This is a genomic window from Sinobacterium caligoides (assembly GCF_003752585.1).
In the GTDB taxonomy this organism is placed as follows: domain Bacteria; phylum Pseudomonadota; class Gammaproteobacteria; order Pseudomonadales; family Sinobacteriaceae; genus Sinobacterium; species Sinobacterium caligoides.
This window is the reverse complement of record NZ_RKHR01000009.1, coordinates 1-57,111: the sequence shown is the minus strand read 5'-3', so window position 1 is coordinate 57,111 and position 57,111 is coordinate 1. Positions and strand designations below refer to the sequence as shown.

Genomic DNA, 57,111 nt, shown 5'->3' with positions numbered 1-57,111 from the left:
TGTCGAAGCTGGTGACGCCTGCCAGTATGTTCCATTCATTTTCGGGGAGGGCTTTCGGTGCTTCGGCAGCACGGTCCTGTTGGCCCAGGGCAGAGAGAGAAAATAGCGATGCAAAAGTGATCGCGGCAATCTTTGTGGTACTAAACGGCATGAACATTACTCTTTATTGTTAGCTTATATTTTTAATGTTTATTGTTAGCTGCCAATCCGGCATAGCTTAATCGTTATTGTATCGCGAGGGATTATTTGCTCGCTAGTGGTTTGATGCCGAACCTCGTCTAGTGAAGGGGGTCTAGTTCACATTTGTCGTATCTACCCGCTATCGGCGACTCTAAGCGAATCAACTGTCGAAAATCCCTATCGTTAGTTTTATTGATTGCTGAGGGAAGGGCGTGCTTCTTCGTTATAATAGTATCGTTAGTAAGTTTCAGGTGGCATTGTGCTTTATTAACGGTAGTTTATCCTTTATAGTTCGACTGCTTATGCCGCGCCCCGTTTGGGGCGCGGTATTTTTATGACAATAAAAAATAGAGGACAGGCCTTGTGAATACGACCCTCTAAGCACGTTAACGTTTTAGTGTGACAATGTAATTAGGGTAAAACCCATAAACGTTAGAGTGACACCCATCGCTATAAGGTCACATTACGCTTAAGTCAGCTGAGTTGCGGCAAAACCCAAGACCTCACCCTGCGGTGTGCAGGCGAGTGTTATGACAGACACAAAAAAAGGAGCCCAAAAGGCTCCTCTTTTTTTAGGGGGAAACACCCGGTTAGTGCTGGTTGTTGAGCGTCTCACATTCTACCGAGTCGACGTTGATGCCGCAGGTGCTAGCTTTCAGCGCACGATCACCGGGAGCGCTCATTTCACTGGTTATCGTCTTACCTAGCGCTTCATTCAGCGTGTTGACTGTCTGGCCTTTGTAGTCGTATTCGACGGTCCAGACAAACGCTCCGGCAAGGCCGTTTTCGTTGGCATAGTGAGCTTTTAAGGCGGCTGTTCTTGGGGTGTCGATGGAGTAATAAACGCCAGAGCCACTGTTGTAATAGTAATCCGCATTGGCCGTTTTATCGGTATATAAGCTGAAGCCCTTATCGCCCAGAAGGTTCGCGCCAGCAATATGCTCAAACAGGTCGTAGCCTTCTAGAATAGAGTCCTCGTAAGTACCGTAAACAAACTGTTCTGGATCGTTACCAATGGTGCTGGTATCAGCGCTACCAGGCTCGCCGGCGGTGACGATGACGCCATTCTTTCCCCGTGAGTAGTTGGCCACACCGATCACTATCTTCGATGCGGGTACGTCGTAACTTTCGAGCAGCTTAATGGCTTTATCGGCACTGTTTTGTGTCGCGCTTAGGTTGCCAGGTAAAGAGTTGCCAAACAGGTTGCTTTGGTGGCCTAAGGTTGTTGAGAATGCCGCGCCCCAATAGTCATAGTTCATTAGGTACAAGCGGTCTAGCCCGGTTGTCTCTGAAACTAAAGCCTTATAGTTATCCTTGCCAATCTGATTAATGTGCTCCGTGGACGCGCCGACAGCGCTCGACAGCTTAATATGGTCTAAGCCATTGGCATCCAGCTTGGCTCTGACGGCCTTCACTAGCGTAACGAAGTTATCGCCGTCGTCTGCTGAATAGGCATTGCTTGCGCCACCGCTACCAGGGAATTCCCAGTCGATATCAAAGCCGCCAACAAACGACCATTTCTTGGCAAAATCGACAATCGATTGTGCGAAGACATCCGTCAGTTCTGGGCTAGCGGCAATGCGATGGTAAGGCTCAGACAGCGACCAGCCACCGATGCTAACAGAGACGTTTAGATTGGGGTTTTGACTCTTTAGCTCAATCAGTTGCCCCATTAGACCCATTGCGTTGGTCTTATCGAACAAATTATATTGTTCCGCGTTCAGGTAGTTTTTAGTGATCTTGGTGCCATCAGCCTCGTAGAAGTCGAGGGGGGTGCCGCCGTGGTAGAGTGCTGTATTGTCAGCGCTGTCCTTTTGGCGCGCGCTAATTTTATTTTGCAAGCCGCCCCAGCCATCAATCATGACGATTGAGCCATCGGCTAAGCCTCGTGCCTTACAGGCGTTAGCGACATCTTCCGCCTTTAGTGTTCTGTTGGCATACACATCGTCGACACTTGTGTTAGTGCTAACGCCCAAGTCGCCACAGATGCCAAAAAAGGAATAAATTAAATCGGTGTAGGCGGTTGGCTCGAGTTTTTCTAAATCATAGCCGCGGTCGTATTGCGCCCATTCAGAGACGTATCCTGCGACCACTTTGTCGTTGCCAGCAGTTACTGCCTCAGCGCCGACATTGCTATCGGTTGCGTAGGGAATTTTATCTTTTGTGAGGTTGGCCAGCTCGCCGGTGCCGTTTGATGTGGTGTTTTCGTAGTCAAAATTACTGGCCAAGGTAAACGTTTCTTCGAAGGTGGCACCACAATTTTGCCAGCCTTGAGAGCTTTCGCATTGCGTCACATAAATTGTGTTTTCGCCGGCTTGTAAGAGTTCGGGCGGAATGGTTTTATTAATATCGTATGAGCCAATACCTGAGGGGACTGGGCCATCAAAGTCAATGTCAGAGCTGCAGCCAACATTGTAGGTGCCCGGTTGCGTCGACCAGCAAACGAAATCAGGTACGGTACTCCAGCCAGAAGAAGCTTTTACTTTAAAGTTGTTAATTGACAAGGGGGTGTACGCATACATTGCACTGGCGGCAGGCGGGGTTACTGCATAGGCTGCTTGCGCTAAGCTTGATGCCACAATCAGCGCTATTCCCGTCATTTGCTTCTTATTACCAATATTTATCATAAAGCTAAGTTCCATTTTGATTATGTAAAATTTAAAGATAAAATATTAAGTTTTTGCCTTTCTCTACAAGATTGTTTTTGTGCTTTGTTAAAGTTTTGGTAATTGTTTTTTGTCTTGCCACGTATTCCTGTGGGTAAATAAAAACTAAGTTTTAAAAATCATTAAATCAATATACGGATTGTTAAGGTTGCTCTGTTGTTGTCCTGTGGTGGTGCTTGTTGTGAGTGGTGGCGGTGGTTGTAGCTTGTTTTGTCTTTTTTTATGTTTTGTGTGCTTCGTACTTTTAGCTGGTCTCTTATCTTCAATCTATATATTTTTTGCGGATTAAAAAAATGTTTTTCTTGTTGCCGGTATTTTGTAGTGAGGGGTTGATGGTGGTTGTGAGTTTTTGTTTTTTTGATTTTCTTGTATTTTCTTGGTCGCTGTTTTGTATGAGGGAGGTATGGCTGCGGTGTGGATGAAGTGTGGCAGGATGGTAACGGGCAGGATGGCAGCGGGCAGGATGATAGGCGACGTATCGCTAAAATCGCAGCGCAGGCTGATGGATCAAAGTTTGTTTATTTGAGCTAAATAGCACTGGCAGCAGGCTACTAGTAGGGCCTGCAAGCGCCTCGATGCTGAAGGGTGTATAATGCGGCCAGTATTTTTAACCAGATAGACAAACGATATGCGCAACTACTACCTTCATACCAGCAACGCCCAGCAGGCCCTGGAAGCCATTAAGAAAGGCCTGCCGAGTGTGCGGCTCTCCACTGACCTTAACCTTTCTGAGGCGGAGTTTGCCTTAAGCGACCAGCAGCTCGTGCTCGATGAAGACAACTGCCTCTCTGTTGCCGAACTCAAAAAAATCGTCAAGAAGACACAGAGGATTTACCGCTGTTGTGATGGCGATATGACGCCATTAGAGGATCGCAGTGCAGGCTACTACAAGCTTGTGCCGACGGCCGGCGCGCCTCTACTAGAAATTAGCGGCGTTAAGATGCACATCTCTAAGGGGACAGACCCGTTCGTTAGCGCCTCCGAGATGGCGCAGCAGGCCGTGCGCCCCGGTGACAAGGTGTTGGATTGCTGCAGCGGCCTTGGCTATGCGGCGATCTCTGCCCATCGAATCGGTGCCAGCGAGGTACTGACGATCGAGTTGAGCCCAGAGGTGATGGGCTTGCGGGCGCAGAACCCCTGGTCACAGGATTTAGGCAAAGAGGGGATTGTGCAGCGTCAGGGCAGTAGTTTTGAGTTAATAGGCAGTATGCCTTCGATCTCTTTCGATGCGGTCATCCATGATCCACCGCGTTTTTCCCTCGCTGGCGAGCTATATAGCGAAGCGTTTTATCGGGAGATCTATCGGGTGTTGCGTGGTGGCGGCCGATTATTTCACTACACCGGTAACCCTCATATCGTCAATAAGGGCAGTAGCTTTGTCGATGGGGTGATCCGCCGCTTGAAGGCGGCTGGTTTTAAACGCGTGGTGAAGGTCGAGCACCTGATGGGTGTCAGCGCACAGAAATAAAATGATCGAGGCCCACCCTAGCGATGGGCCTCATCAATTACAGATCGCTAGTCTGCTCCGGTCATAAACAGGCGCTTGCCGCGCTTATTGAGTACCACCAAATGATTGGGTAGCTCATTCTTTGCCTCCGTCGCTGGCACATATTGCGCTAACAACTCGCCACAGCTTTCGATAGCCGTGACTAAGCCTGGCAGCGTGCGGTCGTCCTTAATCGACTCGGTCAAGGTATCAACGATCGACTTCCAGTGCGTCTGTTCGACGTACTGATCGATCCCTGGGCCGGCGATAATTTCAACATAGCGCTCAGTCTTAGAGATGAAGATCAAGACCCCAGTCTGACCCTTGGTGTGCTGCAAGTTATTGTGTAAATACTCACAGCGAGCTAGGCTCGCAGCACGCTGTAGGCGGACGGATTTTGGTACTATGTGACCCAGCAGCCACGACCAGCGAAACAGCAATAACAGGCTGACCATAGTGATGAACTGCACGAGGAAGATGTCGCTCACCTGTAACCAAAAGCCCAGCACCCAGAGCAGGGAAGGCAACATTAGGGCGGCCAAGGCTGCCCATAGTGTGGTGATAAATTGGTAGCTATCGGCTTGATGGGCCAGTACCGCCACTAGCTCGGCATCGGTGTTTTCCTCCACCTGGCTGATGGCCGCACGTACCGCTTCCGCTTGCGTGTTTTTTAATTGTTTCATTACCATCCTCCCGAGGCGCCGCCGCCACCAAAACCGCCGCCACCGCCGCCGAAACCACCGCCGCCACCGCCACCAAAGCCACCGCCGCGCCCAAACACGCTACCGGATAAGCCGCCGGCGTAATCAGACGTTCGTCGTGAGCCGCCAGAGCCGCCGCCGGGGCGATTGCTGCGCGAGGAAAACAGCACCATGACAATAACGATCATGATGAAGAAAGGCAGTAGGTTCCTATCTTCTTCATCAGGCGTGTCCAGGGCGGCGTACTCGCCACCCGCTGCTGCGATCATCGCTTCGGTGCCGCTTACGATCCCTTGCTCGAAGGCGGCGCGCTTGAATGCGGGGGTGATGATGCGATGGATGATCTTGAAACTCGCGGCATCAGTGAGTGTGCCTTCTAGGCCGTAGCCGACCTCGATACGAATTTTGCGCTCACTCTTGGCGATCAGTAGCAGGGCGCCATTGTCGTGCTCTTTTTGACCGATACCCCATTCGCGGCCTAGCTGGTAGGCATATTCTTCAATGCTGTTACCTTGCAGATCGTTGACGGTGACGACGACGAGCTGATTCGTCGTCTTCGCCTCGTTATCGGCAAGCTCGGCACTGAGCTGTTGCTCGGTAGAGGTGGAGAGCATATTGGCCTGATCGACGACTCTGCCGGTTAAGGCGGGAAAGTTGGGGGCTGCCAGCGTCAGCGCGGACAGACAGAGCAGGCCGACCACCAGGGTCAGCCGCGCGACATACGCCGATAGCGTATTGTTCAACACTAAAAGGTAACCTCAGGTGCTTTGTCGGCGCCCTCGGTGGTGGCCTTGTAGGTGTCACGCATCTCTAGGTCGCTGTACATGGTCATGTGCCACAGCTTACCGGGGAAGGTGCGAATCTCGGTGTTAAAGTCTTTCACTGATTGAATGTAGTCGCGACGTGCGACGGCGATTCTATTCTCGGTGCCTTCAAGCTGAGACTGCAGCGCTAAGAAGTTCTCGTTTGCCTTTAGGTCGGGGTATTTCTCGACTACCACCATCAGGCGGCTTAAGGCAGAGCCCAGCTGCTGCTGTGACTGTTGATACTGCTGCATTGCCTCAGGGTTGTTGGTTAGGTCGGGCTGGCCCTGCTGTGAAGTGACTTTTGCACGCGCCTCGGTGACGGCCTGAAGGGTATCCTTCTCGTGGGCGGCATAGCCTTTGACGGTAGCGACTAAGTTGGGTATCAAGTCACTACGACGCTGGTATTGGTTCTCAACCTGCGCCCAGTCCGTCTTAACTTGCTCATCCAGTGTCGGGATGGTGTTGATTCCGCAGCCTGCCAATAGGCTAACAAAGAGAAAAGTGGTCAGTAATCGCAACATGGGCAACGTATTCCTTGGTCATTAATAAATAGGAGTGCTTTGTATCGGTTAGAATGCAAAACGAAAATAATGGCTAATGATCAGAACAGCGTTCCAATCAAGAAGCGTTGTCGGTTATGGGTGTTAACAGACTGCAATACTTAAAGACGTTAGCAGATTCAAACAGATAAAAAAGCGCATTTATTACTGATCGGCAATCTAGCAGAGGGTGTTGTGCTCTATATCAAACCAATCGTCTCGTGGCTGAGTAAAAGGGCAGGGAGAAGTTAATCGTGGGAAGGGACTGTGTTGTGTCATGCTAGGTGATGCGGTCTTGCCTGGCGTCGACAAGAGATAAAAAAGGGAAGCAATGACGATCATTGCTTCCCTTGCTGAGGTGCTATCAACGACTAGCTGGTCGTGTATTTTAGAATCTCTACCACTTGTTGCGGTGTCGTGCTCCAGGCCATGGCTTCGGCGTCGACTTCTTTGAGTGGATGGATAATGCTCTCGTCGTGCAGCGTGATATACGGTGTGCCAAGTGCCGCGCAGACGCCGGCGTCGAAGGCGGCATTCCACTGCTTGTACTTTTCGCCGAAGCGAATAACCGCGATGTCACAATCCTTTAACAGTCTGCGGGTACGAATACCGTTGACCTTCGAGGACTTATGGTCGCGCCAAAAACCTTCACTCTGTGGTGCCAGAAAATCGCCGGCGGCATCGCTCGAATCGTGGTCGGTGTTGGCAGAATAAAAACTAACAGGAAGGTTTAGTTCTGCGGCGCCATCGATAATTTGCTGTCGCCAGTCACTGTGAATCTCCCCTGATAAGTAAACTTTCCAATGCATGAGCATACTCCTAATCCAATGATGGGGGGCTACCTAGCGGCTATTAATAGGCTAGGCAGTTGGTAAATGTGGGTCGTGGGTTATATCTGTTTTTGCTTAATCTCAGCAGACGGATGATACAGTAGGCCCGCTGTGCGGGCGATAAAAGTATTTGTTATCCGTGTGCGTTGCAGCTGTTTTTGAAGCTGTTTTTTTGCTACGTTTTTGAAATTATTGGTCGAAGTCGTAACTGGCACCAATCGCCGTCACACCCGCGCGTGAGATTTGCGCATCTTGTCCCGCCAGTACGCCGGAGACACCGACGCCACCGATGCATTCGCCCTCAATGATCACCATCTCGCCACCTTCAAGGGTGGTGACGGGCATGGTGAGCGCGGCCATTCTGCCCTGGTTGATCATGTCCTCGAAGACCTTGCTGGGGCGTCGTGTTAGCACGCTGGTGCGCGCCTTCTCTGGCGCTACCATGGCGCTCATCGGTGTGGCACCTTTCATGCGGTACAGCAGAATAGGGTGGCCACCCACATCACAGATGCAGATCGTGACGACCCAACCATTTCTTACCGCCTCTTCCTCGGCAGCGGCCGCGATAATTTTTGCTTCATCTAAGGTTAATATTTTGCGTGATTTCATATTATAGCTCTTTTATTGGTGTGATCGGTTGGCTCGATGTCTTTGTCGTCGCGGCCATCGACAGCGACGACTGTCGCTATTGGGCGCGTACGACGGCAGTGGTCGCTCATCGAAGACGACAGGAATGACCGTTAATCTGCTACGACAGCGCGAGCCGTTAATCGGGGGCGACGCCACCTAGGCTGTCAGTAATTTCTTGTGCCGCCTTTTTGACCAGCGGTGCAATCTCGTTGATGGCGTCATCGGGGAAGCGCACGGCCGGCCCAGAGACAGAGACGCCGGCGATGGCTTCAGAGAATGAGTTGTAGATGGGGGCCGCGACGCAGCGCATACCAGAGTACCGCTCCTGATCATCGAGCGCCCAACCACGCTGCTTGATGACCTCTAAGTCAGCGAATAGCGCGCTGGGCGAGGTGATGGTCTTCTCGGTGTACTCCGGGCAGCCTTTTTTATGCAGAATCTTCTCGACATCGGCGCGGTCGAAATTGGCCAGTAGCGCTTTGCCGATGCCTGAGGCGTGCATCAGTCCTCGGGTACCGGGGCGGAAGAAGGCTCTGATCGGGTTGTGGGACTCGACTTGGCTGACGAAGACCACGTCGCCCTGGTCGGCAATCGCCAAGTTGGCGGTCTCGCCAGTTTGCTCCATTAACTGGCGCATAGCGCCGCGGGCGGAGTCGACCAGGTTGGTGCGGCGCAGATAGGCGCTGCCGACGCGAAAAGCCTCGACGCCGACGGACCAGTGTTGGCTGGCGGCGTCCAGCTCGACGAAACCGTGTTTCTCGAGGGTGCCGAGCATGCGGTGCGCGGTAGAGGGGGGCATACCGACGCTTAGGGCGAGGTCGGTAAGGCTAACCTCATCCTCTTTCGCCAAGGTGATTAATAAGTTAATGCCACGGTCGAGTGCCTGGATAGTGGCGCCTGGCACCTCGCTGGCTGCTGACTTGGGGCGGCCGCGGGGTCTTTTTTTGGGCGTGTTCTCTGGCATGTGAGCCTCCTGCTATGGTTGGCATCAATGACTTAGGCCATTAAGTTTTAGTTTGAAATAGAATTCCATTAACGATGAGAAATGTCAATAAGCACGGTGAATAACCCCATCAATGGCTGATTTAGGGTTATTTTATTTAAAATGGAATTGTTTTCCAAAGTGGTTGTAAAAATAATCTTCTGGGATATACTCGATCCATCATAAAAAAATTGGAGTCAGTCATGCGCAATCAAAACCCAGTATTTATCCCTGGACCGACTAACATTCCCGATCGTCTACGTGCAGCGATGAACGTGCAGACCTCGGACCATAGAGCCCCTGACTTTGCCGAGTCGCTACAGCCTTTGTTGGAAGACTTAAAGAAGGTGTTCAAGACAGAAACCGGCCAGGTTTTCATCTTCCCAGGTAGTGGTACCGGTGGTTGGGAAGCTTCGATCACTAACACCTTGTCACCCGGTGATAAGGTATTGGTTGCTCGTTACGGTATGTTCTCTCACCGTTGGATCGACCTGTGTCAGCGTCATGGTCTCGATGTGGAAGTGATCGAATGTCCTTGGGGTACCGGCGCACCGGCAGACCTTTTCGCTGAACGCTTAGCGGCGGATACGGATCATACGATCAAGGCCGTGCTAGCGACGCACAATGAAACAGCCACGGGTGTGTTGAGTGATATTGCCGGTGTTCGCGGCGCGATGGATAAAAGCTCGCACCCCGCCATGCTTTATGTGGATTGCGTGAGCTCGCTGGCTAGCATGGACTTTCAGATGGAAGCATGGGGTGTTGACCTCGCCGTTTCCGGTTCACAGAAAGGCTTCATGTTAGCGACCGGTATGGCCATTGTTGCGACTAGCCAGAAGGCGCTCGCCGCGGTTGAGACAGCAAGCTGCAGCCGTTGTTACTTCGACTTCCGCGATATGGGCACGGCCAACAAGAACGGTGGCTACCCTTACACGCCGCCAATTCAGTTGATTAGCGGTCTGCGCGCTAGCCTCGACATGTTGTTTGAAGAGGGGCTGGAGAACGTCTATTCGCGTCACTTCAGAATCGCTGAAGGGGTACGTGTTGCCGTCGCGGCATGGGGCTTACGCTTATGCGCCGAGTCACCTGATTTGTACTCCGACTCGGTGAGTGCGATCTATGTGCCAGAAGGGTTTAACAGCGATGAGCTGACCAACCATGCCTTCAACAAGTATGGCGTTTCTTTCGGTGTGGGTCTGGGTGAGATGGCCGGTAAGGCATTCCGCATTGGTCACCTTGGTGAGCTGACGGATGTGCAGGCACTGTCAGGCCTCGCGACCATCGAGATGGCGATGAAAGACCTCGATTACCCAATCGAGCTAGGTGTAGGTGTTGCTGCGGCGCAGGAATACTACCGCTCGACAACTACCGCGAAATAATAATCTCTCAAGCAAGGAGACCGTCATGAGTGACAACGAGACTTTCTACATACCGACGTTTGAGGATGCGCTGGCTGCCAAGGAGCGTATCGCACCTTATGTCCATCGCACGCCAGTAATGACCTCAAGCTTTTTAAACGAGCTTACCGGTGCTGAGTTGTTCTTTAAGTGCGAGAACTTCCAGAAAGCGGGCGCCTTTAAAGTGCGCGGCGCGTCTAACGCGGTATTTGGTTTGAGTGATGAGATGGCTGCGAAGGGTGTGGCAACACACTCGTCCGGTAATCACGCACTGTCACTCTCTTATGCGGCGGGTCGACGTGGTATTCCGGTGACGGTGGTCATGCCACGAACAGCGCCACAGGCGAAGAAAGACGCGGTAAAGGGTTACGGCGGTGTGATTGTCGAGTGTGAGCCGTCAACCAGCTCACGCGAAGAAACCTTTGCCAAGGTGGTCGCTGAATCGGGTGCGGAGTTTGTTCACCCTTACAACGATCCCCGCGTCATTGCCGGTCAGGCAACGTGTTCGATGGAGTTAAACGAGCAAGTTGAAAATCTTGATGCGGTGGTAGCCCCTATTGGCGGTGGCGGGATGATTTCAGGCACCTGTTTGGCGCTGTCGAACATTGCGCCAGAGGTGAAGATTTACGCAGCAGAGCCGCTCAATGCGGATGATGCGGCACGCTCTTTTAAAGCGGGTCACATCATTGCTGACGATGCACCAGACACCATTGCCGATGGTCTTAAAGTACCGCTGAAAGATTTGACCTGGCACTTCGTCAGCAATCATGTCACCGATATTCTGACGGCAACGGAAGAAGAAATTGTCGATGCCATGAAGCTGATTTGGAAGCGAATGAAGATCGTTATGGAGCCAAGCAGTGCGGTTCCTTTAGCGACCATTCTGAAGAATCGCGAATTATTTAAAGGCAAGCGAATTGGCATCATTATTACCGGTGGTAATGTCGATTTAGACCGCCTTCCTTGGTTGAACGATTAAGGGTAATGCCGAGGCATTGCCTCATTTTCTTAAAATAAAACACGTTTTAAAAAAATAATGGAGATAACACGATGAGTTCAGTAGACCTGAGTAAGTTTGAAGTAGGTTACGATATCCCTGCCGCCATCGGCATGGATGAGGCAGATATTCAGACACCTTGCCTCATTCTAGATCTTGACGCGCTAGAAAAGAACATCAAGACCATGGGCGACTATGCCAAGGCGGCCGGTGTTCGTCACCGTGTACACGGTAAGATGCACAAGTCTGTTGATATTGCTAAGTTGCAAGAAGAGCTAGGCGACAGCTGTGGTGTTTGTTGTCAGAAGGTGAGTGAGGCGGAAGTTTTTGCTCGCGGTGGCATCAAAGATGTATTGGTTTCTAACCAGGTTCGTGACCCGGCAAAGATAGATCGCCTAGCGCGTATGCCTAAGTTGGGCGCACGCACCATTTGCTGTGTTGATGACCTCGCTAACGTTGCCGATCTGTCAGCGGCTGCGGTAAAGCACGGCACTGAGATTGAGTGTTTGGTTGAGATCGATTGTGGTGCTGGACGTTGCGGTGTTGTTGCCGGCCAGCCTGTTGTTGATATCGCAGTGGCGATTGCGGCAGCGAAAGGCCTTAAGTTTGCCGGTATTCAAGCTTACCAGGGTGCGATGCAGCACATGCAGAACTACAACGAGCGTAAAGAGAAGACCGGTATCGCGATCGACATGGTGGCGACCACCGTTGAGATGCTGAAGCAGCAAGGCCTTGAGTGTGACATCGTCGGTGGTGGCGGTACGGGTAGCTACTACTTCGAGAGCCAGTCAGGCGTATTCAATGAGCTGCAGTGTGGTTCTTATGCCTTTATGGATGCCGACTACCAGACCATTCATGACGAGAACGGCGAGCGGATCTCTGAGTTTGAAAACTCACTGTTCATCCTGACCTCTATCATGAGCCACACCAAAGCGGATAAAGCTATTTGTGATGCGGGCTTGAAGGTACAGTCGCTAGACAGTGGTCTTCCTTATATCTACGGCCGTAACGATGTTGAGTACATCAAGTGTTCTGACGAGCACGGTGTGATCAGCGATCCAGAAGGCGTTTTGCAGATCAACGACAAGCTGAAATTGGTGCCAGGTCACTGTGATCCTACCTGTAACGTGCACGACTGGTACATCGGTGTTCGTGGCGGCAAGGTAGAGAAAATCTGGCCTGTATCTGCACGCGGTAAAGCATTCTAATCGGAGATAAATGATGACGACTGAAAATTCTCAGCCCGGTTTGGTGATTGTTCCTGAAGATGTCTGTAAAAAAGTCATCGACAGAGCCTCTGCCTTTACCGCCGTTGAAAGTGTTTTTGCGGCGATGGCGAAGGGCGATGCCTACAACTTCCCGGTAATCCGTGAAGCGATTGGCTATGCCGATGCCTTATACGGCTTCAAATCAGGTTTTGACCGTGCGGGTATGGCACTGGGTGTTAAGTCTGGCGGTTACTGGCCGGGCAATGCAGAAAAGGGTTTGACCAATCACCAGTCGACTATTTTCTTGTTCGATCCCGATACCGGTAAGCTAACGGCATTGGTGGGTGGTAACTATTTGACCGCCGTCCGTACCGCTGCTTCCTGTGCCGTCTCTATCGCACACTTGGCACGTAAAGACGCCAAGACGCTCGGTATTATCGGTGCCGGACACCAGGCCAGCTTCCAGCTGCGAGCAGCGGCTGAGCAGCGTCAGTTTGAAAAAATTGTCGCCTGGAACAAGTCACCGGAGCGCCTAGATAGCTTAGCGGCAGTCGCGGCTGATCTAGGGCTGCCTTTTGAGTCTCTCGATCGTGAGCAGGTAGCGGCTCAGTCCGATGTGATTATTACCATTACATCGGCGCACGAAGCGCTATTGCTTAATGATTGGATTCGCCCAGGCACCCACATTGCTTGTATGGGGACCGACACCCGTGGCAAGCAAGAAGTCGATGCACAGTTGTTCGCAACGGCGAGTGTCTTCACTGATGAGGTGGCGCAGTCCATCAGCATTGGTGAGGCACAGCATGCGGTCGATCAAGGCCTGTTGACACAAGATGACATTACGCCGATAGGCGATGTGATTAACGGTGTCGATGGTGGCAGAACATCTGCTGAGCAGATCACCTTGTTTGACGGCACCGGCGTGGGACTACAGGATCTTGCTGTAGCCACAACGGCTGTAGAGTTGGCGGTAGCTAAAGGTCTCGCGACCTCGGTTGCACTCTAACACTTTCAATTAACGGAAATGCGCCCTAGTGTGGGCATCCACAAAAACGCCGAAGCTGCCCGCGAAGCTTCGGCGTTTTTGTGTTTGTTTTAAAAAAATATTATCGATTAAATTAGCCAGTGTTGTACAAAATCACGTGGCAGTGCGCCGGTACTGCGTTTAAAGGCACGGCGGAAGCTGCGAGCATCATGAAAGCCCAGTGCCTCAGCGAGTTGTTGAGTATTGAGTTGGTCATGGTGCAGTAAATACATCACGCGGTGGAATCGGCAAAGGTCGAGCAGCTGTTGAAAGCTATACCCCTGACTTTTTAATCGTCGCTTCAGTGTGGCCGGGCTCATGCCGAATGCCTCGGCGCTCTGATTTAAGCTGTTGTGTTTGCCGCTCGATAGCACTTGCTGATAGAGCAGGTCGATCATATGAGGCCGCCCAGAAGCTGATTGGCTGTGCCGCCGACACTCAATGGTGCTGATCATTTGGGCGCTGTCGTTGGTTGCCGTCTGTTCTGGCGCAACGACAGAGCCGCCGGACAGTGCGATACCGTTAGTGATCGGGGAGTGAAAAAACTGTGTGGCGATATACTTCGGTGTGTTGCTGCGTTGTAAGTCCTCGCTATAGTTAGCAGCCAGCCCATTTTTGTCTGCAAGATAGTCACAGAAACCCTTCAGCTCAGTGGGGGCGGTTGTCGGGTGACGGCGTATAAGGGTGAAGATAATGCCGAGCAAGGTTTCCATGGTAAATCGCTGCAACGGCTTATCGTGAAAAAAATCGAGCAGATAAACCAACAGTGTGGGGCCTGTCTGGTACTGTCTCAGTTGGCACAGTGGCAGTAGCATACGTTGATATGCCATGAGGCTGGCTAGTGCCTCGGTGAAGCTGTCGGCAGTATCGAGTAGCCGGCAGAGTGGGTTGAGTGGATTTTGCAGCAGACGTTCACCATAGAGTAGGGCGATATTCTCTCCCGGTTTCAGTCGGATCGCGTTTTTTAAAATCACACGATACTGCTCGGCACTGATCATCTTTTCGCTGTAAACGATATCATCATAAAAAAGCTTGCTACCCCGTAATAGCTTGTGGCTATCGATTCCGCGGGCGGCAAACAGGTCGAGTAATTCGGTGAGCACGTAATGACTGTGGATATAGCAGCTGTCCTGATCGAGCGCGCGACTGACATCAACGCTTGTCTGCTTGTATTGAGTCGTTTCAGCGGATACACCGCTGCCAGAGAGCCCCCGACTGGAAAAGGCGTTAGTGGCAATAGGGCCGATAAATGGCGGCGTTTTATAGCTCGATGCCATGTTTATAGCGCCTGCAGCGAACTAGTCGTAGCGTACTGTCGCGGTGCCAGGTCGTAGCTTTTACTACGCTGCAGGGCTTGGTTGGCGGCATCGATCAGATTGCTGGCAGTATTTAGTGAGGGGGAAGAGAGTGCGACACCGCAGCGGACGCTGAGATAGCAACAGCTGTCATCGCGCTGTGTTTTATAGGCCAAGGCCTGTACGGCGTTCTGTAACTGTTGGCTCAGCTCCATGGTGACGGCATAGGAAGTGTCAGGCATAACAACGGCGAAGCTGTCGCCAGCATAGCGACAGAGTAAGTCTTTATGGCGAATGTTGAGTAGTAATAGGTCGGCAATATCTTGTAACACGTAATCGCCTTCCGTGTTGCCGTAGTGTTGGTTAAAGCTAAAAAAGTCTTTGATGTCGAGGATAACTAACGCTATCGATTGCCGCCCCTTGTGTTGCAGCTGGCTGTTGATGTGGTCGTTCAGGTAGTGGCGATCGGCCAGCTTCGTTAATGCATCGACTTGATTGTGTTCGCGAACATTTTTTTCGCGTTTTTGCAGCTGACGATTGATCGTGCATTGCTCCTTGTGCCACAGAGGGAGACCAATGCTTAGCAAGATTAAGCCGCCAATCATCGCGATGGGTTCGACCCAGGTGAGCAGGATGGCGTCTTTGGGTAAGCGTAAGAACTCATCGAGCAAATCCATCCAGAAGGCGACGAAGACGGCGCCGATTCCGTAGCTTAATAGGCGGCTCACCCGGCCTGCAGGGCGGCTGATAGAGAGGTAACTCAGCCACAATAATGTGATCGCCGTTGCCCCGCCTTCGCCGATGACGTCGAGCCAGTCGATCTCGCGCCAAAACTTATGGCTGGCTTGTTGATCGCTCAGCAACAACAGCGCGATGGCGACGCTCATTATGGTTATTAGACGCAGGCGATTTTCTTTATTCGTTAGCATGGTGTTATTCGTCGTGATTATTGTGTGTGTTGGTATAGCAGAGCGAGATGTCAGTGATGTGACAGCTAAGTGTCGGCTCGATGACGGTGAGCGAGGGGGGCATTTAAGCTCAGCTAAGATTTTGGCGTGGTGAAAATTGAGCGCTAGACGCGATGAAGACCGCTGAGTGCATCGTGAGGCCGCGAGCAAGGGACGGTACCGATTAGCCTTGCGCTTTTTTATCCGCTGCTAACGGGGGCTAATTGAGCTCATCAGGGTATTCATTCGCGCTGATTTAGCTTTGATGTGCCGTCGCTGTAAAAAAGCTGTCATCGATTCCTTTTACTCTGCAGCGACTTTATGCCGAGGGCGTATTCAGGTGCTTTTTCGAGGCATCTTGTCGTTGCATTGTCTAGGGGACAAAATGAACAATAAGAGAGTTAAAACACAGTTTAGAAAAAACCTACTGGCGTTGGCTATTGCTGCGGCTTCTACAGCGGCGATGGCCGATGGTCGGCTCGAAGGTAAGGTGTCGCTGGAGCAGGCTGGGGTGTCGCTGGAAGGGGCGAGCGTCACGATTCCATCGCTGAATCTAAAGACCAATACCCGTCGTGATGGCAGCTATACGCTCTCTTCTGTGCCTGCGGGTGAATATGAGTTGGTGGTCGACTACCTAGGTGCCGAACTGACGAAGACAACGGTTGTTGTTCAAGATGACGAAACACAGTCGCAGAATTTCGTGCTCAGTAAGCGCAGTGATGAAGAGGTGCTGGTCATTGGTCAGTCGGCCTCGGCCAATAAATCATTGAACAAGCAGCGTGCGGCGGACAATATTAAGTCGATTGTCTCAGCCGATGCGATCGGTAACTTCCCCGACGCCAATGCCAGTGAGGCGTTGTCGCGGATGCCTGGGATCTCTATCGAGCGGGATCAGGGCGAAGGACGTTTTGTGCGTGTACGGGGACTGGCGCCGAAGCTCAATGCGGTGACTATCAACGGCACCAAAATGCCGGCTCCTGGTGGCAGTCAACGTTCGGTGGGGATGGATACGATCCCCTCTGACTTGATTGAGTCGTTAGAGGTGACAAAGTCGTTGACGCCGGATATGGATGCCGACGCCATCGGTGGCAGCATAGAGGTGAAGAGCCTGAGTGCCTTCGATCGCGAGGGTTTCTACTACTCAGCCTCAGCCGAGGCGAGCTACGACGATCATACCGGCGATACTAGCCCTAAACTGTCGGCGGTAGCCTCCAATGTGTTTGAGCTCGGCGACGCCGATAGAAAGCTTGGCGTGGCCGCTGCAATCAGCTGGTACGACCGTGATTTTGGCTCCAATAACGTCGAAACGGGTGGAGCTTGGGATTTTGAGCAGTCCCCCGCAGGCTTAGAAGGTTTTGAGCAGCGTCATTACACGATCAACCGCCAACGTACCGGCCTGGGAGTGAACTTTGATTACCAGCACGGCGTTGATCATGAGTACTATCTGCGCACGTTAATGAGTGAGTTTCAAGATACGGAAACACGTCAGGCCAGCGTGATTGAGTTTATCGATGGCGAGGGTGACGGTGAGGCGCGGGCAGCCGGTGTGCGTGGTCAGGCCGAGGTGGCGCGCGAGCTGAAAGACCGTATAGAGCAACAAACGGTGCGCTCGGTTGTTATCGGTGGCATCAACCGTGTTGATAGCTGGACCTACGATTACGCCGCGGGCTTCTCCGTGGCGACAGAGAAGAAAGATCAACATATCGCCGGTGCTGCCTTTGAGGCTGAGTTCGACGATATGGGCTGGATGGACAGTGAAAAGCCCTATCTGCTCGCCCCTGCGGGGTATTACGATGCGGCATCCTATGCGCTGGATGATGTCGAGACAGAATCCGTCGATGCACAAGACCGTGAGCACAACATACGTCTCGATATCAGTCGTGACTTTTTTATTGGTGATTTAGCTAGTCAGTTTAAGTTCGGTGGCAAGCTGAGTCGACGAGAAAAAGTGAGCGATGACGAAGTGATCGACTACGGTGACTTCTCTGACCAGCTATTGCCCATGAGTAGTTATGTTAGTGGCGAGGTTGACTACCGTCTGGCTTCCTACGGTCCCGGTATCGATGGGGGCAAACTCTCTTCTGTGCTCGCGCAGGCGGGGGAGGTCGAGCGCAACCTCGAGGATTCGCAGGTTAACGACTACACTATCCACGAAGATATTAATGCAGCCTACGCCATGATGACGGTCGATATCGATCGTTGGCGCATACTCGGTGGCATGCGTTATGAGGCGACTGATATCACTGCCGATGGCCTGTCGTTTAACGAGGAGGCTGACGAAGCGACTACAGCGACGCAGTTCTCTAACGACTACGATCATTGGTTGCCGGCGTTGCATGTACGTTACTCGCTCAGCGAACAAAGCATTCTGCGCGCGGCCTGGACAAACTCGGTGGTGCGGCCGACGTTCGAGGAGATGTCGCCCGGTGAGTATATCGATGGCAATGAAGTTGAGCGCGGTAACCCCAACCTAGATCCGTGGGAGTCGAGCAATATTGATGTCGGTATCGAGCATTACTTTGCTACCGCCAGTACGCTGCAGGCATTCCTGTTCTATAAAGACATTAGTCACTTTATCTATGAGAGTGAGCACACGCTGAGCGATGCGAATGAAACTGAAATCCACAGCTTTAGCAATGGTGATAGTGCCGAGGTGTATGGACTGGAGTTAGTGTATCAACAGCAGTTCAGCCAACTACCGGCCCCCTGGGATGGCTTGTTAGTGGAGGCGAATGCGACCTTCACCGACTCAGAGGCCGACCTGGGTGATCGTAAAGTGACGCTACCGAGCCAGTCGGACGTGATCGGCAACCTGAGTATTGGCTACGAGAACGACTGGATGAGCCTGCGTCTTTCGGCCAATTATAAATCGGAATACCTGTTAGAGACCGGCTCAAGCCAGCAGGAAGATGCCTACGTGGATGAGCAGATGCAGGTCGATGCCACGGCGCGCTTCTGGATCACGGAGGGTATTCAGCTGTATCTGCAGGGCATCAACCTGACCAATCAGCCCTACTATGTCTATAACAATCACGCTAACTACAACAATCAATATGAAGAATATGGACCGACCTTTAAGTTGGGCGTCCAGTTGACCGATTTCTAGCCGCCTCAGATTCGCCGGGATACGAGGTTATTTAACCGTCATTAATCAATAAGTGATGAGAGAAAAATGAAGAACAAAGAGTGTAAAAAAATAACATTGAGCAAAAATAAAAAATACAGCTGGCAGGGCAGGCTCGCTGCGGGGGTGGTGTTGCCAGGCTTGCTGTTGTCATTGTCGGCTTGCCAGATGGGACAGCAAGGTGATGTTGCGACACAAGCTGGGGCAGTGCTGAAGCTGCAGCCGCTGGCAGGCGATATCGTCGAGCCGAGTCTGGCTAAGCTTCTGCAGATGCCCGACGGTGAGCAGCGTTGGTTGTTGGCCAGCGAAAGCGAGGGGCTATTGGTCACTGCCGCAAGCGGCAAGGTGCTGCAGCGTATTGAGGGTCATTATGAAGCCTTCGATCTGCGTGATGGCGTTACATTAGCTCGCGAGGGCAACTCACAGCATGATGCGACGGTCGTGCTGACGGTTGATGCGAGTAATAATACGCCCAAGTTATTGACGTTAGAGGCGGGACAGCTTTCACTGCTAGCGGATCTTAAGGCACCCGGCTTTCAAATCGATCAACTGTGCCTATTTCGCGACCGCAGCGACAATCTTTACGCCAATTTTCTCGGTGGGCGAGGTCATAACCAGCAGTGGCTCATCTACGATGGTCAGCAGCAACAGGTAAAACAGCGTCTTGTGCGTGATCTTCCGTTGCCCGTGGAGAGTACGTTTTGTAGCGTCGATGACGCCAGCCAAACACTTTATGTAAGTGAGGAGGGCTTCGGGCTTTGGGCCTATCAGGCAAACCCTGAGGCTGAAGCCGAGCGTGAGTTGATTGATTTGGCTGCGCCGCGCGGCACCGTTACCGGTGATCTAGCCGGTATTCAGGCCTTCGCCGGTGGCGTCTATGCGCTAGATGTCGAGTCGGCTGAGTTACATCGTTATGATGCGGTGGATGGCGGCTATACACTTAATGCATCGTGGCAGCTGCAGAGCGAAGGCGATCAGGCTCTGGTTCCAGAAAAACTGACGCTGAGTGCTTCGGCCGGTAGTCAAACAGCCGATGAGGCGACACAGTTGGTTGTTTATGATGATGAAACTGGTGGCTTATTCACCGCCAGCTTTGTTGATCAGCCTCCGGCGGCCAAGGCGCTAACCGCATACCCTGAAGTGCAGCCACTGCAGCAGACCGAGCCTATGCACAGCTTTGGCGATGCCGCCGATGACCCTGCCATTTGGGTGAACAGCCGAGATAAGCGCAGCAGTCGTATTTTGGCGACGAACAAGCGCTTGGGGCTGGAAGTCTTCGATCTAGAGGGCAAGGCAATACAACGTATTGCGCTGGGGCCGATTAATAATATCGATATTCGCTATGGGATGACGCTACAGGGCAAGGTGATGGATGTCGCCGCCGCCACGCTGCGCAGTGATAATAGTATTGCGCTGTTTACGATCGACCCTCAAAGCGGTGTTGTGCATCAGGCGGGCAGCATCGCCACGGATTTAAAAGAAATCTACGGCAGCTGTATGTATCAGAACCGTGCCGGTGAAAACTACGTTTTTATTAACGATAAAGATGGCCGTTTTCAGCAGTATCAACTGCACCAACAGGCATCGGTAAAGCCGGGTGGACCGCTGCTGACCGGTAGCAAGGTGCGTGAGTTTTCCCTCGACAGTCAGCCGGAAGGCTGTGTGGTTGATGATCAAAACGACCGTCTGTTTGTCGGTGAAGAGGATCATGCTGTGTGGGTGTATGGTGCCGCGGCCGATGCAGGTCAGCAGGGGCGTCTACTCGCTAAGGTCGGTGATGTGCTAGTCGACGATATCGAAGGTATAGCGCTTTATATCGATGGTGCTAAAGGCTACTTGGTTGTCTCCAGCCAAGGCGATAATAGCTACGCCGTCTACGACCGCTTACCGCCCTATGCTTATCGTGGCTCCTTCCGTGTTGGCCTAAACGCGCACGACGGTATTGACGGTGCTTCAGAGACTGATGGCTTAGAGGTCAGCTCGACAAACTTTGGCGGCGCTTTCGCGCAGGGGATGTTGGTCGTGCAAGATGGTCGCAACGTGATGCCGCTTGCGCCACAGAACTTTAAGTACATTGCCTGGCAGGATATTGCGAAGGCGCTTAACTTATAATCGGTGTATTGAAAGCGTAAATTTAAATGTAATTGACTGTTGTTAAACCACTGAGGCGTTAAAACCCAGAGGCGTTAAAACCCAGAGGTGTTAAAACCCCAGAGGCGATGCCGCTGGGGTTTTTTTATATGTTGAATAAAGTACTGCCGCTATGCTGCTTTTAACTTACCTTTCCTGCTGCCAACCACATTGATGATAGCCCCGGAAATAATGAGTGTGCCGCCGATCCAGGTCCATAGTGATGGGATTTCACTGAACACCAACCAGCCAAGGATAATAGAGAAGACAACCTGTATATAGGCATAGGCCATGGTCTTGCTAGCGTCTTCAGTTTGCATGGCCTTGGTCAGTCCCACTTGGCCGACCTGGGTAAAGAGGCCCACAAACAGTAGTAACAGCAGTGCCTCATGATTTGGCATGACAAAGTTATGGCCCAATAGAATAATGGACAAGGGCAGGGCGATAAGCGGGAAGTAAAGCACAATGACAGAGCTATCTTCGGTGACGCTCAGCTGTTTGACGATCACATAGGCGATGCCACTGCCGAAGGCACCGAGTAGGGCGGCGGTGACACTAAGCAAGGGGAGGCTTTCTGTGTGATCGAAGGTGAAGCCAGGGGCAACAATGAACAGTAAGCCGACAATACAGCAAACGATACAAATGATTGTCGATAGCTTGATCCTCTCCTTGAGAAAGAGCACGGCTAAGATCGCCGTAAACACCGGGTTGAGGTACTGCAGGATGGTTGCCTCGGCTAACGGTAGTGTGGAAACGGCGTAATACACACAGATCAGCGCTAACGATCCCGCTATGCCCCTGGCCAGTAAGAGCTTTCTATTATTCCCTAGTGGTGAAATCCCCTTTCTTTTGACATCGATATAGCTAATAAATAACGACACAATGGCTCTCGCTGCGACGATTTCAAAAACTGGGATGCCGTAGGTATGAACGAGCTTAACGCAGCTGGTCATTAGGGCAAAGGCAAGGGCCGACATCAGCATGTAGCGGATGCTGAGAGGAATATTGGTGATAAAATTGTTGAGCATAATAACCTACTAACTCCCTATGGATATAGGTGAAGTTATGTATATAGCGTGAAAGAGGCGGGCATTATACCAAAGTGGGCAGCACATTGAGTGAAAGATGTTGTAGGGGTTTATAGCAATCTGTTGGCGCCTGCGAAAGCAGGTTTTAACGGGGAGCCGGCAGCCGTGTTGAAGTGATTGATTGTTCTTTGTATACCAGCAGTTAGTTTAGCGATGCTTGAGCCGTTAAAACTGCCGCCGCAGTCAGCGATGGTCTATTGAGCTAACGGCGTCAGAATAAAGGGGGAGGGGAGCTAGCCTTTCTGCCACTCTTCGATGGCTTCCTTAGCGGCACGAAAAGCCTCAATTCCGGCTGGAACACCGCAGTAGACGGTAGCTTGAAGCAGCACTGCCTGAATCTCTTGGGCAGAGCAGCCGTTACGTAGCGCCCCCCTGACGTGAGCCTTTAGTTCAGTGGGAGCCTTGAGCGCGGCGAGCGTTGCGATGGTAATAAGGCTTCTGGTTTGTTTGGGGAGGGCGTCGTTAGCCCAGATTTCCCCCCAGCAGTTCTCTGTGACTAAATCTTGCAGCGGTTTATTGAAGTCGGTTGCAGCATCAATCGCCCTATCGACATATTCATCGCCTAACACTTCACGGCGGACGTTCATTCCTTGCTTATACTTCTCACTTTCCATGTAACTTACTCAAATCGAATTGGATTTAACGATCGATTATAGCGGTTCGTTGGCGGCCGCACTATGGCTTTGTGAATCAAAACGGTTGGCTGGATCATGAGAGTTATCGCTGAGCAATAAGTGATGGCTACGAGTCACCCGTTAGCGTCAATCGACCTTTCAGTGCTGACTGTTTTATGATCAATTCTCCTCGACATTCAGCGACTAACCCTCTATAGTACGCGGCCTTATGTACACCGTATTTGCCGCTCTTGATTAACGCGCCTTCGCGCCGTTAGCTTCTACTCGCCGCTGTTGGTCTACCTTATTCGTAATAAGCCGCTACGCATTAGCGGCTTATTTTTTGCCCTAGGAATACGTCTTTTGATTACTACCGCAAACATCACCATGCAGTTTGGCGCCGAGCCCCTGTTCGAAAATATCTCCGCTCAATTTGGTGGCGGTAATCGCTACGGCCTGATTGGCGCGAACGGCTGTGGCAAGTCAACCTTCATGAAGATCCTCAGTGGTGAGCTCGCGCCAACCTCGGGTAACTTCTCTATCACCCCGGGCTTTAAGGTCGGTACTCTGAGCCAGGACCAGTTCGCCTTCGAAGAATACAGCGTTGTCGATACCGTCATCATGGGCGATGTCGAGCTGTGGAAGGTGAAGGCCGAGCGTGAGCGCATTTACAGCCTGCCCGAGATGAGCGAAGCCGATGGTATGAAGGTGGCTGAGCTCGAAGTAGAATTCGCTGAGATGGACGGTTATAGCGCTGAGAGCCGCGCAGGTGACATCCTGCTCGAGGCGGGCATTGATGAGGAGTTTCACTTCGGCCTGATGAGCCAAGTCGCTCCGGGCCACAAGGTGCGTGTATTGCTAGCGCAGGCCTTGTTTGCCAACCCAGACATCCTGCTGCTTGATGAGCCGACCAACAACTTGGATATTCATACCATCAACTGGTTAGCTGAAGTGTTGAACCAGCGTAAGTCGACGATGATTATCATCTCGCACGATCGCCACTTCTTAAACAGCGTATGTACCCATATGGCGGATATCGATTACGGTGAGCTGCGTATCTACCCGGGTAACTACGAGGCGTTTATTGAGGCGTCCGAGTTGATCCGCTCACAGCTGCTACTCGAGAACGCAAAAAAGAGCGCTGAAATCGACGAGCTACAGGCTTTTGTTAATCGCTTCGGTGCCAATGCTTCCAAGGCTAAGCAGGCTAGCTCTCGCGCGAAAAAGATGGATAAGATTAAGCTTGATGATGTGAAGTCATCCAGCCGAATGACGCCGTCAATCAGCATGAAACAGGATAAAAAATTACACCGCCAGGCGCTCGTGTTGGAAGAGCTCTCGCACGGTTTTGACGGCGAAACCCTGTTCAGTAACGGCAACATGATCTTGGAAGCGGGTGCCAAACTGGCGATTATCGGTGAGAACGGTGCCGGTAAAAGTACCTTCCTGCGTTGTTTGATGGATGAGCTGCAGCCGAACAGTGGTGATATTAAGTGGGCGGAGAACGCACAAGTGGGTTACTGTCCTCAGGACAGCACAGCGGACTTCGACTGTGACTTGAATCTGTTCGACTGGATGAGCCAGTGGCGTACCCCCAAACACGATGACCTCGCCGTACGCGGCATGCTCGGTCGTCTGCTATTCACCGAAGACGATGCCAATAAGAAGGCACGGGTGTGCTCGGGTGGTGAAAAGAACCGCCTACTGTTTGGTAAGCTGATGATGATGAACACCAACGTCTTGGTGATGGACGAGCCGACCAACCACTTGGATCTCGAGGCCATTGATGCGCTTAACATCGCACTGAAAAACTACGATGGTACGCTGATCTTTGTCAGCCACGACCGTGAGTTCGTCTCCTCTTTGGCGACGCGAGTGCTCGAGATTAAAGACAAGGAGGTCATCGACTTCCAGGGCACCTACGACGAGTACTTAGACAGCCAAAAGGAAGTACAGGCGGTCGCTTAAAACGTTCATGTCGTTTGCTGCTAAGCAATAAAAAGGCGCCTTGGGCGCCTTTTTTGTGGTTATTCTAGACAGAAGTCCTTCTCTGCCATCGCTGTTAAGCTGGACAGCTTCGCCCTAACGATTTCACTGTGAGACTTGGCCCTCGGTAACATACGGGCATAGTAAAACTCGGCAGTCTGTATTTTAGATTGGTAGAAGTCGTCACCTAAATCTGCACTGTCAGACTTTTTCTGCGCCAGCTTCTCGAAGGCCGTCAACGCCATCAACGCCCAGTAATAAGCCGACATCAGATAGCCGCTAAACATCAAAAAGTCGTGGGTCGCAGCGCCAACGGCATCGCGGTCTTTACGCGCCGCCAGCAATATCGACAGCAACATTCTCTGCCAGCGTAACTGATAGCCCATTAGCGGGCCGATAAACTTCATCATCTGCCAGCGATGCGGGCTCGCTAGGCTGCGTTTATACAAGTTTAAAATCCGCTTATTAACGGCACCGTACTGTTTAAATTTATCGAGAATCACTTTACGACCCAGCAAATCGAGGCCCTGAATACCCGTCGTTCCTTCGTATAGCGTTGCAATGCGTACATCACGACTAATCTGCTCCATCCCCCACTCTTTGATATAACCGTGGCCGCCGAAGACCTGCATCCCCTCGTTGGCCGCCTCGATACCCATCTCGGTAAAGAAGCCCTTCAATATCGGCGTGATAAAGCCGAGCTCAGAGTCAACCGCCTCTCGCTCTTTATCGTCGGTTGCCGCCATCATCTTGTCGGCGATCATCGCCGCATCGTACAACATCGCCCGCCCAGCACCGGCGATTGCCTTTTGCTTTAACAACATGCGGCGCACATCGGGGTGGTGAATAATACTGTCAGCGGCCTGTTGAGGCTCTACCGGGCCACCTAAAGTGCGCATCGAGCGACGCTCTTTGGCGTAGGCTAACGAATTTTGAAAAGCCAGCTCGGCCGCGCCAATACCCTGAATCGCCGTACCTATTCTGGCGGTATTCATAAAGGTAAACATGGCATTGACGCCCTTGTTTTTCTCGCCCAGCAGGAAGCCTTTAGAGCCATCAAAGTTCATCGTACAAGTCGCCGAACCGTTGATGCCCATCTTGTGCTCGATCGAGCCACAACTAACCTGATTGGCCTCGCCAAGCGATAAATCGTCGTTGGGTAAAATCTTCGGCACGATAAAGAGAGAGATACCCTTAGTGCCTGCAGTCTCGCCCTCAATCCTCGCCAATACGATATGAACAATATTCTCGGCCAAGTCGTGTTCACCTGAGGAGATAAAAATCTTACTGCCGGTGATGCGATAACTACCGTCGTCGCTCGGAACGGCCTTCGACTTCATCTGCCCGAGATCAGAGCCACAGTTAGACTCGGTTAGACACATTGTGCCAGTCCAGCTCCCCTCTACCAACTTACTGAGATAGCCACGCTTCTGCTCTTCCGTGCCATGCTCAATCAGCGTATTCATCGCCCCCAGGCTCAGCCCAGGATACATACCGAACGACCAGTTGGCAGTGCCGACGATCTCCGACTTAATTACCCCTAGCGATAACGGTAAACCCTGACCGCCATATTCCTCGGGATGCGACAAGCCCTGCCAGCCGTTATCGACCCACTGCTGATAGGCCTCCTTAAACCCCGCCGGCGTCGTTACCTGACCATCTTTAAAGCTACAGCCCTCTGCATCGCCCGACTGGTTAAGGGGGAATAAAACGTTCTCGGAGAACTTGGCACACTCTTGACTAATCGCCGCCACCATTTCCGGCGTCGCTTCCGCCCCCTGTGGTATCGTCTTATAGTGCGCATCAATATCGAATACTTGTTGGGTGACAAATTGAATGTCTTTTATCGGCGATTTAAATACTTTCACAGTAGCTTCCTTTGCAGCGGCATTATGCGATGCCAGTGTCATCTTATATTTTTTTAATCTCGACGTTTTATTATATCGTCGAGTATTTATTAACGTCGTTAATCAGGCGGTCACGATCTTGTTAGGCTCGCTAGCGGGCGCCCTAACGACGTCGGCCGTAAGCATCTCGGTCACCAGGTGAAGTTGATTTACGTCTTTATTCCAAAGCTCTAATCGCGGCAGTGCAGAATCAGAACCCTGCTTAACCGAAAACAGCTTAACCTTGGCGGGTAACATCAACGGCTTTTTAAATTGATGACGAATACGACACCGGCCGCCATCAGCATCGCTCATCAGCGCCGCCGAGCTTCTGGCTGCAACGTACATGCCGTGCATGATTTGCTGTTTAAACGAAAATAATTTGGCGCTGATATCAAATAAATGGATCGGATTAAGGTCTCTACTCAACAGCGCGTAACGCCTCGCCATAGCAGGTTTTAGCAGCCAAGTTTCGATCTTATTATCAATCTCCGTTTCTTTGCTGTCTGTCAGCCCGGCGGCCTCTCTCGGCATCATAGTTGAACCTACCTTGCAACGGTAAAGCAGCGTCATCGTGCTGCGCCAGACTAAACCATCGTCGTCATAAGCTTCGGTTTCTATCGCAAAGTGAATCCCCTTAGCCGTATTTGATAACTTGCCAAGCTTGCACTTAAATGCCAATACACAACCTGCGGCGGCAACAGGGGGTTTCATCCACTGCGCCTCGTTCTCAACATGAACCAAACCCAGCACCGCTAGGGGGAAATCCCTCGCCGTTAATACCGCCATCTGCAGCGGAAAGGCCATGATCTGCGGATATAATAACGGCAGCTGATCAGATCTAGGGATATTGCATAGCTTACGATAGCGGGCCAGCGCTTGCTGCTTTACCGCCATCGGCTGTTGTTGCAGTTCGATGACTGGCAAGGCATCACCTAGCTGATAGCGCTTTTGTCGTTTTTTTAAAACGGCTTTTAAATAAACCAAGGCCATGACAGGTTGTCGCCGGTAAGTGAATTGCACGCTGCTCATCCTGTTGTTATTGAGTAGAGTATTACGGTAACCGACAACCGTAACAATAAAATTGGTTGAGAATTTATTATTCGCCGCTCCTCGGTCAATCCCTCTACAAACAAACGTATTCGACCGCCGCTATCACCGGCTTATTGGTATTATGACTAGCAATAAAAAAAGGAGGGAGCATGACGACACAGCTAAAAGATGCCGGCACCTTAATACGCCTGGCTTATCAATCTATGCAGTCTATGGGTCTAGACGCCGATGAAGTATTAAGGCGGAGCAATCTTACTAGCCAGCAGCTTTACGACAGCAGCTTGCGCACGCCGCATCAGGGCCAATCATCGTTTTGGCAGGCTGCCGAAGCCGTCTCTGGCGATGCTTACATCGGTCTTAGTATCGGTGATAATATGCCGGTATTTAAAGGCTTAGTACTCGAATATCTACTGATCAGTGCCGCCAACTACCGCGATGGCATTGAGCGCATCATTAACTACCAGCGCCTCATTAGCGACGCCTTGGATATCCAGATTGGCGAAGACGGCGACTACTTCTACTTGAGCTTTCGCTACGCTGACAGCAACAGTCAGTTGATCGACTGTACGCTGATAAGCATCGCCAGAGCGCTGCTATTAAATAGCGATTCGACTTTACAGCCACAGCGCGTCGAACTCTGCCACTCGCCAGCGGCCAACCCCGGCGCTTACCACCGCCTAGATCGTGACGTAGGCAACAATATTCTCTGCCGCTACCAGCGCGCTTTTAACTGCCAGGTGACTTTTGAAAAATCTGAAAATAGGCTTTATTATTCTCGCCAGTCGCTACTACGCCCCTCTATGCACAGCCAGCCAGAGCTGATCATGTTCCACGAACAATGCGCCGAGGCACAGCTAAGTTATTTGCAAAAACAAGATCTTATCGGTCTTGTCGAGTACAACATCGGTAAAAACCTTTCAACCGGCGAGCACCAGTTGAGCGCCATCGCGAAGCAGATGAGGCTATCGCCCGCCAGCTTACAGCAGCAGCTCGAAGAGGCCGGTACCAGCTACAGCAAACTGCTTAACGATTATCGTCACGCCCTGTCGCTACGGCTACTTATCCACAGTGACGACAGCATTGCCAATATCGTTCAGCGTACAGGCTTCTCCGAACCCAGCACCTTCTATCGCGCTTTTAAACGCTGGGAGGCAATGACGCCTATCGAGTACCGCAAAAAACATCGCCTGCACTAGCAGTGCAGACGAAAATATAGCGGCACCCGCTCTACGCGCCCAACCAGCTTTGGCCGCAGACCCTGATCACATTGCCCGTCATCATAGCGGTACCCGGTGCGGCGAAGAAGGCGATGGTATTCGCCACGTCTTCTGGCTTACCGGCTTGGCCTAAGGCGTTGATGCGCTTGCCGACCTCACGCACTACAAAGGGAATTGCCTGAGTCATCTCTGTCTCAATAAAGCCGGGGGCGACGGCGTTGATGGTGCAACCATACTCTTTCAGTAGCGGCGCCATGCTCTCGACGTAGCCGATGATGCCCGCCTTAGATGCACCGTAGTTAGTCTGCCCCATATTGCCGGCGATACCGCTGACCGACGAGACACAGATTACTCGCCCGCCTTTGCCCAGTAGCTTCTCGTGCAATAAATGCTCGGTGATTCGCTCGACCGCAGTGAGATTAATATCGACTGTTGACGACCAGAAATTTTCCGGCATATTTCGCAGTTTTTTATCGCGGGTAATACCGGCGTTATGCACCAAAATATCGACCTTTCCATAAGCCTCTTTGCTATAACGCGCGATCACCTGCGGCGCGTCATCGCGACTAATATCAGACGCCAATATGCGGCCACCAATACTTGCCATGACGGTCTCTAGCGTCGGTAGCGCCTGGGGGATATCGACACCGATGACCTTCGCCCCGTCGCGAGCTAAGCTACGCGCTATCTGCTCGCCAATACCACGCGATGCGCCGGTAACAACGGCGACTTGGCCACTTAACGGCTGCGCCAAAACCAGGGGGGGCAGAGTTGCCAGAGGGTTATTGATATGTAAAATCTGACCGCTGATATAAGCAGAGCGAGGCGACAACAAAAATTGCAACGGGGCGATCAAGCCGGCCTCCGCTCCCTCTTGCACATAGATTAGCTGAACGGTGATACCTTTACGTCCCACCTCTTTGCTCAGCGAACGGACAAAGCCCTGCAGTGCACGTTGGGCAGTATGATAACGAGGCGAGATCTGGGTCTGCGGCGTTCTCGCCAGCAGCACAATACGCCCGTTAGAGGTGATGTGGCCAATCAGCGGTTTGAAAAAATGATAAACATCGACAAGTTTCTCGCTGCGATCAATCGCGCTGGCATCAAAAATAGCAGCCTTAACTCCCTCAGCAGGTATCTCCGTTAACGCTAAATTGTTGACCTTATAGTTGAGCTTTGCCGCGCCGCTATCGAGATAATTCGGCGAGCTATTGTCGTTGCTTTGCAACGCCTCTGCGCCCGTGATTTGCAAGGCCGACAACATCGGCGCCAAAAGCGGCGTCGCCTCGGTACCACCAATATAGACTTGACCACTAAACGGCTGCGCCTGATCTTTTACATTGCGCTGCAAACTCGGCGCCATCGGTACGCCTACCGTTGATAAAAGCTTTTGTCCCATGCTGCGGTTTGCTACCTGTTGATCGGCCATTGCTTATCCCTTTCGCTATTTAAGTTATCAATTATATTCGCGGCTTTCTGCCTGGCGCAGCAAGCTACGTCTCGACTTCTATCTTGCTTTCTATTCGCAAGCTTCACACACACCTAACTAGGCGTTTAGCTGAGTAGGCTATTTTACCGGTTGAGCTGTAAATGCCATTGGCTCGCAGCGCTAACCGCCGAGTTACCCGGCCAATGTTTAGCAGACCGTTAATCGTTATATTAATGATGCTGATATATCGCACCCGTGCAATCCTTCATTCAGATGGTAGGCCAACACGGGCGTTATTTTACCCCCATTATCCCGAGCCAATAAGGTCTAACTATGTCTTTCTCTCCCCGCAAAGTCGTTATCGTCGGCGGCAACCGAACACCCTTTGCCCGCTCAAATAGCGCCTACAAATCGGCGTCAAACCAGCAACTTTTAACCGCGGCCCTCACCGGCTTAGTCGAACGTTTTCAACTGCAAGGCCAGGCCTTGGGTGAGGTCGTTGCCGGTGCCGTGATTAAACATTCACGTGATTTCAATCTAACTCGTGAATCAGTCTTAGACTGTGGCCTAAGCCCGCAGACACCCTGCTACGACATTCAGCAGGCCTGCGGCACCGGCCTTGAGGCAGCCATCTTGGTCGCCAATAAAATAGCCCTCGGCCAGATCGAATGCGGCATCGCCGGTGGCAGCGACACCACCAGCGACGCACCGATAGGCGTCAGCGAAGGCCTGCGCAAGATTCTATTAGAATGTAATCGCGGCAAGTCGATCGGCGATAAACTAAAGCCGTTCTTTAACTTCAGGCCCCGCGATTTCTCGATTATTACCCCCAGCAATGCCGAGCCCCGTACCGGCTTATCGATGGGCCAGCACTGTCAGATCACCGCCGCCCAATGGCAGATCCCCCGTCTAGCGCAGGATGAGTTGACCCTACGCAGCCACAAAAATCTGGCCCGCGCCTACGACGACGGATTCTTCCAAGACCTGGTTACCCCCTTTGCAGGTGTCGAACGCGATACGATTCTTAGGCCCGACTCTAGCCTTGAAAAACTCAGCAGCCTATCACCGGTCTTTGACCGCGATAACGGCACGATGACGGCGGCCAACTCGACTAACTTAACCGACGGCGCCTCTGCCGTGCTGCTTGCCAGCGAAGAGTGGGCAGAGCAACAGGGCCTACCCGTACTGGCCTATTTCAGCCACTCACAAACCAGCGCCGTCGATTTCTCGGCCGGTAAAGAGGGCTTATTGATGGCACCGACCTACGCCGTGCCGAAGATGCTCGCTAAAGCCGGTTTATCGCTACAGGATTTTGATTATTACGAGATCCACGAGGCCTTCGCCGCACAGGTATTATCGACCCTCGCCGCCTGGGAAGACACTGCCTTCTGCCGTGACTTTTTAGGCTTAGACGAGGCCCTCGGTAGCATCGATCGCGCCAAGCTCAACGTCAACGGCAGCAGCTTAGCGACCGGCCACCCCTTCGCCGCGACCGGTGGCCGCATCGTCGCCACGCTGGCAAAGCTATTAGCCCAGAAGGGAAGGGGGCGTGGCTTGATTTCCATTTGCGCGGCCGGTGGCTTGGGTATCACGGCGATTATTGAGCGCTAAGACGGCGGCAGAGACTTCTATAGCGAAGTCTCTGCGCTAGAGCTGGCAGCTCACTCGCCGATAGCATCAGCCCGCAACCTGCTCACGCTCAAGGCGGATCGTGTTGTTCTTTTCGATCACTTTAAGGTGATGATAGTTTTCATGATCGGTCAGCGATATCGCTAAGCCCACTTCGCCAGATTCAGAGTGCTAAGTTTTGGTGATGGACGAGCCGACCAACCACTTGGATCTCGAGGCCATTGATGGCTTTAGTATCGCACTGAAAAGCTACGATGGTACAACGTTGGTATTGTCTGCCTGTTAATGAGGTAATGACTTAAACAGTCAGGATGTGCTTCTCGCTAGACAGATTATCTCGCTAATATTATTGCTGGTACTTTGAACGCGTTCCTATTTCGTCATGGTTTTACCTTATTGTGCTAGAGAGTCAGTTGAATTAATCTCGATGAAAATTGGCAGGCTTACAAAACAATGGCTAACCCTAACAACCCTATCACAGCGATTGCACCGATACCCTTCGGCAGAGTTGTTGATGCTGAAAAGCCTGTGCTGCTGTACAGGAAGTACATTAAAGACACTATGGGCTCAGCTGCGCATGCGCATCCGAGAGGGCAGTTCATCTTCTCGACGGAAGGCATCACAAGAGTGGTCACCTCAACCGGGGTTTATCTCATCCCTTCATCGCAGGCGTTTTGGTGCCCGCCCAATCATAAGCATGAACTATTTTTCTTGGGCGAAGTTAATATCGCCAATTTATTTATTGATCCTGCTTGGGCGAAGAGTCTGCCAAGTGATCAGCAAGTTTTTAATGTCTCGCCATTGGTAAGGGAGCTTATTCTAAAGGCAACAGAAATCGGCCCTGATTACTCGCCAATAGGGAAAGAGCGCCGTTTAATGGAGGTGATTATTGATGAAATTGCCGAGCTTACCCATTCACCTTTAAAGTTACCGTGGTCAGAGCACCCTAAATTAAGCAAAATTATGCGGATTATTTTCGATAATCCAATAAACAATAACAGTATTGAGCAGTGGGCTGATTATGTACATACATCCACCAGAACCCTCGCCAGAATGTTTAAAAAAGAGGTGAATATGACGTTTAGTGGCTGGCGTATGCAAGTTAGGCTGTTCTATGCCTTAGAAAAGCTGCACGAGGGGGAGCCTGTCACCAGTGTTGCAATGGCATTAGGCTACAGCTCAGCGAGTGCCTTTATTTCGGCGTTTAAAAGGAATCTAGGGCAATCGCCTCTAGAGTATATTGCCGCCAAGAAGAAGTAGGTGGCTTGCTTTTTTTTTACTTTATTTTTCAGAAAGATGTACCAAAAAGTACCCACCTTACCAATAAGTGCTTACTTTGCTTTAGTGAGAGTATTGGCTAGCATAGCATTGGTGTAATGACCGTTGCTGTTACTCCTGCTACGCCACAGGTTTTGAGTAGCAGTGGCTGCTAGAAGCAAATAATGAGCTTAGTTGGGTGCTTAAATGACGACACAAATTAATACAGACTTTTCGCAACGCATTGTGATTCAGCCCGATGACTATCGCTGGGTTGAATCGCCCATGCCTGGGGTAGAGCGAATGATGCTTGACAGGATAGGGGATGAAGTCGCACGCGCAACTTCATTAGTCCGTTATGCGCCTTTTAGCCAATTCTCGCCACATACACATACCGGCGGTGAGGAGTTCTTGGTGCTCGAGGGTGTCTTTGCAGATGAACATCACCGCTATGGTAAGGGTAGCTATGTGCGTAACCCGATTGGTAGCTCGCACACCCCTAAAATAGGTAAAGAAGGGGCGACTATTTTTGTCAAACTACAACAATTTGACCAAAGTGACAGCCAACAAAAAATAATCGATACTCAAACACAGCCATGGCATCAGGGACTAGTGGATGGCCTAACAGTTATGCCGCTACATGAGTTTGAAGGTGAGCAGGTAGCGCTGGTTAAGTGGGCGCCCTATACATCGTTCAACCCTCACCAGCATAGGGGGGGAGAGGAGATCTTGGTGCTAGAGGGCACCTTCCACGATGAGCACGGTAGCTACCCGAAAGGTTCATGGTTACGCAGCCCGCACCTTAGCCGACATAAGCCTTTCACTAAAGAGGATGGTGCTTTGATTTACGTAAAGACGGGGCACTTGTAACGCCGGGGGAGGGAGGTTGTTTTGACAGAAGGTTGAATCGCTGGCGGCGCAAGGCGCCACCAGTTGTCAGGCTACTGATCACCGCTATCTGCGGCAGTGGTATCCTGCTTAGCGGGCTGATTTTCAGCACCGATTTTCAACAGATCCTTGTCATACATTGCCGTCAACAATAACTCGCCATCATCGTCGACTCGAAACTGACCGTATTTAGCGGACTCGTAGTACTCGCCGTGGCCCTCCTGAAAGAAGAAAGCGTTGGTGGCAAATTTCACGTTTCCATTGCGACTTCGGTAACGCAGTAAGCGCTCGTTATCGGCTAATACCTGGTCAGTATACAGCGCTTTAAAGCTGGCGACATGGCGCTTATCCAGGCTCACGATGACATAGCCGCTCGAGGCGTGTTGGTGTGGTTTGCTTTCAGCGATCTCCTGTTGAATTGAGCGGCCCATGCTGAAGTTGAGTGCCATATAGTCGCCTTGCATTAATGACCGGGGGTCGACAGGTGCTAACTCTAGGTAGACAATTTCACCGTTGGCTAGATGCTGTTCCTTTGAGTAAATAGACCCGTTAATCAGGCCGAGAATCACGGCTAGCGATAGGAGTGATATAAGCTTATTCATGGGTCACCTTGGCTATTTTTTGCTGGATGAAGTTAATGGCCAATAATATGACGCCAATAATTAACAAGGTCTGAGACTTATCCAGTAAGCTGACTTCGAGCAGATAATAGTAGTATGAGATGTAGGAAAGCATTGCAACGGTTCCGAGTCCCATTAATACACGATTGCTGTTGGCAAAGCCCAGTAGTAGCACCAATACCCCCACTGTGATGCCTTCTGTATCCATAGTGGCAATGACGATAGCGAGCATGCCTAATAATGCGGCAATGCTGTAGGGGGCAAACAGCTTGTGGCCCAGTCGATCGAGAATATGCCAAACAGTGTAAAGGGCTGCTGCGCCCAAGAGAGCTTGGCCAACCCACCATAGCCAGGGAGACAATATAACCCACAAGAAGATTGACTCGGGCCCATCATTGAAATAAAGCGTCTCAGGGAATAATCTTGATGCTGTTGTTAGAATGACTGTTAGCGTCAGTCCATAGCTAATCGCTCGCTGTGTGGCCATGTGCTTGGGGCAGCGAAACTCGTGCAGCCATAACCATACTGTTATTACCATGATGATGCCGGTGATAAAAATCTGGTAGGGCGCGCCGAAGGCGTATGAGAGGTAACCTCCTGCTAGCATTGATGAAAAGACTCGGTGAATAAAATTAGGCATGACGATGGCGAGCAGTAGGTGGAATACGGCAAGCACGACTAATAGCCAATGAAGGCCTTTATCCGCATGATCCAATATCGGTAACGTCACCAGTACTTGTCCAGCAAAGCTAATGCATAACGCAAAATTGGTAGCGAAGACATGATCAGATTGGCGTAATACGGTATAGGCAGCAACGATAAGTGCGAGTCCTGTTATTGTTAAAGCGTATGCGTTATCCATAAGTGAGCTTGCAAACCCCGTTAAGATAATCAGCAAGAGTACGAACAGCGAAGCTAACCAGGCAGAAAAGGCGACTAATAATTTAACGTACCATGGTGAATCGGATGGCAGCTCTGCAGGCTTCTGGGCTGTAATAATACCGGCTGTCGTTAAAGTCTCCCACATATCGATCGGTGTCTGACTCATGATTGCCACTCCTTCTGAATATGTTTAAGCACAGTGACGACGCCAGCTCCCGTGCCCAGGGTGACTATGGCCAGCATAAGCAGGCCGCCTGTGTCGACGATGAGAAGCCCGGCAAGGCAAGTGGCAATAATAATGACCGATAATCCCGCGCCAGCCAGTATCAGCAGGTCACGAATAAGGTATCGATAGATACCATAGATAGCTCCTAGCCAAGCAAGCCAGATGAAGAAAACTACCGGCTTCCCTTCGAAGATAGCGTAGATGCCCAACCAAGTGATCATAGTGCCGCTGGCAACTGCGAGTAGCCGAGCTGGCCATCGCTCTGCTAGCCATGTGTAGCGGGTTGCAAGTACCTCCCATACCGCTAGGGCAATAATATTGAAAAGAAATAAAGCCCACAGCATCGTTAAATCGGAGTTGAAGAACATGCCTAAGACGCTTTCTGGGCTCATTGAATAGAGCACAATAGAAAGGTTAATCAAGCCGAGCCAGAGAACCCATATTGCGCTAAATCGACCGATTAATGCCCAGGGCAACATTAACATTGCCCAGAAAAAAAACAGTTGCCAAGGATCGGCACCGGTTTGATAAGTTTGGCCGACTAATGCCAGCAATACGCCGAGTAATATTGACGCCACGAATAGGGCGACTTTCGACGAAACCTTCTGCTTATCGAGCATGCAATAGAACAATACAGCGGCAATGATAAGCCCCTCGACCATCGCAAACTTGGCAAATCGCCCAAGGTCATACCAGTTGAAAGCGATAAAAAACAGCGCTGAAAAAGCAATGGCAAGGCCGCCTAGCCAGGTCAGAGCGTGATTGATAAAACTCTGCCAAGCGGGGCTATCTGGGAATATTTTTGAAGCGGTCAGTGCCTCGTCAATTTTGTCGTCAGGGATATAGCCCTGCTCGAGCAGCTCAATGAGCTGGTGTCGCCTCGATTTCATTGTCTTCCTCTTCCTGTACTCTTGTTTTTTCCAATATATCGTCAAGTGATTATGATTATGTATGAATAGTGGGCTATTGCCGTAACAGAAGAGCTTATTTTATTTGATGTATTTCAAGCTAGTTGATTGTAATACGCTTTATTGGCTGTTTTTTGTCTTATCGTTGATTTTTATTGGCCAACAGTGTCTGTGCAGTGGTAGTGATAGCGAGGCCGCCGTTGCAAATATAGGTCGTCGTTACAAACGCTGGTCGCAGCTATTGATCTCAAAGCATGATAATAGCGGGGAGTTTACTGAACAGAAGGGAGGCGTGAGGTAATGTCGTACGTCGATGCGTGGCAGTATGGCCTCTGCAATTAAAGCCGAGTGTAAACTGGCATATTAAGTTTGAACGGCCTTGTGTTTTATTGTGCGCAAGTTCATGTATTGCGGTGCTGTTAATTAGCCTGTCATGCAGTATTACTGCCAACCATAGAGCCACTGAGTGCTGTCTTGTAGTGTTTTCCACTCGATGATCATCGAGCGTTTGCTGATGACAGCTTCTATTGTGCAGGATATAACGTTGTCATCTTCGTCATAGGTAAGTTCTGTGACGATAAAGTGCTTTTCTTTGTTTTCGGTTCGGTTGCCGTCCACTTACTATGGCGTAATTTGTGCGGGTTAATCTTGTTCAAAGCGTCTCCTTGCTCATCTGCTAATTACTCGAGATTGGTTAATTTTTCAGTATTGTAGCCTTAATGAAAACTATGCGATTTGAAAAATCTTATAATCAGTTGGTCATAGAAGGCTTAATGGGGGCTTAAGTTTTGGTAAATTCATATAAAAATATAATTCCCCCGATAAAGGTGGGGAACACTATAAGACCTAGCTTTATGCCCTTTAAATTTTGCTCTTTAAGGTGCTCCCTAAGCATCTCTTTATCTTTTAGCGTTAGTCTGTAGCTACAGTGAGTGCATTGACTGGCTTTATCATCGACCTTTAAGCCACAGTTTGGGCACGGGCCTTTTGGCTTTCTCTTGATTACTGGGTTATAAGTAAATAGATTCATTATTGTTACAGGTTGTGAAGTAAGTCTATGCTGGCTGCCGCTAAGCGTGTTGTTAACTATTTGAAAATAGGGTTTCTTATTGATCGTGTGATTGAGCGTGAAAAGTGGCTGATAGCTGTTTTTGCTAGCCTATAAACCAATAATAACATCTAACCAAGTACGTTTAGCCCGATCTGATGCTTTTTGATAGCTGGCAGCTTCCTCTTCGGCCTTTCTCATGCTTTCAATATTGTCTAGTGTGCCAGGGCGATTGCCGTTTTCTGCTGCGCGCGCACGTGCTTCCTTAGACCGCTGGTCGTATACCTCAGATTTCTTCAATTGCTCGGGTGACGGGGATAAACAGCCTGATAGGCTTATGATGATAAAAATAGATAATATAATTTTGATGCTCAATTTAATCTTCACTTGTTATAAGTTCGTACTCTGACAGGCAGCTAGCTCTGGCTCTTCGTGTTTGATTGCTTTGAGCTCCGCTATGATATTTGAGTTATCAATTTCTTTAACTGCTTTCTTGAGCAGTTTTTTAAGGTTGGGTTTTAAGCAACTCGTTGCTTGATCTACAGGAACACTCTTGAGAAGTAAGAAAATTGCTAATGCATATATGTGCTCTGACTCTGTTAGATAGCCGCTGTTAGTTGTTTTCCACCCCTGCGATCCCGAGCCAGTGTATTGGCTAAAGTTGAATGTTGAGTTAGCCATAAATACCCCAAAGCCAAGAAATGTAGCAGTTATATCTGTAGCAAACTCCCAGTTGTCCCAGCCTCCCGGAGGTGGTTCTATAGCTGTACCGGTAAGGTAATGAGCAAGCTCATGGGCAAAGGTGGCAACTAGCTGAGTGGGGCTTGAAAGTGATGCAGGGTTATAGGTGATAATCACTTCATCTTCACCCTTATATTCAAAAGTCCCTAATGCAGAACTGGGTGTATCTCGAACTACAAGAGTTTCCCCTACGACAGGGTTAATATCTTCTTCTTGGGCTACGAGCTTACATGGCCACTCTTCCATGCCTGCGTATTTCTTAACGGCTTCAAAAGTTTCAATTGCAGCTTCTTCAGGGTCTTTTACTTTGGAGGGGAAATACTGCCTAGTAGGAAGGATAAGTTTGGCCTCTTCATAAAAGTCCTTTCCGCCAAAGTATTTAAGTAACCATTTATAGGTTTCAACCTGAAACATGGAATCTTGCTTAGATATAATAGGTTTTGACTTTAAGAAATTAAACATGATCTCTCTGTGTATTTACTTATAACGCTTATTTGATGGGCGGCTTTGTGGCGAAGCCACACTCAAAGTTGTCCAGCCGCAGGCGCCATTGAACGTTTTGTTATGATTTTTCATGGCGTGAAGATTACTTACGATTAGTTGGCGAAGAGTACTTACGGTTGCGCTTGCTTGGTTTAGGTAAGAATACTTCACGGTTACTAAATGAGGAGTGATGTATTGCCCAATAGATAAGCACAGTCCATAGAGGGCCGAGAAATGGAGCACACAACGCCCAAAATCGAGGAGATGTATTTAAAAATAGCTTCGGGAGTTTTTTAGCATCGATGTAGATAAATGGGGCGATGAAAAGTCCAAGAAAAAAGGGCATTCCATAGCTCATCAAAACTGACGACACTTGAAATGTTTGCATTATTAGGTCCATATTATTTTACTCATAACGCCGCCAACCGTAGTCCACCCAGCTTTGCTGGCGATGCTGCTTGGTCTTGGTACACCTGTACTGATCGTGAAGTAAGCCCATGCTAACTGCCGCTAAGCCGTATTGTTAATTATTTGAGGGGTACAGTACCGTACTAGGTGCGTTATGGGAAGTTACAAGTGACTGATAGCTTGATGTATTAACTACGATTAGGGCGAGCGCTGGCCGTTGGTTGGTAGATAGACTGATGCAAAATGGCCTTGTTAGAGTTTTCTGAAATACCAAAGTGCTCCGCTAATGCCCCCAAATCCTGATAAATAGTAGATTTATATAAATGCATTGATTTACTGATAGCCTCAAGAAGCGGGCCAGCGATATTACTTTTCATATGTTCGTAATCAGCTGATGGCATAGTTACAAGCACTAATAATATAGGAATAACGCTAACCAGTAATTCTTCTGAATATATAGAGATACGGTAAGCAGCCTGCATTATTAGTGAATTTGTCGTATGGAGCGAAGATCTTTACCTTATTTACTTCTCAACTAACGATAAAAAAATGGATCTATAAAGATAACGATAAGCATCAAGATATTCGCTTAAATTTTTGAAGGGAGTTGGATGCTTTATGAGCGATTGTGAGAATCCCCCTTCAATCGTGCAGCTTTGGCACATATCTTGATTACTAAAATCCTACTTAATCTAACGATAACAGGGAGCGTATCACTATGAGCATTTACACACCCTCTAATGCCTATATTACAGCGACAGGCGAATTCTTACCCGGTGAAGTGATTGATAATGATCATATGGAGGCGGTACTCGGCTTGGTCAATGACCAGCCCAGTCGCTTTCGTCGACGAATATTGCAGTCGAATGGCATTAAACAACGGCATTATGCGCTTGACGCATCAGGTCAACCGACGCACATGACGGAGGAGCTGGCTGCCTTGGCCATCCAGCAAGCTATTTCCTATGCCAGCATTACGCTGGAGGACGTTCAGATGCTATCGGTTGGCACCACAATACCTGATCTGTTAGCACCCGGCATTGCATCAATGGTTCATGGTCGCATCAAGGGTGGGCCAATGGATATACTCAGCTGCGCAGGTATTTGTGGCTCAGGTGCTGCTGCATTCAAAGCGGCTGCCATGAGTGTCATTAGTGGCCAACATAAAGCGGCAATAAGCTGTGGCACCGAACGTCCTTCGGTCATTATGCAAGGGAAACGTTTCAGCAAAGAAAGTACTCTCGATCGTACCGATAGTCGTCTTAGTGAAACCTATAACTATTTTAGTGCAGATTTCCTTCGCTGGATGCTCTCTGATGGTGCGGGTGCCTTCGTTATTCAAGATACCCCCAACGATGGACGCCCTTCGTTAAAAATAGAGTGGATCGAAACCACCTCGTATGCGCACGAGCTTCCTACGTGCATGTACATGGGGACAACCAACCCTAATCAGCCAGGCATTGGCAACACGTGGTTGCATCAAGACTCCTTGGGAGAGGTCGATAATTTAGGGCTACTCCTCCTTCGGCAAGACACCAAATTATTGGGCGAGAATATTGTGCGCATCGTCACCGATTTTGCGAAAACGTTAGCTAAGCAAGGTAAGCTAATTGCCGACGAAGTCGATTGGTTTTTGCCGCATATCAGCTCTTTTTTCTTTCAAGAAAAACTCTTTGATGCCTATGCCGAGCAAGGCATACCTATTGCTAAAGAAAAATGGTTCACCAATTTAGAAACTAAAGGCAATACCGGTGCCGCCAGTATGTACATTATGCTGCATGCACTGCTGTATAGCGATCAGATTAAAAAAGGCGAGAAAGTCGTCATGATGATACCTGAATCTGCTCGCTTTTCTGTCACTTATGCACAACTCACCGTCGTCTAACCCATCGAACAATTAAGGATATCCTATGCAACTCCCTTCGTTAACCAGTGATCTATCGCTTGATGCACTACTAGCTCAAAGCCCCTTACAAGCACGCCTTGAAGATGCGGGGGAAATTCCTCAGTGGCTCGGCCGTGCATTGGCTGATGTTTGGTATGGCTTTCATCAGCAATTATGTAACACGCCCATTGTTCAAGCCATCGAGTCGACACAGATCACGGTGGAAGAATACCAAGCCTATTTGCTCAATATGCGCGAACAAGTCAGTCAAGGTGGTCGGTGGATTTCTCAGGCGGCAGCATCCATGGAAAATAGCCATGTGCTTTTACGCAGTGCGCTGATCCGCCATGCCGCGGAAGAGCATCAGGACTTCCTGATGCTTGAAAAAGATTTTCTGCGCACTGGTGGAGACGAACAACGGTTGAATAATGGACTGCTGAATATCGGTAGCCAAGCCTTATCGGCGTTTATTTTTCATGAAGCCAGCAAACCCAATCCCGTGGGTATTTTTGGTGCCACCTTCATCATTGAAGGCTTAGGATCGCACAAAGCAGCTGGATGGTCCTCTGCTATCCAAGCAAGCCTCGATATCGGCAAAGAAGCCACCAGCTTTCTGTATTACCACGGCGTGGCCGATGAAGATCATTATGAAAACCTGATTAAAATATTAACCTCACCCTTCATGACGGCTGAAGCTGCCATTGAGACCCGCCGTATCGCTAAAGTTGTTGGCCGTTTATACGCGCTGCAACTGGCTGAAATTAATAATTACTAAGGAATAAACTATGCGGGATCGTAAAAACCCACAATTTTTTGAGGCCATTAATAATGATCCTCACTTGTCCTTAAGCAGTTACGATCGCCAACTGTATGAAAAGGACATGAGTCGTCGGTCGGTTCGCATCCTGCTACCGCTGGTACGCCTCGTGATGATCGTGTCTATTGCGTTATTGCGTATGGTAAAACGACTGCTGCCGTTTACGATCAAATCACACGGCTTATTAAACCGCTTGGGGGTGTGGTTTATGGCGAACTTTATCTCCAAAGAGGCCTTGGAATACATTATCCGTCATTTCCAGTTGGAATCGGCATTAATTAATTTTGTCGCCAGCAATTGCCAATCCGATGCCGTCATACCGGTGACCTTAATGCCGACACACGTGTCGCAATTGGGGGATGTCGATGGCATGAATGCCATCGTGCTTCATGACATCAATATTTACAATCATGTGATTGATACCGGCGCCTCAGCTGATGTGCGAGTTGATCAACAACTGCCGTTGGAGGCCATTGACTTTTCGGCATTAACGATACCCGCCATTGATGTTGAACCGCATCGTCGACGGCTGTTAAATTTGGATATAGAAACCGCGTCTTACATCATGATTTTCTTTTTAGTGTTGTTTTTAAGCGATGAAGAAGCCGAGCGTGCCGCATTATCGCTCCAGCTTGATGAAAGTTTGATGGCCAGCTTATCCAAACTAACCGGTAACCCTAGCTTTCAACGCCTTTCGGCTTACCCCTTTATGCACCATATTCGCTATCAAACGGATGTCGTGAATGATTTACGCCACCACATGATGAGCATTGACTATGCCTACCATCAATGTCTCGCGATGAAGCCATCACCCTAGGTAGTGTCACGAAGGGTAGGGTGGTGTGAGTATGATTATAAAATGGGGTTTTTAGTGCTATAACGTCCAACTAACCGGTGAGGTTTGCTGACACGTTGTTTTGCGTGTTTTTGCAAAACGTGAGGCCGTAAGCCGAATCCGTGTTCAGTTGCTTGTTATAGCTCGATTTCACTAAACCATACACCTCACTATCTGTGATATTTCCATTAACGATCCAACGTTCCTTGAGTAGGCCTTCAACCTTGAAGCCATGTTTCTTCAGTAGCGCCGATGATGCTACATTATCAGGATCTATGTCAGCTTCTAATCTATTCAATTTCAAGTGTTCAAAACAGAAATGTATTAGAGCTCCAAATGATTCTGCCATTAGTCCCTTCCGCCAGAATAAACTTGATAAGATATAGCCAACCTCAGCTCTTTTGGATTCAGCATAAACATTAAACAAGTTTAATGTCCCGACGAGTTCCCCCGACTCTTTTAAAATAATAGCCAGTAAAAGTGAGCTCCCAGAATCAAAGTTATTAATTGCTGATTTAACTAGTTCAGTCGCTTGTGATTCATTTTCAAAAGGAATGCTGCTCCAATACTCCATAGCTTTAGGGTCTGAATAAATTTTATATAAGCTACGGCTATCACTCTCTTTTACTAAACGTATTAAAACTCTTTCGGTTTCTAGATGAACAGTATCAAATTTCATTGATGACCCTAATTAGAGCTAGAACGCCGGCAGTACAGGCGAGCGAAACGTAGTGTAGCGAGTCCAAGCCGCGCTGTTTTCGGCTGACTGTGATTGGCCTGTTATTGTGCAACACATTACCCTCCTATTGGGTGGTATTGAATAGAAACACCATAAGCGTCATTTCGATTGCTTCTTGATATATGCTCTTTAGGAAGATAGATAGCTAACGATTTTGCATCCAGCCAAACGGGCTGAATAGGCACTGGGTAATAATTCCCCGCTTTATTTTTCATCTCGACATCAACTAACACTTCAGATCTATTCGGGTTAGACAATTCATAAAGTACCACTCGGGTAGTTCCCCCTGACAAAGTACAAGTTCGAAACTCAAGGGTTAGCTCTAGCTGCCTATCGGGTGAAACAAGTTTCTTCTCATTAGCCCTATCGCAGATATTATTTGAGCTTAATGGGGCGGTAATTAACTGTGACAATATGCTTACAAAAACATACAAGCCAAAAGCAGTGAAAATTCCAAGGAATATTTTATTTCGCTTCACTATTGAGCCTCATCTGCACTATAATTCCGTGATTAATCTGCGTATTTTGTGGAGCGCTTTTGTATGCGATACTGAGCGCAGCGAATAGCATATAAAGGAGCGGAGCAAAATACGTCGGCTTGAATACACTTGTTAGAGATTTACACTTAGCTTTTTAGTATAGAACTTACTATATGGATCTAGCTTGTATTCACCAAAAGGTGGGCATTCAACAAAACCATGCATTTCATACATGGTTATTGCTGGATTAAAGGCTTCATTACTACCTGTTTCCAAGCTGATTTCGCCGTATGAGCGCTTTCTTGCTTCAGTAATGATCTCAGATAATAGCCTTGCTCCAATACCTTTTCGCAGATGATTTTCATCTGTTTTCATTGATTTGATCTCGCCTACGCTTGAATATAGCTCTTTAAGCGCACCACAGCCAACCAGCTCATTATTGATGCGGGCTGACCAAAAGGTGACAGAGGGATCTTTCAGTTTTTCGGGATCTATAGCATGCACGCTTTCAGCCGGAGAATGCTTATACATTTCCTGTATATGAGTATTGAGCAATCTCTCAATTGCACCATCTGAAAGATCGTCTTTCTGTATTTGAATCATCACACTTCTCCTTGATTACCTAACGCCTCGAACAGCGGCCGGAGGTCCGTTGCTGCGTCTTGTTATAGCGCACTAGACTTCTACCTCAAATCCTAGATCTATGTCACACGCAGCATAACCGCCTCGAACGCCCCAGTTGTCTAGGGTTATTTCTCGTAACATTATCTTTACGTGATTATTTGGTATACCGAAAGGCTTAAGGTTCTTCACGATTGTTTGGTAAAGTGATCTCTTCGCATCGAGACTTCTCCCTGCAATGCAATCGATACTTATGTGAGTCACGTATTCCGGTTTTTCACGATCAGGCGGGCACTCGAATCGATGCGCTTTATGAACGATTAACCGTACATGCCGATCAGTTGGCTTAATTTTGAAGCTAGAACGTAAAGCCGAATGAACTGCCTCCATGATTCCTGATTCTTCCTCTTCCGAATATTCTCTTCGGACTTCAATTAGTACACTAGGCATGAATTCCTTCCTGAGTTATAGCGCCGCCAACAACAGCTGATCGTGCGAAGTCCAGCCAGCTTTGCTGATTGTGAAGTAAGTCCATGCTAACTGCCGCTAAGCCGTGTTGTTAATTATTTGAGAGATACAATACCGTACTAATGGCTGGATGGGAAGTTACAAGTAGCTGATAAATGAAGAATTCACGACGATTACGGGAAGTAGTGGGCGTTGGCAGAGAGGCTGGTGTTAGTATGATTAGAGAGTGGAGCTTTTAGCGCTATAACGCTGCAATATAGGGCGTATAAATGCTTGGCTAAAATTAGCGAAGAATGAGCGCCAGCCAAGCTTTAGACTTCCCATAGACAACTGTCTTGTTAGTTTACATTTGCACCAATATTAGCGAAAAAATACTTAGCCAAATTAGCTTAATCCAATAGGAAATACGTTGATAGTAGCCAGTTAGTTTCTGTTTTTTAAGGCCTTGATACATTTTTAATAGGTAATAGGTCGATAAAAAAACAATAGCAATTGAGGTTGCTCTAAACCAGAAAGGGATATAAATTGACTCTGGACTGAAAGCTATGAATATTGGTGCGATTAAAAGTGCTAAGAGCATAATTAAGCCAGCCCAAGAGTGAATTTTGCAATTTAGTGTTGGTGACTTAGTGTATGGATCTTTATCCATAGGGAAATAACCTGCAGCCCAAGTGCCAATACCGTGAATAATAATTAAAATTCCAGAAATAGTGATAGCGATATTTGAGTCATCAAGTTGAACTATTGCCCACCCGAATAAGCAGAATATGAAACCTAAGGGATAGTTATTTATTGCTGGTGATATTTTTTCAGTTGGACTGCCAGCTGCGCCTAATTCACTACAGAATTGATTTGCGTGATCGTAATGAGGATAGAATCTAGCAGCAATATATACGCCGATTGTAATCCAAATAGTTGCAATCAGCCCTGATAACATAGCGATACTTTCTAACAACATCATACTCCTTGTGTAAACTAACGCCCACAGCTGCAGGCGGTGTGGTGTGGAAGCTACTTTTCGGCACTTTGCAAAGCGGATGACGCACCATACCGCTCCGACAGCCTGTGATTGTTATATTGCATATTTCACAGCACTTTCAGCATGTATTTCTGTGGTGTCGAATAACCTAGTATTTGTATCGCCTTGATTAACTAGCATTCCAATTTCTGTGCATCCAAGAATTACCGCATCAGCGCCTTGATTAGACAGCGATTCAATTATACGGAGATACTCGTCCTTTGATTTTTTACGCACATCCCCCAGGCAAAGCTCCTGATAAATTACGTTATGGACAATTAAAATGTCTTCTTGATTGGGAGTTAGAACATTGAGACCATAGCGCTCTTTTAACCGCCCCTTATAGAAATCCTGCTCCATTGTAAATGCAGTACCAAGCAACCCTACGGTTTGAATACCTTCACCTACAAGAACCTCTGCAGTCGCATCAGCTATGTGAAGCAACGGGATGTCGATCGCCTCTTCTATTTGCGGAGAAACCTTGTGCATTGTGTTTGTGCAAATGAGTAAGAAATCAGCACCGGCAGATTCAACTTTTTGAGCCGCATCAGAAAGTATTTTTGCCGTAGCTTCCCAATCTCCTTCATGCTGCATATGCTCTATCTGTGCAAAATCCACACTGTACATGGCTATCTTGGCTGAATGTAACCCTCCGAGGCGTTTCTTAACCCCTTCATTGATAGCTCGATAGTAATCGGCCGTACTCTCCCAGCTCATACCACCCAAAAGACCTACTGTTTTCATGATACCTCTGCATTCTCCATTGCAATATAACGTCCAAAGCAGCGGCTTATTCTGCGTCTTTAGAGCGAAGCGACAGCATAATAAGTCCTACTGGCTTGGCTTGTTACATTTCTCTATTTTAAACCTATTCCCGCAATAACTGCTGCTATAGCAATACCAATAACTACTTTACCCCAACCGGTATTATGCCACGCCGGGTCATTATTGGTTGCGTTACTTATTACAACATCTATGCTTGCGGACTCACTCAATGTATCTAGTCCTGCATCTTTTCGCATTTCACGTAGAGCTAGTTCTTTTTCGATTTCTGCTTTAAGTTCATAGAATTTAGATCTTAAAGCGCGATAATCGGTTATGAATAATGCGCAAATACCAAAGACTACGACCGGAGGAATAATAACTTTATAGAACGACAGAATATCTCTTCCTTCAAATGGTATTGCCGGTATCACTTCCCAAAGGTTGCTTATGGGAAATATCCATGTTTTAGCAAGCAGCCATTTAATACCTGAATTTATACTCTCAGCAAGCGAGAAACTACTTCCATCAGTCCAAAAGTAAATTCCTTTAATACACGTCATCAAAAAATAGACAACAGCTAAGAAAGCGACGATATAAGCCAATCTAGATCGCTTTTTTGATTTTTTGAGTTTATCCGTAAATCTCAATCAATCCTCCTTAAGCGGATAGAAATGTAACGCCGCCAACAGCGGCTGAGCGTAGTGAAGTCCAGCCAGCATTTCTGGCGATGCTGATTGGTCTTCTTATAGCTTGGCTTGGTGCACTGTTGCCGATTGTGAAGTAAGTCCATGCTAACTGCCGCTAAGCCGTGTTGTTAATTATTTGAGAGATACAGTATCGCACTTATGGTTGGATGGAAAGTTACAAGTGGCTGATAGCTGTAAGAATTTACGGAGATGAGGAGAGTAGTCCAGTTGGGAGGTAGGTTGTTGTGAGTATGATTAGATAATGGGGCTTTTAGCGCTATAACGCCGGAATTACCCGCCGGAGGTAACTGGCGACTTTTGTGTTCCGCACAAAAGGTGACAGGTGCCGGCGGTCGGGTGCATGCCCTTGTTATGCGGGCCTACTTACACACCTCAATAACATCAAATTTTCCATCCAAATAGTTAGCGCTATCAAGAGGCAAGCTCATTACAAAGGTGCTATCTTCATCAAGCACTAAGACAAGCCTATTTTTGGAAATTTCATTTGTTACAGAAGCAACAGATTTAACTAGTTGTTGATCATCTAAGTAAGAGTGATCAAAAGTCCATTCATACTGTTTTTTACCAGTATCAACGGTTACTCTCTCAGTACCTGAACCATCGTTATATTCAGACGTTGTTGCAAAACCACCAAATGATTTATCGACTATTTTTAAGAGGGACTTAACCAACCCTTCATAGCTTCCATCTTCAAGAGCCCACTCTCCAAGATGCATCGTTCTATCTTCATTGTTCTCTTCAATTGCGTAGAACAATCCCGAGTCGAATTCTCTTTCTAGACCGAGTTCTATCTCGTCCACGCTAGGGAATTCGTTTCGATCTACATTAATACCATCTTTTTCAAGCAATCCATGTAGCTTGTCTAAGTATTCATCGGTTACGTAAGTCATTATTAACTCCTTTTTTTAATAGTTTAAAATTTCGCATAACGCCGTGCGCACAGGCTGCCGAAGGCAGTCCAGCCCGAAGGGCGATTGTGCCGCACCTTGTTATGTGTGCGAACGGATTTAGTGAGTTTATTTAGCATTAGTAGTAGTAGCAGTGCATGATTTTATACGTTGTAAGTCATTCTTGATTATTTTGGGCAACACAACAATTGGTGTTATTAAAATCAGCAAAGCGTCATTAAAATATGCCCACTGCCCGAAAACGAAAATCAGGGCTAAAGTAAGTATCCATTTAGACGCCAGGTAAGAATACAGCCACTTAGGTTCAGCTAGTTTCTTGCTGAGGCTCCAAATCATTGAATCTATATACAACTTAGCTTGAGTTAACATTTATTTCCTGTAGTACACATAACGTTGAGAGCCGCGGCGCGTTTATGCGTCCGCTGACTTAACTTGTTATGAGTATAAGGCACGTACTAACGAATCTCCGGGTTTAGAATGAACTGAAAATCGAAGCAATCGCTTCGAAGATAGTGCTAATGCCTTCCATGAACATTTCAAATACTCCAGATACGCACTCCGCCAACGTATCTCCCGTCATTACAGCGGGAGCCGTCAGACCACCAAACGCGGCGACCGCAACAAGACCAGTAAAAAGGTTTGTACCGGCAACAAGAAGAATCACGACACAGACTATTAGAGTAAGAGAAGACACTGAAGCGAGAGCCTTCACTCCAATAGATTTTTCCTTTTTCTCACTCATAGTTTCACCTTACTCATAACGCTGCCAACAGCGGCAGAGCGTAGCGAAGTCCAGCCAGCTTTGCTGGTTGGCCTTGTTATAGCTGAGCTTGGTACATTGTTGCCGATTGTGAAGTAAGTCCATGCTAACTGCCGCTAAGCGTGTTGTTAATTATTTGAGAGATACAGTACCGCACTTATGGTTGGATGGAAAGTTACAAGTGGCTGATAGCTGTAGGGGGTTACGACGTTTATGATGCGGAGTAGGTGATGTGGATAGATGGCTGATATAAGCAAGATTAGAGCCTATCCAGACACCTACCTTCACCGTTTCTAAGCGAAACAGAGTTGAATATATACGACAAAATAGCGATAGATGTCTTAGTTATCGGTGAGACTCCCATGATACTCAATGTTTACTTTAGAAAACTTAAGGCCACTTGGTAACCGTAGACCGCTAACTACTGCGGGTGCTTTTGGTACTTTGGACTTGTGATCTATAGCTAACTCGTCAAATGGGATGTTAACGACGAAAGATATGCCGTTAGATGTTTCGCCATAAAGTGAATCTTGTGGCTCTGAAGCGTCATTTGTGCCATATATCGCGTAACTAGAGCCATTATGATTGACAGCAAGCCCTACAACAGAATCTGCGTAATTTGGATCATCTGGCCCCCAACCAAGAAACCAATAAGTAATATTTTGATGCATCCAATGACTCGTTGTACTTGGAAGCTTTATTACTGTCCATGGACCATTAGTTGAAACCTCAAAATCATAGAATATAGAAGGGCTCGGAGAACCAAGCTTTCCATGATCTTTAAGCTTCTTTATTGGCGACTTTAAAGAATTACCTTTTACAAGGACGTATCTTTCATAGTTTGCTTCTCTCATTTGCTTCGTAGTGCTATAGGCGACGATATCTGCTGAAGCAAGATTGGCGAAAAGTAGAGTTATTGTAAGTAGTATGTACTTCATTCTGATTCCATTAAAACCGCTAACACCGCTAACACCGCTAACACCGCTAACACCGCTAACACCGCTAACGCTTAGCTCACCGGAAAAATGCGAGCGCAGCGAGTATTTTGTCCGGTGGAGCTACTTGTTAGCAGTTTACGCACTTTCTTTTGTCCCTGTGTACTTACCCTTAATCCATTTCCAGATGAAGATGAATGGGATGAAAATAAGGAACCAGAATTTTTTTGCAAAGATTGCAAGCAAGGCCAGCAGACCTGCACTAGTTTTTGCCGCAGCCTTACCTGTTATTAGTTTGTATGCCAGCGCTCCTGCCCCAACTGCCGCCACTGTATCTGTGCCCGGAACGAAATCAGCGTACTTTGAGCCTTCGTCATATTGATAAGCAGCTAAAGAGGGGGATAGTGACGCTTGTGCATTGGCGAATTGATTCGGATTGCCCATCCATACTATTTCGGCAAAACCCTTACGGCCTAGTTTCATTGCTTTTGCATTTACAATAGAGGCACCTTCACTTGTGTGACCGGATATTGCCCAATATACAATTGCGTTCGCTTTATCGAGATACGGTTCTTGAGCCCACCCATCAACATATAATTTGGGATAGCCTTTTTCCTTTATTTTATTTGCAGCTTCAGTGCTCTTTTGAATTTTTTTCAGTAATTCATTCTTATCTATATGTTCCTCCCAATCATCCATTTTTACATACCCAATATCATGGTATGTGAAAAGCACCTGTGTATCTTGGCTAGGGCCTTCAACTCGAACGATTAATGCATCTGGCTTGAAACCGTCATGCCCCTCAGAAATACGCATATATTCATGCGCCTCTTTGCCTTTGACTAAATATTCCTCGGAAGTTGTAGTGACAGAGGCATTAGAGCCGACCAATTGATATTTTCCAGGTTCTACCTGCCAGTCGAGAGCTTGGATTTGCTCAATCATAGCATTTTCATCCAACGCTGCTGCTTGTGTTGCTACTACGGTAATCAGAGCCGCAAAAACCCATCGTAGGTAACTCGTGCTACCGTAACTCTTCAACATGACTTTGTTCTCCTTTTTTACTGCTAACGCCTGCCAACAGCGGCTGAGCATAGCGAAGTCCAGCCAGCTTTGCTGGCAATGCTGATTGGCCTTGTTATAGCTGGGCTTGGTACATTCTTGATGATTGTGAAGTAAGTCCATGCTAACTGCCGCTAAGCGTGTTGTTAATTATTTGAGAGATACAGTATCGCACTTATGGTTGGATGGAAAGTTACAAGTGGCTGATAGCTGTAAGTATTTACGACGGTAAAGGGGAGTGATGGGTATTGGAAGAGAGGCTGTGTCAGTATGATTAGAGAGTGGGGCTTTTAGCGCTATAACGCCTAAATAAGCGGCGAAGTGCGTAGCACTTTGTCGCGCTTGATTGCCTTGTTATATGCCGGTGGTTATTCACCTGCGTAACCCTCTTGCCAAAACGATTGGCCTAGCTTGCACTTGTCTATATTGAAGCCTTGGGGGTATTTTTCAAAACCAGAAACTCCTTTTAGTTTTTCAACTACCTTCAATGCTTCTGCCTCGGATTTGTAGATGCCAATAGTCTTAGTGCTTTCTTCACCTTCACTATAAATATGAGTATGTTCTAAAAGGTATACGTACTCCATCATGATCCCTTAGGCATATAACGCCCGGAGCTGCGGAAAAGTAGGGTGGCGGCCGTTTTGCGCCCTTTGCAAAACGGATGACGCGCAACTTTTTCCGACAGCCTGCGATTGTTATGTGCTGACATTAATCTACTACGAACAATTTGGCACCATCCTTAGTTGAGGAGCGATGAGGCTCTGCGTCGTCTGCGACTTGGTAACTCATGCCCGGAGTAAGAACAAACTCACGGCCGTCATCGAGCTCAGTGTGTAACTCACCTTCTAGGCAAAACAAGATATGTCCTTTTGAACACCAATGGTCGGCAAGGTAGCCGGGGGTATACTCAACCATGCGAACTCTAAGTTCTCCAAAGTTTCTTGTTCTCCAATATGCCTTACCCGTTTCACCTGGATGTTCTGTTCGTTCAACATCATTCCAGTCTGTAGTACCAAAGGGCAATTTTTCAATTTTCATCACATATCCTATCTGATGATACGTACGGTATTAGTGGGCACATAACGCCGCAAACAACTGCATAGCAAGCTGGTGCGACTTTGTGCGGTACGCACAAAGCGTGACAGTTTGCGGAGTCAGATTGCTTTGCCTGGTTATGAGACATTACGACTCATGACTATATTTGCTCGAGAGTACATTGGGTGCTGCCCCTCAAAAATAGTGTTAAAGCCATATTTTTTGTAAAGCTCAATTGCTGGTTTAAGTTTGGTATTTGATACTAAATATACTCTTTTTGCGCCGATCTCACTAAGTTTAGATAATGCTGCCTCAATGAGCTTATTACCATAACCTTTTCCTTGGCTATAAGGTGAAACAGCCATTCGAGCAAGTTCAAATACCCCATCTTCTTCATAGAATAGTGAGCAGACGCCATGAACACGATCATTCGATGCCAAGCTAAAAATATAACCACCGTCTTCAATTATTTTAAATGGATTTTCAGCTAAAGCATGATCAGCTGCTTCGAGTTCAAAATACGTAGTTATCCATTCTTCATTTAAGTGAATAAAATCATCTAGGAATTCTTTCTGATTCTCTAACACTTCCATATCTATCTACAACTCCTTCTCATAACGCTGCCAACAGCGGCAGAGTGTAGCGAAGTCCAGCCAGCTTTGCTGGCGGTGCTGATTGGCCTTGTTATAGCTGGGCTTGGTACATTGTTGCCGATTGTGAAGTAAGTCCATGCTAACTGCCGCTAAGCCGTGTTGTTAATTATTTGAACGATAGAGTACCGTACTAATGGCTGTATGAAAAGCGGTAAGTTGCTGATCAAGAGAGGATTTACGACGATTGCGGAGAGTGGGGGGAGGCTCTTATGAGTATGATTAGTGAGTGGAGCTTTTAGCGCTATAACGCCACTGTTTACGGGTGCCAGCGAGTGGTTTGGGTGTGGTGTAAGCGCAGTGACTACAAACCAGGATGTGAGCTGGAACTCCGAAACACAGCCTTGTTATGTCTGCCACCCTGCAAGCTAAGACTACCTACAGCTGCTAACACCGCGTTTATTATTGTTAACCCAGGCTACCGCATCACAAGCCCAATGCAAAACCACAAGCCACTGACATCCCTATGGGTTGCCTCCAGCTAACCTCGAACTTCTGGCAACAGCCAGCGCAAGAGACTAGAGAGGAATAGCGATGGGTGTCCACAGCCAAACAACCCCCATCCTACTGATAAGCATAAGCTTCACAGGATAAATAATGATGGGTGGCTTAGTTTTTATCATAACGCCTGTGACCCGCCTCTTCAGGAGAGGTTGAGTTGCTGGTGCGGCTAAGACCGGGGTGGCTTGTTACGAGGGGCGTAGGAATATAGCGTTTCCGGGTTATTGGTGTTGTGTATGGGCTTCATACGACGACCAGAAGCACTGTGCTTCGATCTGAAAACTTGGCACTGACATCAAAATGATTTACAGTGGGTGTTTTTGGTGATTTATCTTGCATTATCGGAAAGAGTTAGACGGTTTACGAGCAATAGCAATTGTAGCTGTAATTATTTATCACGCACATATGACATTTTTTGGTACCCATATATTAAAGGGTGGTTTTTTTGGTGTTGATGTTTTCTTCGTTCTTTCCGGCTATCTAATCACAGGGATTATACGTAGCCAAATGGATAAAGGCTCTTTTTCATTCCTTGATTTCTATTGGCGAAGAGCAAAAAGAATTGTCCCTGCATTATTAGCTATGTTAGTAGTTACCTCGGTAATAGCTTACCTAATACTATTGCCCGATGATTTAGTTACTTACGCGAACTCACTTAAGTCAACGCTATACTTTGGCTCAAACTATTTCTTTTACGGCGAAGATAGTTATGTTTCAGATAGTAGTAGTTACAAGCCACTGCTTCATACCTGGAGCCTGGCAGTAGAGTGGCAATTTTACATTGTATTCCCTGTTATTATTTTCTTTACAAACCGATTCTTTAAAAAGTATTTGTTTGAAATCTTGCTCGCTCTTACATTGATCTCGTTGCAGTATGCAAATTTTTCTGTCAAAGAAAACCCCGACATGGCGTTTTACCTGCTTCCTGCAAGAGCCTGGGAACTTATATTAGGTGGATTAGTTACGTTTTATGATCGAGATCAGCTTGATAAATTGAAGTATTCGAAATTCGAAAACCCGCTTCTTCGATCGCTCCCAATCCTGGGGTTATCCCTTATTTCCTATAGTATATTGTTTATTGGCGACGATGTTAGTCATCCATCATTTATAACCCTCATACCTGTGCTTGGGACCTGCTTGTTTATTATGTTTGCGCGTAAGGGGGAAATTGCTACTGACTTTTTATCGATGAAAGTCATGGTTTTAATTGGTTTGATATCCTACCCATTATATCTTTGGCATCAACCTATATTTGTTTTCTTTCGATTTATAAAGCAGGAGCCGTTTAGGTATCACGATCTACTGCTACTCATATGCCTGTCAACTTTTTTATCTGTAATTACCTATAAGTTTATCGAATCTAAGTATCGGATAAAGAAAGTCAGCTTAGTTAAAAAAGGTGGCTTAATAGCCGCCTGTGCGGCATGTTTCTCTTTTGCTTATGCTGCCGATATCACTAATGGCTTCCCCGGCCGTTTAAGCGGTATTGTGAAGAGCTCATTTAGTAGCTATAAGACTCTGGAGTGGTCAAAAATGAGAGATAGCAAAAATGTTGGCGTGACATATTCTGGCAAAAAACGAATAAAATGCGATTCTCGGACTGTTGATTCGGCATGTAAGTTTGGCAATGGCGATTGGGTTACAATTGGTGATAGCTATGCTGGCCAATTGGATTGGGGATTAAAAGAGCGGTTGGATAAATCTGGTCAAGGTTTAATTTCCTATACCCGACAGCAATGCCCATTTGTCAGCCCTGATATCTTTATTGGCAGTCGCGCAAACTGTGTATACGAAAACATAGACCGCTTAGATGCCATCAGCAAATTTAAAGGTAAAAAGAAAATAATTGTCGCCGCATTCTATGAGCAATTTTACAGATCAAAACAAGCTCTTAAGAATCCGATCAAGTCGGCATCAGACAAGATTATACGTGGCAAAAAACTAAAACCAAGTATTGTATGGCAAAGTTATGCCGACAACATAAACGCTCTTCTAGATAATGGTCATGAGGTATATGTTGTTTATCCTGTCCCAAGTCCAGGGGTAGATGTTAAAAAGCTCTTGTTTTCTCAATTAATATATGAAAAACATGGGCTTGAAACCCAATATAGCAAAGGCAATAAAGCATTTGAGCGAGCAAATAAGCTGTCGATGGAACTAGATGTGTTCTTGAAGGATCGTCCAGGACTACACAAAATATATCCTAGAGATATTTTTTGCGATGAAAATAAACAGTGCCAAATAATTAACGAAACTGGTGGGTTGTATAATCATAAAGGGCATTTAAGTTATTCTGGAGTCCAGATGGTTTTAGATAAAATCATCAGCAAGTAATCCACCTCTACTTATTGGCCTCATAGTTATTGTGATCGTGACAGCATGATCACAATAATTAACACGGAAATAATTATTAACCTCCGCTTTTCGCGCTCTAAGCTTAATGGTGCTGGTGAATTAGAGTAGGTGGCTTAGTTATTCTTGTTAGATTTAAGATTTGACAGTGGAGCTAGGACTATTGCAGTTTCTCGTTTCATATTGAGTTATAACGCCCAAATAAAGGGCCGGAGCGCAGCGACGGTCCAGCCCACGTGTTTTTGTGGGCGTTCTTTGACTTGCTTGTTATAGGTTTTATGCCCATAAATATTCGACACTATTTCCTTTTACAAAAGACATTGCTAAGCCTGTTTTTTCTACGAAGTACTCAACATTATTGTTATTAACTCCAAGAGCTGGAATTGAAAACAGTTTTGTACCGCTAGCCCACACATAGATAATATTGTGAGTACCAGAAAATTGAAGGAATTTTGCTTCTCCAATACTCCTCGCCAAGTCTTGAATAGTAAAGTTTTCTTTCAATTCAACATTTAAGCTCAATGGCCCAAGTGAGTCGTCTTGGGCGCAACAAGCTTGTCTAATTACGTTGATATTCATAGTGACCTATAACGCCGCCAACAGCGGCTGAGCGTAGCGAAGTCCAGCCAGCTTTGCTGGCGATGCTGCTTGGCCTTGTTATAGCTGGGCTTGGTACATTGTTGCTGATTGTGAAGTAAGTCCATGCTAACTGCTGCTAAGCCGTGTTGTTAATTATTTGAGGGTTACAGTACCGTACTAACGGCTGGATGGAAAGTTACAAGTGGCTGATAGCTGTAAGAATTTACGACGATTACGGGGAGTTGTGGGTGTTGGAAGAGAGACTATGTGAGTATGATTAGAGAGTGGAGCTTTTAGCGCTATAACGCCGCCAACAGCGGATGAGCGTAGCGAAGTCCAGCCAGCTTTGCTGGCGATGCTGATTGGCCTTGTTATAGCTGGGCTTGGTACATTGTTGCTGATTGTGAAGTAAGTCCATGCTAACTGCCGCTAAGCCGTGTTGTTAATTATTTGAGAGATACAGTACCGTACTAATGGTCGGATGGAAAGTTACAAGTGGCTGATAGCTGTAAGAATTTACGACGATTACGGGGAGTTGTGGGTGTTGGAAGAGAGACTATGTGAGTATGATTAGAGAGTGGAGCTTTTAGCGCTATAACGCCGCGCACAACCGCCGGAGGTCGGCTTGCTGCGCCTTGTTATGGCTTACCATACCCTAACCTCTCTAATCGTTCAGCTACTTGTTCTCGA

At 48.2% G+C, this 57,111-nt stretch carries 58 protein-coding genes (1 of these 58 only partly in view); 17 read left to right on the top strand and 41 right to left on the bottom strand.

What is annotated here, in order from left to right; translation table 11 throughout:
* Together EDC56_RS18450 and EDC56_RS18445 are read right to left on the bottom strand one after the other, a co-directional pair.
* Positions 1-151 carry the beginning of a porin family protein gene (locus EDC56_RS18450; protein ID WP_148059462.1) on the bottom strand. The gene continues 476 nt to the left of window position 1, outside the view, so only the first 151 of its 627 coding nucleotides appear in the window; its start codon is at positions 149-151; its stop codon lies beyond the left edge, outside the window.
* Positions 152-770: 619 nt separating this feature from the next.
* On the bottom strand, positions 771-2,807 hold the full coding sequence (locus EDC56_RS18445; RefSeq protein ID WP_162844246.1) for a glycoside hydrolase family 18 protein: 2,037 nt from the start codon (positions 2,805-2,807) through the stop codon (positions 771-773).
* Between the two features lie 667 nt (positions 2,808-3,474).
* Between EDC56_RS18445 and EDC56_RS18440 the strand changes: the two genes are divergently transcribed.
* A complete protein-coding gene (locus tag EDC56_RS18440; protein ID WP_123714066.1) occupies positions 3,475-4,314 on the top strand; it encodes a class I SAM-dependent methyltransferase in 840 nt (279 codons plus the stop codon).
* A 47-nt stretch (positions 4,315-4,361) separates the two neighbouring features.
* Here EDC56_RS18440 and EDC56_RS18435 read toward each other — a convergent pair whose 3' ends face one another.
* The 5 genes from EDC56_RS18435 to EDC56_RS18415 all read right to left on the bottom strand — a co-directional run bounded on the left by EDC56_RS18435 (position 4,362) and on the right by EDC56_RS18415 (position 7,817).
* Positions 4,362-5,015, bottom strand: coding sequence for a TPM domain-containing protein (locus EDC56_RS18435; RefSeq protein WP_123714065.1), 654 nt, complete (start codon positions 5,013-5,015; stop codon positions 4,362-4,364).
* Positions 5,015-5,779 carry a TPM domain-containing protein gene (locus EDC56_RS18430; protein ID WP_245980747.1) on the bottom strand — a complete coding sequence of 255 codons (765 nt, stop codon included), beginning with the start codon at positions 5,777-5,779 and terminating at the stop codon, positions 5,015-5,017. The genes EDC56_RS18435 and EDC56_RS18430 overlap by 1 nt, the downstream gene beginning before the upstream one ends.
* Complete coding sequence (locus EDC56_RS18425) at positions 5,779-6,360, bottom strand: LemA family protein (protein ID WP_123714064.1); 582 nt, start codon at positions 6,358-6,360, stop codon at positions 5,779-5,781. Before EDC56_RS18425 ends, EDC56_RS18430 begins: the two co-directional genes overlap by 1 nt.
* Positions 6,361-6,749: 389 nt before the next feature.
* Positions 6,750-7,187 carry a YtoQ family protein gene (locus tag EDC56_RS18420; protein WP_123714093.1) on the bottom strand — a complete coding sequence of 146 codons (438 nt, stop codon included), beginning with the start codon at positions 7,185-7,187 and terminating at the stop codon, positions 6,750-6,752.
* Positions 7,188-7,397: 210 nt separating this feature from the next.
* Entirely contained in the window at positions 7,398-7,817 is a 420-nt protein-coding gene (locus tag EDC56_RS18415; protein WP_123714063.1) for a GlcG/HbpS family heme-binding protein, read from the bottom strand.
* Here EDC56_RS18415 and EDC56_RS19715 point away from each other — a divergent pair.
* Entirely contained in the window at positions 7,808-7,945 is a 138-nt protein-coding gene (locus tag EDC56_RS19715; protein WP_162844245.1) for a hypothetical protein, read from the top strand. The genes EDC56_RS18415 and EDC56_RS19715 overlap by 10 nt on opposite strands.
* A 29-nt stretch (positions 7,946-7,974) precedes the next feature.
* Here EDC56_RS19715 and bhcR read toward each other — a convergent pair whose 3' ends face one another.
* Entirely contained in the window at positions 7,975-8,802 is an 828-nt protein-coding gene (gene bhcR / locus EDC56_RS18410) for an HTH-type transcriptional regulator BhcR (protein WP_123714062.1), read from the bottom strand.
* A 221-nt stretch (positions 8,803-9,023) separates the two neighbouring features.
* Between bhcR and bhcA the strand changes: the two genes are divergently transcribed.
* The 4 genes from bhcA to bhcD all read left to right on the top strand — a co-directional run bounded on the left by bhcA (position 9,024) and on the right by bhcD (position 13,428).
* A complete protein-coding gene (gene bhcA / locus EDC56_RS18405) occupies positions 9,024-10,199 on the top strand; it encodes an L-aspartate--glyoxylate aminotransferase BhcA (RefSeq protein WP_123714061.1) in 1,176 nt (391 codons plus the stop codon).
* A gap of 25 nt (positions 10,200-10,224) precedes the next feature.
* A complete protein-coding gene (bhcB, locus tag EDC56_RS18400; RefSeq protein ID WP_123714060.1) occupies positions 10,225-11,196 on the top strand; it encodes a beta-hydroxyaspartate dehydratase BhcB in 972 nt (323 codons plus the stop codon).
* A 71-nt stretch (positions 11,197-11,267) separates the two neighbouring features.
* Positions 11,268-12,422, top strand: a complete 1,155-nt coding sequence (gene bhcC / locus EDC56_RS18395) for a 3-hydroxy-D-aspartate aldolase BhcC (RefSeq protein ID WP_123714059.1) — start codon at positions 11,268-11,270, stop codon at positions 12,420-12,422.
* Positions 12,423-12,432: 10 nt separating this feature from the next.
* Positions 12,433-13,428 carry an iminosuccinate reductase BhcD gene (gene bhcD / locus EDC56_RS18390; protein WP_211333762.1) on the top strand — a complete coding sequence of 332 codons (996 nt, stop codon included), beginning with the start codon at positions 12,433-12,435 and terminating at the stop codon, positions 13,426-13,428.
* A gap of 107 nt (positions 13,429-13,535) precedes the next feature.
* Here the strand turns inward: bhcD and EDC56_RS18385 are convergent, their stop codons facing one another.
* Both EDC56_RS18385 and EDC56_RS18380 read right to left on the bottom strand, forming a co-directional pair.
* Positions 13,536-14,723: an AraC family transcriptional regulator gene (locus EDC56_RS18385; RefSeq protein WP_123714057.1), complete on the bottom strand. Its 1,188-nt coding sequence runs from the start codon at positions 14,721-14,723 to the stop codon at positions 13,536-13,538.
* 2 nt (positions 14,724-14,725) lie between these two features.
* A complete protein-coding gene (locus EDC56_RS18380; protein WP_123714056.1) occupies positions 14,726-15,670 on the bottom strand; it encodes a GGDEF domain-containing protein in 945 nt (314 codons plus the stop codon).
* 403 nt (positions 15,671-16,073) lie between these two features.
* Here EDC56_RS18380 and EDC56_RS18375 point away from each other — a divergent pair, with 403 nt between their 5' ends.
* Together EDC56_RS18375 and EDC56_RS18370 are read left to right on the top strand one after the other, a co-directional pair.
* Positions 16,074-18,794 (top strand): TonB-dependent receptor, encoded by a 2,721-nt coding sequence (locus tag EDC56_RS18375; RefSeq protein ID WP_162844244.1) that lies wholly within the window; start codon positions 16,074-16,076, stop codon positions 18,792-18,794.
* A 66-nt stretch (positions 18,795-18,860) separates the two neighbouring features.
* Positions 18,861-20,924 (top strand): phytase, encoded by a 2,064-nt coding sequence (locus EDC56_RS18370; RefSeq protein WP_123714055.1) that lies wholly within the window; start codon positions 18,861-18,863, stop codon positions 20,922-20,924.
* A 149-nt stretch (positions 20,925-21,073) separates the two neighbouring features.
* Here the strand turns inward: EDC56_RS18370 and EDC56_RS18365 are convergent, their stop codons facing one another.
* Together EDC56_RS18365 and pcaC are read right to left on the bottom strand one after the other, a co-directional pair.
* Complete coding sequence (locus tag EDC56_RS18365; protein ID WP_245980746.1) at positions 21,074-21,970, bottom strand: DMT family transporter; 897 nt, start codon at positions 21,968-21,970, stop codon at positions 21,074-21,076.
* Positions 21,971-22,263: 293 nt separating this feature from the next.
* Positions 22,264-22,644, bottom strand: coding sequence for a 4-carboxymuconolactone decarboxylase (gene pcaC, locus EDC56_RS18360; protein ID WP_123714054.1), 381 nt, complete (start codon positions 22,642-22,644; stop codon positions 22,264-22,266).
* 363 nt (positions 22,645-23,007) lie between these two features.
* On the opposite strand from pcaC, the gene EDC56_RS18355 reads away from it, so the two are divergent.
* On the top strand, positions 23,008-24,612 hold the full coding sequence (locus EDC56_RS18355; protein ID WP_123714090.1) for an ABC-F family ATPase: 1,605 nt from the start codon (positions 23,008-23,010) through the stop codon (positions 24,610-24,612).
* Between the two features lie 59 nt (positions 24,613-24,671).
* On the opposite strand, the gene EDC56_RS18350 is transcribed toward EDC56_RS18355, so the two are convergent.
* Entirely contained in the window at positions 24,672-26,498 is a 1,827-nt protein-coding gene (locus EDC56_RS18350; RefSeq protein WP_123714089.1) for an acyl-CoA dehydrogenase C-terminal domain-containing protein, read from the bottom strand.
* A 102-nt stretch (positions 26,499-26,600) separates the two neighbouring features.
* The gene (locus EDC56_RS18345; RefSeq protein ID WP_162844243.1) at positions 26,601-27,539 is read right to left on the bottom strand and encodes a MaoC/PaaZ C-terminal domain-containing protein; all 939 of its coding nucleotides are present in this window, start codon (positions 27,537-27,539) and stop codon (positions 26,601-26,603) included.
* Between the two features lie 179 nt (positions 27,540-27,718).
* On the opposite strand from EDC56_RS18345, the gene EDC56_RS18340 reads away from it, so the two are divergent.
* Entirely contained in the window at positions 27,719-28,765 is a 1,047-nt protein-coding gene (locus tag EDC56_RS18340; protein WP_123714052.1) for an AraC family transcriptional regulator, read from the top strand.
* 31 nt (positions 28,766-28,796) lie between these two features.
* Here EDC56_RS18340 and EDC56_RS18335 read toward each other — a convergent pair whose 3' ends face one another.
* Positions 28,797-30,215 (bottom strand): 3-oxoacyl-ACP reductase, encoded by a 1,419-nt coding sequence (locus EDC56_RS18335; protein ID WP_123714051.1) that lies wholly within the window; start codon positions 30,213-30,215, stop codon positions 28,797-28,799.
* A 333-nt stretch (positions 30,216-30,548) separates the two neighbouring features.
* Between EDC56_RS18335 and EDC56_RS18330 the strand changes: the two genes are divergently transcribed.
* From EDC56_RS18330 to EDC56_RS18320, 3 genes are all read left to right on the top strand, one after another.
* Positions 30,549-31,826 carry an acetyl-CoA C-acetyltransferase gene (locus EDC56_RS18330; protein WP_123714050.1) on the top strand — a complete coding sequence of 426 codons (1,278 nt, stop codon included), beginning with the start codon at positions 30,549-30,551 and terminating at the stop codon, positions 31,824-31,826.
* A 471-nt stretch (positions 31,827-32,297) separates the two neighbouring features.
* Positions 32,298-33,104: an AraC family transcriptional regulator gene (locus EDC56_RS18325; RefSeq protein WP_123714049.1), complete on the top strand. Its 807-nt coding sequence runs from the start codon at positions 32,298-32,300 to the stop codon at positions 33,102-33,104.
* Positions 33,105-33,308: 204 nt separating this feature from the next.
* On the top strand, positions 33,309-33,971 hold the full coding sequence (locus EDC56_RS18320) for a cupin domain-containing protein (protein WP_123714048.1): 663 nt from the start codon (positions 33,309-33,311) through the stop codon (positions 33,969-33,971).
* A gap of 71 nt (positions 33,972-34,042) precedes the next feature.
* Here EDC56_RS18320 and EDC56_RS18315 read toward each other — a convergent pair whose 3' ends face one another.
* From EDC56_RS18315 to EDC56_RS18275, 7 genes are all read right to left on the bottom strand, one after another.
* Positions 34,043-34,591: a GDYXXLXY domain-containing protein gene (locus EDC56_RS18315; protein WP_123714047.1), complete on the bottom strand. Its 549-nt coding sequence runs from the start codon at positions 34,589-34,591 to the stop codon at positions 34,043-34,045.
* Positions 34,584-35,657, bottom strand: a complete 1,074-nt coding sequence (locus EDC56_RS18310) for a DUF4401 domain-containing protein (RefSeq protein ID WP_123714046.1) — start codon at positions 35,655-35,657, stop codon at positions 34,584-34,586. Before EDC56_RS18310 ends, EDC56_RS18315 begins: the two co-directional genes overlap by 8 nt.
* Complete coding sequence (locus tag EDC56_RS18305) at positions 35,654-36,607, bottom strand: DUF2157 domain-containing protein (RefSeq protein ID WP_123714045.1); 954 nt, start codon at positions 36,605-36,607, stop codon at positions 35,654-35,656. The genes EDC56_RS18310 and EDC56_RS18305 overlap by 4 nt, the downstream gene beginning before the upstream one ends.
* A 459-nt stretch (positions 36,608-37,066) precedes the next feature.
* Entirely contained in the window at positions 37,067-37,243 is a 177-nt protein-coding gene (locus EDC56_RS18295; protein ID WP_245980745.1) for a TIGR02450 family Trp-rich protein, read from the bottom strand.
* 541 nt (positions 37,244-37,784) lie between these two features.
* Entirely contained in the window at positions 37,785-38,060 is a 276-nt protein-coding gene (locus EDC56_RS18285) for a hypothetical protein (protein WP_123714042.1), read from the bottom strand.
* A gap of 3 nt (positions 38,061-38,063) precedes the next feature.
* Positions 38,064-38,876, bottom strand: a complete 813-nt coding sequence (locus EDC56_RS18280; protein WP_123714041.1) for a hypothetical protein — start codon at positions 38,874-38,876, stop codon at positions 38,064-38,066.
* Positions 38,877-39,493: 617 nt separating this feature from the next.
* Complete coding sequence (locus EDC56_RS18275; protein ID WP_123714040.1) at positions 39,494-39,787, bottom strand: hypothetical protein; 294 nt, start codon at positions 39,785-39,787, stop codon at positions 39,494-39,496.
* Between the two features lie 236 nt (positions 39,788-40,023).
* On the opposite strand from EDC56_RS18275, the gene EDC56_RS18270 reads away from it, so the two are divergent.
* From EDC56_RS18270 to EDC56_RS18260, 3 genes are read left to right on the top strand one after another with little or no spacing between them, the layout of a single operon-like run.
* Entirely contained in the window at positions 40,024-41,190 is a 1,167-nt protein-coding gene (locus tag EDC56_RS18270; RefSeq protein ID WP_123714039.1) for a 3-oxoacyl-[acyl-carrier-protein] synthase III C-terminal domain-containing protein, read from the top strand.
* Positions 41,191-41,215: 25 nt separating this feature from the next.
* Positions 41,216-41,965 carry a hypothetical protein gene (locus tag EDC56_RS18265; RefSeq protein ID WP_123714038.1) on the top strand — a complete coding sequence of 250 codons (750 nt, stop codon included), beginning with the start codon at positions 41,216-41,218 and terminating at the stop codon, positions 41,963-41,965.
* 10 nt (positions 41,966-41,975) lie between these two features.
* Complete coding sequence (locus tag EDC56_RS18260; protein ID WP_123714037.1) at positions 41,976-42,824, top strand: DUF6999 family protein; 849 nt, start codon at positions 41,976-41,978, stop codon at positions 42,822-42,824.
* Positions 42,825-42,894: 70 nt separating this feature from the next.
* Here the strand turns inward: EDC56_RS18260 and EDC56_RS18255 are convergent, their stop codons facing one another.
* From EDC56_RS18255 to EDC56_RS20020, 16 genes are all read right to left on the bottom strand, one after another.
* On the bottom strand, positions 42,895-43,521 hold the full coding sequence (locus tag EDC56_RS18255) for a GNAT family N-acetyltransferase (protein ID WP_123714036.1): 627 nt from the start codon (positions 43,519-43,521) through the stop codon (positions 42,895-42,897).
* A 116-nt stretch (positions 43,522-43,637) separates the two neighbouring features.
* Positions 43,638-44,060 carry a hypothetical protein gene (locus EDC56_RS19520; RefSeq protein ID WP_148059461.1) on the bottom strand — a complete coding sequence of 141 codons (423 nt, stop codon included), beginning with the start codon at positions 44,058-44,060 and terminating at the stop codon, positions 43,638-43,640.
* 132 nt (positions 44,061-44,192) lie between these two features.
* Positions 44,193-44,663 carry a GNAT family N-acetyltransferase gene (locus EDC56_RS18250; protein ID WP_123714035.1) on the bottom strand — a complete coding sequence of 157 codons (471 nt, stop codon included), beginning with the start codon at positions 44,661-44,663 and terminating at the stop codon, positions 44,193-44,195.
* Between the two features lie 72 nt (positions 44,664-44,735).
* Positions 44,736-45,071 carry a tautomerase family protein gene (locus EDC56_RS20150; protein ID WP_425452471.1) on the bottom strand — a complete coding sequence of 112 codons (336 nt, stop codon included), beginning with the start codon at positions 45,069-45,071 and terminating at the stop codon, positions 44,736-44,738.
* A 421-nt stretch (positions 45,072-45,492) separates the two neighbouring features.
* On the bottom strand, positions 45,493-46,104 hold the full coding sequence (locus EDC56_RS18240) for a DUF998 domain-containing protein (RefSeq protein ID WP_123714088.1): 612 nt from the start codon (positions 46,102-46,104) through the stop codon (positions 45,493-45,495).
* 117 nt (positions 46,105-46,221) lie between these two features.
* Positions 46,222-46,911, bottom strand: a complete 690-nt coding sequence (locus EDC56_RS18235) for an aspartate/glutamate racemase family protein (RefSeq protein WP_123714033.1) — start codon at positions 46,909-46,911, stop codon at positions 46,222-46,224.
* A 113-nt stretch (positions 46,912-47,024) separates the two neighbouring features.
* Positions 47,025-47,579 (bottom strand): hypothetical protein, encoded by a 555-nt coding sequence (locus EDC56_RS18230; RefSeq protein WP_148059460.1) that lies wholly within the window; start codon positions 47,577-47,579, stop codon positions 47,025-47,027.
* The gene (locus EDC56_RS19710) at positions 47,576-47,722 is read right to left on the bottom strand and encodes a hypothetical protein (RefSeq protein ID WP_162844242.1); all 147 of its coding nucleotides are present in this window, start codon (positions 47,720-47,722) and stop codon (positions 47,576-47,578) included. Before EDC56_RS19710 ends, EDC56_RS18230 begins: the two co-directional genes overlap by 4 nt.
* Before the next feature lie 276 nt (positions 47,723-47,998).
* On the bottom strand, positions 47,999-48,529 hold the full coding sequence (locus tag EDC56_RS18225; RefSeq protein WP_123714031.1) for a hypothetical protein: 531 nt from the start codon (positions 48,527-48,529) through the stop codon (positions 47,999-48,001).
* A 490-nt stretch (positions 48,530-49,019) separates the two neighbouring features.
* A complete protein-coding gene (locus EDC56_RS18215; protein ID WP_123714029.1) occupies positions 49,020-49,289 on the bottom strand; it encodes a hypothetical protein in 270 nt (89 codons plus the stop codon).
* A gap of 359 nt (positions 49,290-49,648) precedes the next feature.
* Entirely contained in the window at positions 49,649-50,245 is a 597-nt protein-coding gene (locus EDC56_RS18210) for a hypothetical protein (RefSeq protein WP_123714028.1), read from the bottom strand.
* A gap of 135 nt (positions 50,246-50,380) precedes the next feature.
* Complete coding sequence (locus tag EDC56_RS18205; protein ID WP_211333759.1) at positions 50,381-51,427, bottom strand: DUF2167 domain-containing protein; 1,047 nt, start codon at positions 51,425-51,427, stop codon at positions 50,381-50,383.
* 245 nt (positions 51,428-51,672) lie between these two features.
* Entirely contained in the window at positions 51,673-51,891 is a 219-nt protein-coding gene (locus EDC56_RS18200) for a DUF7336 domain-containing protein (protein ID WP_123714027.1), read from the bottom strand.
* A gap of 121 nt (positions 51,892-52,012) precedes the next feature.
* Entirely contained in the window at positions 52,013-52,342 is a 330-nt protein-coding gene (locus EDC56_RS18195) for a DHCW motif cupin fold protein (protein ID WP_123714026.1), read from the bottom strand.
* 134 nt (positions 52,343-52,476) lie between these two features.
* Complete coding sequence (locus tag EDC56_RS18190; protein WP_123714025.1) at positions 52,477-52,932, bottom strand: GNAT family N-acetyltransferase; 456 nt, start codon at positions 52,930-52,932, stop codon at positions 52,477-52,479.
* A gap of 6 nt (positions 52,933-52,938) precedes the next feature.
* Positions 52,939-53,070: a hypothetical protein gene (locus EDC56_RS20020; RefSeq protein ID WP_281273381.1), complete on the bottom strand. Its 132-nt coding sequence runs from the start codon at positions 53,068-53,070 to the stop codon at positions 52,939-52,941.
* A 753-nt stretch (positions 53,071-53,823) separates the two neighbouring features.
* Here EDC56_RS20020 and EDC56_RS18185 point away from each other — a divergent pair.
* The gene (locus tag EDC56_RS18185) at positions 53,824-55,824 is read left to right on the top strand and encodes an acyltransferase family protein (RefSeq protein ID WP_211333758.1); all 2,001 of its coding nucleotides are present in this window, start codon (positions 53,824-53,826) and stop codon (positions 55,822-55,824) included.
* Between the two features lie 294 nt (positions 55,825-56,118).
* Here the strand turns inward: EDC56_RS18185 and EDC56_RS18180 are convergent, their stop codons facing one another.
* The 3 genes from EDC56_RS18180 to EDC56_RS19705 form a co-directional block, all read right to left on the bottom strand.
* Positions 56,119-56,421, bottom strand: coding sequence for a hypothetical protein (locus tag EDC56_RS18180; RefSeq protein ID WP_123714023.1), 303 nt, complete (start codon positions 56,419-56,421; stop codon positions 56,119-56,121).
* The gene (locus tag EDC56_RS20015; RefSeq protein ID WP_281273380.1) at positions 56,418-56,546 is read right to left on the bottom strand and encodes a hypothetical protein; all 129 of its coding nucleotides are present in this window, start codon (positions 56,544-56,546) and stop codon (positions 56,418-56,420) included. Before EDC56_RS20015 ends, EDC56_RS18180 begins: the two co-directional genes overlap by 4 nt.
* Positions 56,547-56,698: 152 nt before the next feature.
* Positions 56,699-56,839, bottom strand: a complete 141-nt coding sequence (locus EDC56_RS19705) for a hypothetical protein (RefSeq protein WP_162844241.1) — start codon at positions 56,837-56,839, stop codon at positions 56,699-56,701.
* Between the last annotated feature and the right edge of the window lie 272 nt (positions 56,840-57,111).

What these genes read in the sequence shown, in the direction of transcription:
- EDC56_RS18265 (WP_123714038.1), top strand. Translation starts at nt 41,216, where the DNA reads ATGCAACTCCCTTCGTTAACCAGTGATCTATCGCTTGATGCACTACTA.
- EDC56_RS18370 (WP_123714055.1), top strand. Translation starts at nt 18,861, where the DNA reads ATGAAGAACAAAGAGTGTAAAAAAATAACATTGAGCAAAAATAAAAAA.
- bhcC (WP_123714059.1), top strand. Translation starts at nt 11,268, where the DNA reads ATGAGTTCAGTAGACCTGAGTAAGTTTGAAGTAGGTTACGATATCCCT.
- EDC56_RS18415 (WP_123714063.1), bottom strand. Translation starts at nt 7,817, where the DNA reads ATGAAATCACGCAAAATATTAACCTTAGATGAAGCAAAAATTATCGCG.
- EDC56_RS18325 (WP_123714049.1), top strand. Translation starts at nt 32,298, where the DNA reads ATGGCTAACCCTAACAACCCTATCACAGCGATTGCACCGATACCCTTC.
- bhcR (WP_123714062.1), bottom strand. Translation starts at nt 8,802, where the DNA reads ATGCCAGAGAACACGCCCAAAAAAAGACCCCGCGGCCGCCCCAAGTCA.
- pcaC (WP_123714054.1), bottom strand. Translation starts at nt 22,644, where the DNA reads ATGGAAAGTGAGAAGTATAAGCAAGGAATGAACGTCCGCCGTGAAGTG.
- EDC56_RS18210 (WP_123714028.1), bottom strand. Translation starts at nt 50,245, where the DNA reads ATGAAGTACATACTACTTACAATAACTCTACTTTTCGCCAATCTTGCT.
- EDC56_RS18420 (WP_123714093.1), bottom strand. Translation starts at nt 7,187, where the DNA reads ATGCATTGGAAAGTTTACTTATCAGGGGAGATTCACAGTGACTGGCGA.
- bhcB (WP_123714060.1), top strand. Translation starts at nt 10,225, where the DNA reads ATGAGTGACAACGAGACTTTCTACATACCGACGTTTGAGGATGCGCTG.
- EDC56_RS18445 (WP_162844246.1), bottom strand. Translation starts at nt 2,807, where the DNA reads ATGATAAATATTGGTAATAAGAAGCAAATGACGGGAATAGCGCTGATT.
- EDC56_RS18315 (WP_123714047.1), bottom strand. Translation starts at nt 34,591, where the DNA reads ATGAATAAGCTTATATCACTCCTATCGCTAGCCGTGATTCTCGGCCTG.
- EDC56_RS18335 (WP_123714051.1), bottom strand. Translation starts at nt 30,215, where the DNA reads ATGGCCGATCAACAGGTAGCAAACCGCAGCATGGGACAAAAGCTTTTA.
- EDC56_RS18435 (WP_123714065.1), bottom strand. Translation starts at nt 5,015, where the DNA reads ATGAAACAATTAAAAAACACGCAAGCGGAAGCGGTACGTGCGGCCATC.
- EDC56_RS18180 (WP_123714023.1), bottom strand. Translation starts at nt 56,421, where the DNA reads ATGAATATCAACGTAATTAGACAAGCTTGTTGCGCCCAAGACGACTCA.
- EDC56_RS18280 (WP_123714041.1), bottom strand. Translation starts at nt 38,876, where the DNA reads ATGTTTAATTTCTTAAAGTCAAAACCTATTATATCTAAGCAAGATTCC.
- EDC56_RS18250 (WP_123714035.1), bottom strand. Translation starts at nt 44,663, where the DNA reads ATGATTCAAATACAGAAAGACGATCTTTCAGATGGTGCAATTGAGAGA.
- EDC56_RS18330 (WP_123714050.1), top strand. Translation starts at nt 30,549, where the DNA reads ATGTCTTTCTCTCCCCGCAAAGTCGTTATCGTCGGCGGCAACCGAACA.
- EDC56_RS19710 (WP_162844242.1), bottom strand. Translation starts at nt 47,722, where the DNA reads ATGGACTTACTTCACAATCGGCAACAGTGCACCAAGCCAAGCTATAAG.
- EDC56_RS18310 (WP_123714046.1), bottom strand. Translation starts at nt 35,657, where the DNA reads ATGAGTCAGACACCGATCGATATGTGGGAGACTTTAACGACAGCCGGT.
- EDC56_RS18440 (WP_123714066.1), top strand. Translation starts at nt 3,475, where the DNA reads ATGCGCAACTACTACCTTCATACCAGCAACGCCCAGCAGGCCCTGGAA.
- EDC56_RS18320 (WP_123714048.1), top strand. Translation starts at nt 33,309, where the DNA reads ATGACGACACAAATTAATACAGACTTTTCGCAACGCATTGTGATTCAG.
- EDC56_RS18255 (WP_123714036.1), bottom strand. Translation starts at nt 43,521, where the DNA reads ATGAAATTTGATACTGTTCATCTAGAAACCGAAAGAGTTTTAATACGT.
- EDC56_RS18425 (WP_123714064.1), bottom strand. Translation starts at nt 6,360, where the DNA reads ATGTTGCGATTACTGACCACTTTTCTCTTTGTTAGCCTATTGGCAGGC.
- EDC56_RS18270 (WP_123714039.1), top strand. Translation starts at nt 40,024, where the DNA reads ATGAGCATTTACACACCCTCTAATGCCTATATTACAGCGACAGGCGAA.
- bhcD (WP_211333762.1), top strand. Translation starts at nt 12,433, where the DNA reads ATGATGACGACTGAAAATTCTCAGCCCGGTTTGGTGATTGTTCCTGAA.
- EDC56_RS18340 (WP_123714052.1), top strand. Translation starts at nt 27,719, where the DNA reads ATGACGACACAGCTAAAAGATGCCGGCACCTTAATACGCCTGGCTTAT.
- EDC56_RS19705 (WP_162844241.1), bottom strand. Translation starts at nt 56,839, where the DNA reads ATGGACTTACTTCACAATCAGCAACAATGTACCAAGCCCAGCTATAAC.
- EDC56_RS18205 (WP_211333759.1), bottom strand. Translation starts at nt 51,427, where the DNA reads ATGGACTTACTTCACAATCATCAAGAATGTACCAAGCCCAGCTATAAC.
- EDC56_RS18375 (WP_162844244.1), top strand. Translation starts at nt 16,074, where the DNA reads ATGAACAATAAGAGAGTTAAAACACAGTTTAGAAAAAACCTACTGGCG.
- EDC56_RS18190 (WP_123714025.1), bottom strand. Translation starts at nt 52,932, where the DNA reads ATGGAAGTGTTAGAGAATCAGAAAGAATTCCTAGATGATTTTATTCAC.
- EDC56_RS18225 (WP_123714031.1), bottom strand. Translation starts at nt 48,529, where the DNA reads ATGACTTACGTAACCGATGAATACTTAGACAAGCTACATGGATTGCTT.
- EDC56_RS18260 (WP_123714037.1), top strand. Translation starts at nt 41,976, where the DNA reads ATGCGGGATCGTAAAAACCCACAATTTTTTGAGGCCATTAATAATGAT.
- EDC56_RS18380 (WP_123714056.1), bottom strand. Translation starts at nt 15,670, where the DNA reads ATGCTAACGAATAAAGAAAATCGCCTGCGTCTAATAACCATAATGAGC.
- EDC56_RS20150 (WP_425452471.1), bottom strand. Translation starts at nt 45,071, where the DNA reads ATGGAGGCAGTTCATTCGGCTTTACGTTCTAGCTTCAAAATTAAGCCA.
- EDC56_RS18365 (WP_245980746.1), bottom strand. Translation starts at nt 21,970, where the DNA reads ATGCTCAACAATTTTATCACCAATATTCCTCTCAGCATCCGCTACATG.
- EDC56_RS18200 (WP_123714027.1), bottom strand. Translation starts at nt 51,891, where the DNA reads ATGATGGAGTACGTATACCTTTTAGAACATACTCATATTTATAGTGAA.
- EDC56_RS18235 (WP_123714033.1), bottom strand. Translation starts at nt 46,911, where the DNA reads ATGAAAACAGTAGGTCTTTTGGGTGGTATGAGCTGGGAGAGTACGGCC.
- EDC56_RS20020 (WP_281273381.1), bottom strand. Translation starts at nt 53,070, where the DNA reads ATGGACTTACTTCACAATCGGCAACAATGTACCAAGCCCAGCTATAAC.
- EDC56_RS20015 (WP_281273380.1), bottom strand. Translation starts at nt 56,546, where the DNA reads ATGGACTTACTTCACAATCAGCAACAATGTACCAAGCCCAGCTATAAC.
- EDC56_RS18385 (WP_123714057.1), bottom strand. Translation starts at nt 14,723, where the DNA reads ATGGCATCGAGCTATAAAACGCCGCCATTTATCGGCCCTATTGCCACT.
- EDC56_RS18215 (WP_123714029.1), bottom strand. Translation starts at nt 49,289, where the DNA reads ATGAGTGAGAAAAAGGAAAAATCTATTGGAGTGAAGGCTCTCGCTTCA.
- EDC56_RS18305 (WP_123714045.1), bottom strand. Translation starts at nt 36,607, where the DNA reads ATGAAATCGAGGCGACACCAGCTCATTGAGCTGCTCGAGCAGGGCTAT.
- EDC56_RS18275 (WP_123714040.1), bottom strand. Translation starts at nt 39,787, where the DNA reads ATGCAGGCTGCTTACCGTATCTCTATATATTCAGAAGAATTACTGGTT.
- EDC56_RS18195 (WP_123714026.1), bottom strand. Translation starts at nt 52,342, where the DNA reads ATGAAAATTGAAAAATTGCCCTTTGGTACTACAGACTGGAATGATGTT.
- bhcA (WP_123714061.1), top strand. Translation starts at nt 9,024, where the DNA reads ATGCGCAATCAAAACCCAGTATTTATCCCTGGACCGACTAACATTCCC.